Below are 57,399 nucleotides of genomic sequence, written 5' to 3' on the forward strand. Positions count from 1 at the left end.
AACGGCTATGGCTGGAGAGCAAACCAAATGCGCACCAGCGTTTGTAAACGTGTGCCGGAGCGGTATTCTCAAAGCCACCGATATCGTGGCTCCAAAAACCAAAACCAGAAAGGCCAATAGACAAACCACCGCGCAGGCTTTCCGCCATTGATTCGTAGTTAGCGTAACAGTCGCCGCCCCAGTGTACCGGGAATTTCTGCGCACCGACGGAGGCCGAGCGGGCAAACAAGACGGCTTCTTCCTCACCGACGGTTTCCTTGAGCACGTTCCACACCAGTTCGTTGTAGATGTATGCATAATGGTTATGCATTTTCTGCGGATCGGAACCGTCAAACCACTGAACGTCTGTTGGAATACGTTCGCCAAAGTCGGTCTTAAAGCAATCGACGCCCATCGCTACCAGGCCTTTCAGTTTATCGGCGTACCATTTGCAGGCATCTGGGTTGGTAAAGTCATAAATCGCCAGACCTGGCTGCCATTTATCCCATTGCCATAACGAGCCGTCCGGGCGTTTGAGTAAATATCCTTTCTCTTGCAACTCTTTAAATACCGGGGATTTTTGCCCTATATAGGGGTTAATCCAGACGCAGATTTTCAGCTCTTTCGCTTTCAGGCGGCGGATCATCCCTTCCGGGTCAGGGAAAGTTACCGGATCCCACTCAAAATCGCACCACTGGAAAGCTTTCATCCAGAAACAGTCGAAGTGGAAAACATGTAGCGGCAGATTCCGTTCCGCCATGCCGTCGATAAAGCTGTTTACCGTTGCTTCATCATAATTAGTGGTAAATGAAGTCGTTAACCACAAACCAAAGGACCATGCTGGCGGCAACGCCGGACGCCCGGTAAAACGGGTATAACGATCGAGCACCGCTTTCGGCGTCGGGCCATCGATAACAAAGTATTCGAGATATTCACCCTCAACGCTGAACTGTACTTTGGAGACTTTCTCCGATCCCACTTCAAACGAGACGCACTGCGGATGATTAACCAGCACACCGTAGCCACGGTTGGTGATATAGAACGGGATGTTTTTGTACGCCTGTTCGGTGCTGGTTCCGCCATCACGGTTCCAGGTTTCCACCGTCTGACCGTTACGCACCAGCGCAGTGAAGCGTTCCCCCAGACCGTATACCGTTTCACCGACACCGAGATCCAACCGCTCAAACATGTAGCTACGGTTGGTGTTGGTATCCTGTATATAGCCGTTATTTTTCAACTGGCTACCGGTAATGCGCACACCATTGCGCAGAAAATCGAGCGACCAGAATTCCCCTTTGGTAACGCGAACACTCAAATTACCGCTCTTCAGCTCGGCATATTCACTCGTGTTTTGCATCTCCACCGGAACGTCATGCAACACATTAATCGGGTAATGCGGACCGCTATCCAGCGCCCCTTGAAAATGCTCAATCCGCACGCCAACCACACCTTCCTGAGGTGAAAAAAAGCGCAGCGTAAACAGCGGCGTATCCAACTGCCAGGTACGCTCCCGCACATCACGCGGCGCGGCATAAACCACCATCTCCTTTCCCCGGTGCTCAACATCAAAAACCTGGATGGGGTGAATCAAATTAAGACCAGGTTGAATAAGCCAGTTTCCATCGCTGATTTTCATAATCCGTTCCTTTCGTTCTGAAATTTTAGTTACCGCATGCATGACAAGTGAAGAAGGCGCCAGTCAGACAGCCCGAAAGTAAACCATCCTTAAGAGTGCGGATATTGCTATTTTTTGTTATCAACTTACGTTTCTTGTTTTCTGTGATCGCGGTAGCGCCAAAATGTAACTTATGGATTTGCTGAAGGTTTCTGTGAAAGGGATCATGGCAAGACGAAACGATACGGAAAAAAGTGTGATGGGGGATGTGATAAGGCGAGGAACTAGCTATAATGCGCCCCGCCTCCATGTAGCAATCGAGGCGCGGAAGATCGTCGTCTCCGGTGAGGCGGCTGGACTTCAAATCCAGTTGGGGCCGCCAGCGGTCCCGGGCAGGTTCGACTCCTGTGATCTTCCGCCAAAATGCCTCTACTGATGTTCACCAATCCCTTGTAATACGATTAAAACCAGACATTTTCTTCTGTTCATGATTCATTCGGCTTAACCGAGTTCGTTCTTAACATTTATTGCAATGGCGGCGACATGTCAGACAAAGACTTAACCCAGTCTCCGGCAGGCGAATTTAACAAATCAACAGCAGGCAGGAGAGATCGTCCCCGGCATTGATCATGTCAATAGCTTTATCCATCCGCTGATTGATAATTGGCGAATGCAAGGTTTTCTCGGCAAGGCTCGCCACAATCTTCAGCACCGTTGCCTCATCAGGAGTTGCTTCCAGCGATGTCACACTCAACAAATGCTTTATATAGAAATAATCGAGGATTAAACGGTAAACCTGGCGCATGATCGTTGAGAAATCAGCATCCGGAAAATGACAGTGGTAAATTTTGTAGGTCAGTAAATTGCGCAATACATGCGGGGCGCTGAGGATAGAATCCTGGCAAAGCTGCTGCCATTGCTTATCCAGAACTGCAAACTTATCGACCAGATCCTGCTTATCCGTGCTGGCTGTAATGTTTAAATACACTGCCATCTTCCGATGCACCCCAGCGATAATGTTATCCCTGGCACCTTCATTCGCGATAAGTGAACCCAATGCCGACAGCGCGCGCACCTTCAATCCAACCGACTCCGTTGACGTTGAGCGATGAATCAAACTTATACCTGCCGCCAGCTCGCTTAATAGTTCCTGATGATACTGTTCGGCCTGCGCAAAATGGCGATGCAGATCGAACTCAATGCGTTGCAAGTAAACCATAAACTGTGCCAGCGCCATCAGGTTCTCTTCAACGTTCAACGATGGCGACTGTAGAAGGTGCCAGGCAAAGAGATGCACAATCTGTTGGATCTGATTAACCGGCTGCTGCCGGGCGATGATATTGTTTTTCGCCTTCGCCAGCAGCTCATCTTGTTCATGCACTAACATGCTGTCGGCATCGAACAATACCAGCCGGGCTACTTCCGGACATGAAAGCGTCATCGAATAACGAGTTGTATCCGCGTAGTGCTTTTTACAACGTGGATAAGTAGAACAGGTAACTGAAAGCGCGTTGCCTCCCAGCTCGCGATGAACCAGGCAGAGTTTATTTTCGTCGAGAAACGGACACTGCCCCTGCGCGTCCAGCTTAATTCTCGAATATCTTTGTTTACCTTTTCGCACCAGCATCAAATTCTCTTTCGCCAGCCTGGAAATTTCCAGATGGTGTGCGTTGAGGTAATCATGATGAGTTTTCTTGTCGATATCTATTTGCCATCCCTGACAACAGGAAATCAGGCAGTCAGGTCCGACACAGGAAAACTTCTTCACAAACTCGGGTTTGATCACTTTATGGATTTGCATAACATTCTTCGCGTTTAAAAAGCGAACAGTAACATGCTGTCAGAAAAAAATGATAACGCCATAACATGACGGTTTAATAAGCATTTCACGCGTTTCATAAAGATAAAAATAATGCTCGACCTCATCAAATTACCCACGCTATTTGTCAGCGACGCTAATGCCAAAATATTTCGTTGCGACGTGATAAGAGATTTCAATGCTTTTGAATAACGACCGACGCAAACTATGAAGGATACTTATGAGAAAAATATTTATGATTCCGACGAGGATAATATAAAAGCCTCACGGTCGATTTTATTTTCAGACTGCTTCTGGCTGGCGATAATAATGTCAGACGTATCAATGGTCTGCCTGTTATTGCTCAAGATGCGTAACTATTGCTGAGAGGCAACATAAATATGCCTTATATGAACAGAGCCATCCTTGCCATTTTTGCTATCATGCCTGCATACATAAATGACAAAACCGTATGTAGAGGGGAAAAATGGGTTCCACCAGAAAGGGGATGCTGAACGTTCTAATTGCCGCCGTATTGTGGGGAAGTTCAGGTGTCTGCGCACAATACATCATGGAGCAAAGCCAGATGTCATCGCAGTTTCTGACTATGACGCGACTGATATTTGCCGGTTTTATTCTGCTAACGCTCTCCTTTGTCCACGGCGATAAAGTCTTCTCAATCATTAAAAATCATAAAGATGCCATCAGCCTGCTGATTTTTTCCGTTGTTGGCGCACTGACCGTCCAGCTTACTTTCTTACTGACAATTGAAAAATCCAATGCTGCTACAGCAACGGTGCTGCAATTTTTATCACCAACGATTATCGTGGCATGGTTCTCACTGGTACGTAAATCACGCCCCGGAATCCTGGTTTTTTGCGCCATTCTGACGTCGCTGATTGGTACGTTTTTATTGGTGACACACGGTAATCCGACGTCATTATCGATCTCTCCTGCTGCGTTATTCTGGGGTATCGCCTCGGCATTTGCTGCCGCATTCTATACGACATACCCCTCAACGCTCATTTCCCGTTACGGCACGTTGCCAGTGGTCGGCTGGAGTATGCTCATTGGTGGTCTGATCCTGTTGCCCTTTTATGCCGGACAAGGAACAAATTTCGTGGTTAATGGCAGCCTGATTCTGGCATTTTTCTATCTGGTGGTAATTGGAACTTCGCTAACCTTTAGTCTGTATCTGAAAGGCGCACAGTTAATTGGCGGGCCAAAAGCCAGCATTTTGAGCTGTGCAGAACCATTAAGTAGCGCGCTGCTCTCTTTGCTGTTGCTGGGGATCACTTTCACATTACCTGACTGGCTGGGAACGCTGCTGATTCTGTCATCGGTGATTTTGATTTCAATGGATTCCCGCCGCCGCGCCAGAAAAATGTGATCGTCTGGCGCGGCGCGGTTGATAATTACCAGCCCGGCACCGCGCCACCGTTAAAGATAGTTTCTGCCGCTTTAGCAACTTCTGGTGATTGATAAGATTGCAAAAATTCCTTCACGTTTTCTGCATCCTTGTTATCTTCCCGCGCCACCAGAATGTTCACATACGGCGAATTTTTATCTTCAATAAATACGCTGTCATGCACCGGGGAAAGCCCGGTTTGCTGAATATAAGTCGTGCTGATAATCGCCACATCCACTTTCGGGTCGTCCAGTACACGCGGCAACTGTGCCCCCTCCAGTTCCATTATCTGCAAATGACGCGGGTTATCGGTAATATCCAATGCCGTTGGCAGTAAACCTTTCCCTTCTTTCAACGTAATCAGTTTCTCTTTTTGCAAAAGTAACAGCGCCCGCCCAAGGTTGGTCGGATCATTCGGAATCGCCACTGTCGCCCCATCTTTTAGCTGATCGACCGTTTTAATTTTTTTCGAATATCCCGCCATGGGGAATACAAAGGTATTTCCCACCGCCACCAGTTTATAACCGTGCGCCTGATTATCCTGTTCAAGGAAAGGGCGATGCTGGAATACATTGGCATCCAGTTCACCATGATCTGTTGCATCGTTCGGCAGCAATGAACCGCTAAATCCAATCAGTTCAACCTCAAGGCCATACTTCTCTTTAGCCACTTTTTTTGCGACTTCCGCCACATCTTGTTCGGCACCGTTTATGACGCCAACTTTAATGTGTTTGGTATCGCTGCTTTGCTGGTCGCAGCCTGCCAGTAGTATTCCTGCCAGTAATAACGCAGCTCCTGTTCGTAGATGATGTGTTGTCAGTTTCATTTTTTATCCTTTTATTAATGATGACCTGACTATAGCGGTAAGGTCGCTGCGGTTAAAAAACGAAATGCTATCGATAAGAAGAAAAAGGAATAAAAGAGGAATATAAGGTCTGGCACTTCTTACTGAATACTAAAACGCGTTTCGTACAGCATGATTAGAGCGATGAAAACAAACTACACTTATGCTTCATTCGATGCCATTTGTAAAAAGGTAGAACTCATGAAACCAACGACGCTGCTTCTTATTTTCGCTGTTTTCGCGATGCCGGGTATGGTGTATGCCGAGTCGCCTTTTAGCTCGTTACAATCGGCGAAAGAGAAAAATACGGTATTACAGGATTTGCGAAAAATTTGTACCCCGCAGGCATCGTTATCAGATGAAGCGTGGGAAAAGTCAATGTTGTCTGATGAAAGCAATAAACAACACATACGCGAAGCCATCGTGGCGATGGAGCGTAATAATCAGAGTAACTACTGGGAAGCGTTGGGCAGGGTAGAATGCCCGGATATGTAGGAGCGGCAACAGCCACTGACCAACACTTCTTTAAACTGATATCAGGATTTCTTCATTTTCACTTTTGCAGTAACCAACAGCGCGGTAAGCAACATCAACGTGCCGGACAATATTAACGGCGAAGTCAGACCAATGTTATCCAGTGCATAACCACCAATTGCCGCGCCGCAGGTATTGGCAAGCTGAATAACAGCCACCTGAATAGATCCCGCCTTTTCTGCCTGATCGGCTAATGAGCGGGTGATCCACGTTGACCAGCCCACGGGAATTAAAGCAAAGGTCAGCCCCCAGATAATCGCCACACCGGTAGCAATAATTTTATCGCTTCCCCACAACGTCAGTACCAGTGCACTAAGAGCAAGCACTAACGGTGCTCCCGCTAAGGCCAGTTTTACTGAACGTTTAAGAATGATCGACGAAAGCGACGTACCGACAAAACTGGCGATACCAAAACTCAACAGCACCAGCGTTAAGCCATCTACGCCGAATCCCGCCAGATTCATATATACCGGTCGAATATAGGTGAAGAAAGCGAATTGCCCCGCAAAGGACATAAAGATAGCGATCATCCCGGCCATCACCCCCGGACGCTGCAACAAACGGAAGGTATTTTGTTTCTGATGCGAGGGTTCGCCAGGCAGCGAAGGCAATGATTTGATAATCCAGATAATACACAGCACGCCCATCACCGCTGCCGCATTAAAGACATTGCGCCAGCCGATAAGCTCGCCTAAAAAGCTGCCTAACGGCGCGGCAATCACCAGCGCAATAGAAACCGCGCCGAAGATCACCGACAGCGCCTTCGGCACCGTACGAGGCGGCACCAGACGCATGGTCAGTGACGCTGACATCGCCCAGAATCCGCCTAGCGCCAGCCCCAGACAGGCTCGACCGATTAATAACATTCTGAACGAGCTGGCAAAGGAAACCAGTAAGCAAGAGAGCGTCAGCAAAACGGCGAACAAAATAACAACGTAGCGGCGGTCGGTGGCCTGAATTGTCTGGGTAATAAACAAACTGGCAAACATCGCCACAAAGGCGGTCACAGTCACCGATTGCCCGGCAAGCCCTTCCGAAATCCCTAAATCCTGCGCCATCGGCGTCAGCAAACTGACAGGTAAAAACTCAACGATAATCAGGCAGGCGACGCAAAACGCCACCGAGAAAACGGCTGACCAGTTCGGTCGGGTGATGGCATCCGCGCCACAGTTTTCTTCGATATGTTCACTCATGGTGTTACCCGTGGCATGTTTCAGGGGAAAGCCGGTCAGTTTAGCATTGAAATGTGTGACGTATTTAACGTTTCTGCAACTTTTACGGTGTTGCTTGAGCTGGAGTTAAGATCGAAACGGAACAGGGCAAAGATTACCGAATGCGGCATGAACGCCTTATCCCCCCTACAGGTCAGGCGCGGTCTGTAGGCTGATAAGACGAAGCGGTTTTAATGCAGCCAATGAACGCCCTCGGCAGGCTGAAAGAACGCGTTATAGCGCATCTGGAAAGCGTTAATCTCCTGCATTTCAGGTTCTGTTTCGCGCAGAAAACCCAGCGCCAGCCTGACCTGAGCGTCGGTAATGGGAGCTGCGAGGCGGGCTTTTTGTAAAATTCGATGCCATTGCAACAGGTTCTGTTCGCTACCATCGACAATGACAATTTGCCAGATGAGCAACACCTGCGCAGCATTTTGCAGGTGCGACTCATCCGGGCGATGCAGATAACGTAAAAATTCGTCACCCGCTGACTTTCCCATCTGATCGACCATCGATTCGACGGGTACGACATCAATATTCAGCCGATCGCTGAGACGGCGAATCGCCTTTCTGGCTCCGGATGTCAGCACCCGAAAACCAATCACAAACACCACCGCCATCGTAGCGAGCATTATCCAGATCATGAGTTCTCCTGCGTAACCGGCCCTCATGATATCTGGAAACACTTATCAGATACTAATCCACCAGGATGATTTTCAGCGCAAACAGCGCCGCTACAACCACCACACACAGGTTCAGATCGCGCCATCGTCCGGTACAAACTTTCATAATGCAGTACGACATAAAGCCCAGCGCGATACCTTCAGTGATCGAGAAAGTAAAGGGCATCATCACCGTAGTAATAAATGCGGGCACCGATTCGGTAAAATCATCCCAGTTAACGCGCGCCAGACTTGAGGTCATTAACACGCCCACGAAGATGAGCGCCCCGGCAGTCGCATAGGGTGGAACCATTGCCACCAGCGGTGAGAAGAACATAACCAACAGGAACATAACGCCGACCACAACCGCAGTCAGCCCCGTGCGGCCACCGACCGCCACACCAGAAGTACTTTCAATATAGGCGGTAACAGACGAGGTGCCGATAAACGCACCCGCCACCGAACTGACGCTATCGACATACAGCGCCTTATTCATATTGGGGAAATTACCGTTACTATCTATTAAGCCAGCTTTATCAGTTACCCCAATTAATGTTCCTGATGAATCAAATAGGTTGATCAGCATAAAGGAGAAAATGATACCGGCAAGTTCAAGCGACAACGCGCCGCTCAAATCAACTTCACCAATGACACCGCTAATATCGGGTGGAATGGAATAGATACCGCTAAAATGAACATCACCGAAAAATAATCCACAGCAGGAAGTAACAACAATAGAAACCAACACCGCCGCATGAAAATTACGTGATGACAACACGGTTATAATAAAAAAACCTAAAATACCTAACAACACGCCGTGAGAACTTAAATCGCCAATCATAACCAGCGTATCTTTATTGGCGACAATAACACCGGTATTTTTTAATCCCATCAAGGCAATAAATAACCCGATACCACTGGTGATACCAATACGTAAACTTAATGGAATGTTGGAAATCATCCAGTAACGGATACGAAAGAGCGTGAGCAAAAACAGTCCGATTGCGCCCCAGAATATGGCTCCCATCCCGGTCTGCCAGGAGATCCCCATCGCCCCCACGACCACGAACGCGAAGAAGGCGTTCAGCCCCATTGCCGGAGCCAGCGCCACGGGTAAGTTAGCAAATATCCCCATCGCAATACTGCCAATACCGGCAATTAAACAGGTGGTGACAAATACCACTTTCGGGTCCATTTGTGCCGCGCCAAGGATTTGCGGGTTAACAAAAACGATGTACACCATGGTTAAAAAAGTGGTCATCCCCGCAATCAATTCTGTGCGGACGGTGGTTCCATGTTGAGGAAGTTTAAATAATCGCGAAAGCGTCCCTGATTCATTACTCACGTAATCGGTATTGTCATTATTCATTTTTTTGTCCATTGAAGGAAATTTAAATCCTTGCTTTTGTAAAACAAATGACAACACTGGTTCAGTGATAATTATCACATTTCAATTGCACATTAATGGATATTCTTTAATAATCTCGCGACGTTTCTTTATGATAAATAATAATCAATTTGATAAAATCAAAATGAGAAAAACATGAATAATTCTATTAGCCATAAATTTCATTACATTAGTCGGAGCGAATACCAGGAATTGTTAGCCGTATCCCGTGGCGAAGCCGTTGCCGATTATATTATTGATAATGTCTCTATTTTGGATCTGATCAATGGCGGAGAAATTTCCGGCCCGATTGTGATTAAAGGGCGTTACATTGCTGGTGTTGGCGCAGAATACGTCAACGCTCCGGCTTTGCACCGAATTGATGCTAACGGCGCAACGGCAGTACCAGGATTTATTGATGCTCACCTGCATATTGAATCCAGCATGATGACGCCAGTCACCTTTGAAACCGCCACCCTGCCACGCGGCCTGACAACTGTTATTTGCGATCCCCATGAAATCGTCAATGTCATGGGCGAATCCGGATTCGCCTGGTTTGCTCGCTGCGCAGAACAGGCAAAGCAGAATCAGTATTTGCAAGTCAGCTCTTGCGTACCCGCACTGGAAGGCTGCGATGTAAACGGCGCCAGTTTTACTCTCGAACAGATGCTCGCCTGGCGAGATCACCCGCAGGTTACCGGCCTCGCGGAAATGATGGACTACCCTGGCGTAATTAGCGGGCAGGATGCGCTGCTCGATAAACTGGACGCGTTTCGCCATCTGACGCTGGACGGTCACTGCCCCGGTTTAGGCGGTAAAGAACTTAACGCCTATATTGCTGCCGGTATTGAAAACTGCCATGAGAGCTATTTGCTGGAAGAAGGCCGTCGGAAATTACAACTCGGCATGTCGTTGATGATCCGCGAAGGATCCGCTGCCCGCAACCTCAACGCGCTGGCTCCGTTAATCAACGAATTTAATAGCCCGCAATGTATGCTCTGTACCGATGACCGTAACCCGTGGGAAATCGCCCATGAAGGGCATATCGATGCCTTAATTCGCCGCCTGATCGAACAGCACAATGTGCCGCTGCATGTGGCATATCGCGTCGCCAGTTGGTCAACAGCGCGCCATTTTGGTCTTAATCATCTCGGTTTACTGGCGCCCGGCAAGCAGGCCGATATCGTCCTGTTAAGTGATGCGCGTAAGGTCACGGTGCAGCAGGTACTGGTGAAAGGCGAACCGATTGACGCGCAAACCTTGCAAGCACAAGAGTCGGCGAGACTGGCGCAATCCGCCCCACCGTATGGCAATACTATTGCTCGCCAGCCGGTTTCCGCCAGCGACTTTGCCCTACAATTTACGCCCGGAAAACGCTATCGAGTCATTGACGTTATCCATAATGAGCTGATTACGCACTCCCGCTCCAGCGTCTATAGCGAAAATGGTTTTGATCGCGATGATGTGTGCTTTATTGCCGTGCTTGAGCGTTACGGGCAACGACTGGCTCCGGCCTGTGGTTTGCTTGGGGGCTTTGGTCTGAATGAAGGTGCACTGGCTGCGACGGTTAGCCATGACAGCCATAACATTGTGGTGATCGGTCGTAGTACGGAAGAGATGGCGCTGGCGGTAAATCAGGTGATTCAGGATGGCGGCGGGCTGTGTGTGGTGCGTGACGGTCAGGTGCAGAGCCATCTACCGTTGCCCATTGCCGGCCTGATGAGCACCGACACGGCGCAGTCGCTGGCGGAGCAAATTGACGCCCTGAAAGTTGCCGCCCGCAAATGTGGTTCGTTACCGGATGAACCGTTTATTCAGATGGCGTTTCTTTCCCTGCCAGTGATCCCCGCGTTGAAACTGACCAGCCAGGGGTTGTTTGATGGCGAGAAGTTTGCCTTCACTACGCTGGAAATTGCGGAATAAAAAAATGCCCGGCGTCATGCCGGGCAAAAGTCACCAGTTACGTTTATGCCACTGTCAACTGCTGAATTTTTTTCTCGCGGCGGATTTTGCGTTCTTCCATCACCGCGACTATCGCCATCAGACAGATACAGCCAATTGCGGCGATATCCAGCGCGGCGAAGGTTCCAGCCCAGCCGGTGAGGCCGAATACCGGAGTACCATCGGCAATCATCCCCAGACCTAACTTGGCAAAGCTGTCACCAATCAGGTAGGCGAAGGTGCCTTTAATCCCGTCGGCAGCGCCGATCGCTTTTTTCGGTACAAAGCCAACAGCCGCCACGCCAATCAACAGTTGCGGACCAAATACCAGGAAACCTAATGCAAAGAGAGAAGCCAGGTAGATATATTGATTGCTGGCGTGCTGATACACACCGAGTGTCGCGATAATCAGCGCCAGCGCGATGCAGGCTACCAGGCCACGGCGACCGTTCGCCAGGTCAGAGAGCCAGCCCCACAGCAGAGTACCGACCAGTGCGCCTGCTTCAAACAGCGTAAAGCCCTGAATCGCCACCGCTTTAGAGAGTTTCAGTTCCTGGAACGCGTATACGGTTGACCACTGGTCGATACCAATACGCACCACGTACAGGAAGATGTTGGCGAAGCACAGCAGCCAGATCACTTTGTTTTTCAGCACATACTCAACAAAGATCTGCCACTTGGTCATATCCGTGGATTCCGTCTCTTTGTCCTCTTCGCTGATCTCTTCACCAAACAGTTCTTCGGCTTTACCGAGGCCATACGCTTCAGGGGAGTCACTGCCGTAACGCAGGCCGATAAAACCGACAATCAGCGCGATAATCGACGGGAAAATAAACATGCCGATCACATGACCGTCGAACAGGTAATTTGCGCCGAACAGCGCCACACCCGCCGCGCCCGCACCGCCGAGGTTGTGGGAAATGTTCCAGAAACCGAGAAACGTCCCGCGCTTACGACGCGGCGTCCATTTGGTGATGGTGGAATAACTGCATGAGCCGCCAGTACTCTGGAAAAAGCCGCTTAAGGCGTAAAACGCAATCATCAGGAACAGGCTAACCGAGCCGCTGCCCATACTGGCGCTGAAGCCCAGCATACAAATGGCAGAGAGGATCAGCATGAAAGGCAGGAACTGTTTGGTGTTTTTGCCGTCGGCGTAGTAGGAGACCAGCGTTTTACCCACGCCATAAGTGATGGAGAAGCCCAGGCCGATCATCCCCAACTGCGTCATGCTCAACCCGTAAGTGGAGATCATGTCGTTCTGCGCAATGTTAAAGTTCTTGCGAATCAGATACATCGTCAGGTAGCCAATAAAGACCACCAAGTAGGATTGCATGAACGGTTTGAACCACATTTTGCGCCGCACTTCGAGCGGAAGATCCAGAGTCGGCTTGCGAACCTGGTTGAGGAAAGCCAGCATGGGTTACTCCTGATTTCCCATCATTCTTCAAGCCGCAGGTGCTTTAGCTGCATGTATTCCTGCAACTTGAATTAATTGGGGAAAGAATTAATGAATGATGGCATTGTAAAAATCAGCAGCCAATCAGGCCTGAGATAGTGTCCAGGCAAAACCTGGAAAATTTCTTAGTTTTGCCGGATATGAGGTAAAAAGGTGAGATGTATCACGCTTCGCGCGGTGCCTGAGCATTCAAAAAGGGCAGTAATAGCAAGGCCGAGATCCCGGCGGCAATGGAGATAACCACAAAAAAACCGCTCCAGTGCCAGGTATCGAGCACTTTCGCCAGCGGCCAACCAGCAAGCGACGCCCCCAGGTAAGCAAACAAGCCGACAAACCCCGTCGCCGCCCCTGCCGCTTCTTTGTGGGAACACTCTGCTGCTGCCATACCGATTAACATCTGTGGGCCAAAAACAAAAAAACCAATGGTGAAGAAGCAAGTCGCCTGCATCACGTAGCTGGCAAACGGCATTAGCCACAGCGAGCCGACTGATAGCAAAATCCCGGCGGCGAAAATCAAATTCATCGGCCCACGGTTGCCGTTAAACAGTTTGTCCGAACCCCAACCGGCAACCAGCGCACCGATAAATCCGCCCAGTTCAAACATCGTCACCGCTGTATTCGCCGTGACCAGATCGACGCCCAGCGTCTCGGACATGTACAAGTTGCCCCAGTCGTTGATCGCTGCGCGAACCACGTAGACCAGCACGTAGCAGAACGAAAGCAACCAGATATACGGATTCAGCAACACATATTTGGTGAGGATCTCTTTACGCGTCAGCCCTGCTCCTTCCTGCTGCTGGGCGACCTCCAGCGCGTCGTGCCGCCATTCGCCGACCGCCGGTAAACCTAATGCCTGCGGGCGATCGCGCAGTCGCCAGCAAAGAAAAATCCCCACGACTATCGCCATACAACCGGCAACCATCATCCCGATACGCCAGCTGTAATGCAGCGCAACTGCCGCCATCACAATAGGGATCAACGCGCCGCCAACGTTATGCGCCGTGTTCCATAACGCCCACCAACCGCCGCGCTCGGTACGTGAATACCAGGCGGTTAACAGCCGCGCACAAACCGGCGAACCCCAGCCCTGGAAAAAAGCGTTCAACACCCAGAGCACGGCAAACGCCCATAGCGAAGTGGAAAATCCAAACAGAATGTTGATGATGCCAGTCGCAATAAGCCCCATCCCCATAAAATAACGCGCATTTGAGCGGTCGCTGACAATGCCGGAAACAAACTTCGACAAACCGTAGGTGATGTAAAACAGGGTTGCTAACAGGCCGATATCGCTACGACTTAGCACGCCAGTGGCAAGGATTTCTGGCATAGCGGCGTTAAAACTCTTACGCGTGAAATAAAACAGCGCATAGCCCAACCAAATTGTCAGCAAAATATGCCGACGCCAGTAACGATAGCGGGCATCAATTTCACGTTTATCGCTTATTAGCGGCGCGTCGGCAGGTGCTTTCAGGAACTGCAACATCATCAAGCCTTACACATAACGTTGGGGTAGAGAGACACTGACGCGCGTGCCGTGCAGACAGGATATGGTCAAGGTGCCGCCCAACGCCGTTACGCGCTCGCGCATTCCGGTGAGACCAAAACCGTGCTGCCCTGAATCTGGCGGCAAACCGCTACCATCGTCGTCAATCACCAGCATTAATCGCTCATCCTGCTGCCAGCCTTGCAGCGTGACCGCACTGGCATCGGCATGTTTCACAATGTTGTTCAGCCCTTCCTGGCAGACACGAAACAGCGTCACACGCTGGTTTTCACTTAATGCTGATTCATCTATCCGCCATTCAAGATGACTGACAATGCCGCGACCTTCCAGCTCCATTTCTCGCATCAATGAACGGATAGCCTGCTCCAGGGTGAGATCATCCAACTGGCGCGGACGTAACCGTCCTAATAAGCGGCGCACCGCGTCGTAAACGCCCAGCGACAGTTGTTCGATTAACTGCCCGCTCTGCTTCACGCTGGCGTTATCTGCCGCCAGCCGCTGAACAATGCCCGCCTGAGTACGAATGGCGGTGATGGTCTGACCGATATCGTCGTGCAGTTCACGCGCCACATCGCGGCGCACGCTCTCTTCGGTTTCCAGCAAACGTTCGGCAAGATGCTGATTGCGTGCCAGCTCCTTTTGCAGCGACTGGTTAAGTTCACGCAACCGCTGGATGCCTGCGCCCAGTAACAGCCCTGTCAGACTTTGCACCAAAAGCGAGAGCAATAAATCTACCGGATGATCGCGCCATGTCTGGCTGGCAATCAGTGCAATGGCATTCATCAACGTCGCAATCAGCGCCCCTTGCCAACCATAGTGCCAGGCCAGAGCGATAATCGGCAGCGCCAGGCAGAATGGCGTAAAACGCGACAGTTCGTTCGGCAGTCCCAATTGCAGCCAGAGGCTGATAACAAACAGCAGCAAGTACCAAATCAGATGCCGCCCGCGCCAGTTTATCGGCTGAGAAACCAGCGACGGCCCTAGCGGCAGCCAGGTGTTATTAGCCAGGTAGTGCCAGAACACAAGGCAAACAGGAGCCAGCGTCAGACCACCTGTTAAGGTTAATAACAGCGCGTTCCACGATTCGTTACCATACCCGTGCCAAAGCCAGGGCAGCGACTGTAACAACGCTGCCGCCGTTAACGCAGCCCCCTGTAACAACAATGTGCGCCAGTCGCGCTGATGGCGAAAGCGGGAAATCAACGCCACGGGCAGTAACGTCAATAAACTACCGATCATCAATAACGGAAAATGCGTTAACCCGACAGCCTGCGTCAGCCAGTAAATCAGCAGCCATTCCGCGCCCAGCAACACGGGCCAGTATCCGCGCGGGCATTGCAACATCAGCCCCAGTCGCACACCAAACGGAAACAGCAATACCGCCAGATCCGGTCGTTCAACCAGATGCAGGCTAATACTCCACAGGCAAAACCATGCGGCAGAGAAGATAAAAAAGCAGGAAATTACAGTATTTAAGCGGGAGAAAAATGTCTTCATCACCAGCCATCAAACATGCGGCGAGCCAGTTCAACATCGTTACTGACGCCCAGTTTGTCCATCAGATTAGCGCGATGTACGTGCACAGTTTTCGGCGACAAACCCAGTTCGGCGGCAATCTCTTTCACCGCCATCCCTTGCGCCAGCTTTTCCGCTACCTGACGTTCGCGTTTGGTCAGCGGATCCTGACGACCGGATGCCAGTTTAATAGCGATATCTGGCGTCAGATAACAGCCGCCCGTGGCAACGGTATGCACCGCAGCGATCAGTTCGTCCGGGCTACAGCGTTTGGAGAGAAAGCCGCGTGCCCCCGCATTGAGCGCCTGTTCAACCAGCGCCGGACTGTCGTGAACGGAGAGCATAATTGTCGCCATGCCTTTCGGTAGTTGGCTTAGCAGCTCCAGACCGGAAATATCCGGCATAGAGATGTCGCAAATACACACCTGCACACCGCGCCCTGGCAACCCGGCCAGCGCCTCGCGCCCCGAACCAAACTCGGCAACTACCTGCAAATCAGGTTCCAGCCCCAGCAACTGCGCAAAGCCGGAGCGGACGATAAGGTGATCGTCTATAAGGGCAACGGTTATCATGGTCTTGTCCTGGCGGGTAAAAAAAACGCGCTTACCTTAACGATAAGCGCGCCGCTGTTCAAGCCTTGAGCGGTTACTGAAAGAACACAGCAATCTTGTTAAACATGGTCGGGTCGGACTGATTACGCTGCACTTTTACCACATCTTCCAGTTTGTCTATCTGGCTTATCATCTGCTCCAGCCGCTGATCATCATTCACCAGTAGCCAGATATGGCTTTTGTCGCTGTCCTGAACAGGCAGACAGAGAATGCCCTCAACGTTAAAGGCGCGGCGGGCAAAAAGCCCACAAACGTGGGTCATTACACCAGGATGGTTGCGAACGGTGAGTTCCAGAATCACGTTGTCATGAGTTGTATTTTGCATGGTTTATTCCCCCACCATTTCAGTATTCGCCGCACCTGGCGGCACCATCGGGTAAACTTTTTCTTCCGCATCAATCCGTACATGGATCAGTGCCGGACCAGGGCGATTAATCATTTCCTGCAATGCGGCCTGCGGATCGGCTTCGTTATTCAAATCACACGTTTCGAGGCCGAATCCGGCGGCAATCTGCATAAAGTTGATTTTGCCCGGATAAGTGGCAGCAAAAACACCCTGCTTGTAGAACAGACTTTGTTGCTGATGCACCAGCCCCAGAGCTTCGTTGTTCATCAGAATGATTTTGACATCAAGCTGGTTTTCGCTGGCGGTGGCCATCTCCTGAATATTCATCATCAGACTGCCGTCACCGGAAAAACACAACACTTTGCGATCGGGGTTCGCCAGCGCCGCGCCAATCGCCGCAGGCAGGCCGAAGCCCATCGTACCCAGCCCACCGGAGGTCAGCCACTGACGTGGGCGATTGAGCGGATAGGCCTGCGCCGTCCACATCTGATGCTGACCAACATCAGTGGTAATAATCGCGTTGTCATCCACGCAGGCGGCAACGGCATTAATCAGGCCGTAATGTGTTAACGGATCGCACGCTTTTGGAATTGGACACGGGTATTCGCGCTGTAAATCAGCCACCAGTTGATGCCACTCTGCTCGCGGCTGGGCTTCCACCTGCGGGATCAGTTGCGCCAGCACGTCATCGACATCCGCCTGTATCGCCACATGCGGTTGCTTCACTTTACCCAGCTCTGCGCGGTCAATATCCACATGGATGATTTTGGCGTTCGGACAGAACTCCTCCGTTTTGCCAATCGCCCGGTCATCAAAACGTGCTCCGAGAACAATCAGCAGATCCGCCTCCTGCAAGATATAGTTGGTGCTGCGCACACCGTGCATCCCCAGCATACCCAGCGACAGTGGATGCGCTTTCGGCAACATGCCCAGCGCCATTAAGGTCATGGTGGTGGGCAACTGGGCTTTCTCTGCCAGTTCACACACCCGTGCAGGCGCGTTAATGACACCGCCCCCCAGATAAAGCACCGGGCGTTTGGCGGCGTTAATCATTGCCGCAGCGTCACGAACGCTTTCTTCGCTAAAGGTGGGGGCGGCGGCTTTTTCTGCCATAACAGGTTGTTCTTCAATCTCAAAAACCGCTGTTTGCACATCCTTAGGAATGTCTATCCACACCGGGCCAGGACGGCCTGATTGCGCAATGCGGAAGGCATCGCTCATGACCTGCGGGAGTTCTTCGATATGTCTGACCAGATAGTTATGTTTGGTGATGGGGATAGAGATGCCGTAGGTATCGACTTCCTGGAAAGCGTCGGTGCCAATCATTGAGGCAGGAACCTGACCGGTGATGCAAATCAGCGGGATAGAGTCCAGCCGCGCATCGGCAATGGCAGTCACCAGATTAGTCGCCCCCGGCCCACTACAGGCCATGCAAACTGCGGGTTTGCCGTCGGTACGCGCCATCCCCTGGGCGATAAATCCCGCGCCTTGTTCGTGACGAGCCAGAATATGGCGGATTTGCGTGCTTTGGCTTAAGGCGTCATAGACAGGGAGAATCGAGCCGCCAGGTATCCCCGTCACAATCTTAATGCCCTGCTGTTCCAGAAAATGAACGATAAATTCTGCGCCAGTAAAACGCTTGCGTGTCGATATTATGCCCGAACTTGCCATACTCCAGTCCTTTTCTTCTGAGCCGACTTTCCGGGGGCGCTTAAACGAAAAACCCCGCCCGGTTTGCGCCGGCGGGGTTTTGGAATCGTGTGTTGTTCCAGTCCCTACGGCGCATTGCCGACGACCACCACCACACGCACGACGACCACTGCGGCGGATGGCGCAGTTGGTAGTAGTTTTGCGTTGAGCATGGAAATAGTCATTGGGGACCTTGTTGGTTTTGTGTTTAACAATATTTATACAAGCACAGGTTTACAGGGGAGACAATGGAAAATTTTTCATCAAAGGAAAATTGAGGGATTGATCACGTTTTGTACTGAATCGCAGGTAACAAAAAACCCCGCCGGAGCGAGGTTTCGTCAGCCGCTCGCGGCTGGTAACCGCAAAGCACACTGTATTATGTCAACACTGAAAGTATACGTGTTCCGCATAGAACACGCAATTTCGGCACGAATTTTGACTTTTTTAACGCATAGTCGAGTATCGATCACAGTTTGCAATTTGTCCAAAAATTACTGTTTATTTATACAGTGCACTTCTATAATATCACTGTACGCAATGTGTTATGCGGGGCCGCATCGTTACCCGGCGCACTAAGTCCTGGCTGAAACGGGTGGTGCCGTCAGCGCCTTAACCCCGCGTGAGCACACTGTGTTATGTCAACAGCACAACGTTTCTCCTTGAGAGACCGCGTGCACAACAGCTGGCAACAGGCAGCGGAAAGGTACGTCGGCTGGTAGTGCTCCTGAACCACAGGAGACGCGTATGAGCCTGGTGGATATCGCCATTCTTATCCTCAAACTCATTGTTGCAGCACTGCAACTGCTTGATGCTGTTCTGAAATATCTTAAGTAATTCAGATTCAAGCCGCACTAAAGGGGAGCGGGAAACCGCTCCCCTTTTATATTCTGCTTGCAAATGGGTGTCGGACGCGATGCTGGCGGATGTGGCGTTAAGGTTTTATCCCTATTCCGGCAACATTTATTGCCGCTTTTGTTTATATATTCTGCCGTTTTTCTTATTACTATTCCTCATATATATCTGGCTAACATTTATCAATGTGATAGATTTCTCTCCCGCATTTATTCGAATGCGTAGTAACTTATTCTAAATATATTTTTATAAGCGTCTGTGATAATGAAAAGGCATAGAAACGTCAATTTATTATTGATGTTGGTATTACTCGTGGCCGTCGGTCAGATGGCGCAAACTATTTATATTCCTGCTATTGCCGATATGGCGCGCGATCTCAACGTCCGTGAAGGGGCGGTGCAGAGCGTAATGGGCGCTTATCTGCTGACCTACGGTGTCTCACAACTATTTTATGGCCCAATTTCCGACAGGGTAGGTCGCCGCCCGGTGATCCTCATCGGAATGTCCATTTTTATGTTAGCAACGCTGGTTGCGGTCACCACCTCCAGCCTGACGGTATTGATTACTGCCAGCGCAATGCAAGGGATGGGAACCGGTGTCGGTGGTGTGATGGCGCGTACATTGCCGCGTGATTTGTATGAACGGACACAGCTACGCCACGCTAATAGCATGTTAAATATGGGTATTCTCGTCAGCCCTTTGCTCGCACCACTCATTGGCGGTCTACTGGATACCATGTGGAACTGGCGAGCCTGTTACCTGTTTTTACTGGTGCTTTGTGCTGGTGTGACCTTCAGTATGGCACGCTGGATGCCAGAAACGCGCCCTGTCGATGCACCGCGTACGCGTCTGCTCACCAGCTATAAAACGCTCTTTGGAAATGGTGGTTTTAACTGCTATTTACTGATGCTGATTGGCGGTCTGGCAGGGATTGCCGCTTTCGAAGCCTGTTCTGGGGTGCTGATGGGCGCAGTATTAGGGCTGAGCAGTATGACAGTCAGTATTTTGTTTATTCTGCCAATTCCAGCGGCATTTTTCGGTGCATGGTTTGCCGGACGCCCGAATAAACGGTTCTCTTCGTTGATGTGGCAGTCCGTTATCTGTTGCCTGCTGGCAGGACTGATGATGTGGATCCCCAGCTGGTTTGGCGTAATGAGTGTCTGGACACTGCTCGTTCCCGCAGCATTGTTCTTTTTCGGTGCCGGGATGCTGTTTCCGCTGGCAACCAGCGGCGCGATGGAGCCTTTCCCCTTCCTGGCGGGCACGGCTGGCGCACTGGTCGGCGGTCTGCAAAACATTGGTTCCGGCGTGCTGGCGTCGCTCTCCGCGATGCTGCCGCAAACCGGCCAGGGAAGCCTGGGGCTATTGATGACCTTAATGGGAATGTTAATTGTGCTGTGCTGGCTGCCGCTGGCGACGCGGATGTCGCAGCAGGGACAGCCCGTTTAACTTACGTCACCACAGCATCGTCATCAGCTCCACAGGAGAACGATGCTGCTTTATCAAGTCGCGCATTACCCGCATGTGCGGCGCGGAGTGGGAATAAAAAGCCTGATAGCCAGCACAAAGTACCTTATCCGGCTGACCATCCCCGGCATGAGGGCAAAGGAGATACCAGTCACACTCCTGACACCCCCTCTGTGGTTGTTGGCTTTCGTTCCCGCACCATTTTTGCAGCGTGACATCAAAAAGCTCGATTGATATACGACTGATATCTGTCCGCACCCAACACTCGAACAGGGCGATTAAAAATTGTCCCCATAACTCGGTTGTCACCGACGCTGCCGTCAGCTCGCCTCGGTCATTAAATTCTATATGGGGAATGAGTTGCACGGCGCGGATGCCCCTCTGTTTTAAATTCTTATAAAAATCATCTGGTTGTAATGTATCTTTATACTCTACAACCAGTTTATGCCTGTCCTCTTTAGCATCTATAACCTGACTTCCTGTCATGTGATTCTCTCAATTAATACGATAAGTTGGTGTATATGCGTAACAGCAAACAGTATTGCGAGAGATAACACCGCGAGGGAGATCATAAATTTGTCACGGATTACGCAAATTTGGGAAAAATCGCTATTAGCCACATCCATTAAATTACGATTTCGTGTATAGCGCCAGAGGATTAGTGCCACAAGGGCGAGGATGCCAATAGAAATCCAGAACAATATGCCTGACTGGTGCCAGTTATGTTTGATTGCCAGCGCCATCAACGCACCGTAGCCCAGCATGGTACGAAACCATGCCAGCGATGTGCGTTCCGGCTGAAGGCCTGGGTCGGCAATCCGTCTGGCTTTGCGGCTATCCGGCATACAACACCAGTCCCATAACGATCACCGCCACGATCATCAATATTAAGCTAATGATTAATAAGCTGTTGGTGTAAGGTAAATCTTCTTTCAGACGCATCGCTTTTTCATTGCGTAACCAGCGCAGGTAGCCATACATTGCCAGTCCGCCAGAGAATAAGCATAGCAATAACGCCAGCAGCTCGCGAATGACGGGCGTGGCGAAGTCTGGCGCAAGTTGATCCAGCCCCACACCTGCTGCCAGAAACCCTAATGCAGTACGAATCCACGCCAGAAATGTACGTTCATTAGCCAACGAAAAGCGGTAATCAGGCGCTTCTCCGAGGCGGGAAATTTTCATTGTTGCTCCTTTGCAATTTCACAATAGCGATGTTTTATCCGTCTCTTTTTAGGAATTTCGGTTGATGTTTTCTTTCCTGACCGGCGGCTCGATGATGTTCAGAAATACCAGGTGGAGTGCCATTTACGGCGACTCCACCCGGAAAAGAGTTAACCGATACTCCAGAAGAGCACCGCCAGTAATTGGGGGGTGATAATGCGCAGGAACATGACTAACGGATAGACCGTGGCGTAAGAGAGCGCCGCCGCACCGCTGGTAGGATGAAGATTATTGGCAAACGCCAGCGCCGGAGGATCGGTCATAGAGCCAGCCAACATCCCGCACATCGAGAGATAATTCATTTTGGCTAACATCCGCGCCAGAATGCCGACTGTAATCAGCGGAACAGCGGTGATCAGGGCACCATAACCAATCCAGCTTAGTCCTTCGCCATTGACCAGGGTATCGACAAAATTCCCACCGGATTTCAGACCCACTACCGAGAGGAACAGTACGATCCCCAGCTCCCGCAGCGCGAGGTTGGCGCTTGGTGGCATAAACCAGTACAGCTTGCCGATACTGCCAATACGCCCAAGGATCAGCGCCATAATCAGCGGCCCCCCCGCCAGCCCCAGCTTCAATGCCGCCGGGAATCCAGGCACAAACACGGGAATGGAGCCTAACAACACGCCAAGACCGATACCAATAAACACCGGTAACATCTGAACCTGTTGCAGTTTTTGCTGCGCATTACCTAATACATTGGCAACGGCATCAATAGCAGAAGGCCGCCCCACCAGGTTGAGGATATCGCCAAATTGCAGGCTAATATCGCCACTGGCGACCAGTTCAACCCCGGCACGGTTCAGGCGCGAGATAACAACGTCATAGCGTTCTTTAAAGTGCAGGTCGCGAATACGTTTACCGAGCACATTTTCATTGGTGACCACCACGCGTTCGACGCGCAAATCAGTGCCTTTCGTGGACAGCGAAGTATCGACCTCCTGACCAATCACCAGTTGCGCATTATGTAAATCCGCTGGCTGCCCCACCAGATGCAGCAAATCGCCCAGTTGGATAATGGTATCTGGCGAAGGTACTTTTAGGGTTTCTTCGCGTTTCAGACGCGAGCAGATAATTTTGTCGCCGTTGAGAATCGGTACATCTTTAATGGCTAAATCATGCAGGTTAGGGTTCTCAACGCGAATATTGATAGTCCTGATCAGCGCGCCGCCATTGGTGCGTGAAGACTCGTGCTGCTGGGCTTCTGTCTCGACATTGACGCGGAAAATAACCCGCAACATCCACATGGTGAACAAAATCCCGCAAATGCCGAATGGATACGCCATCGCGTAACTCATCCCCATCTGATCGACCATTTCCATTGGTGTACCCAGGTCGCGCAAGATCTGCTGCCCTGCCCCCAGTGCTGGCGTATTGGTTACCGCACCGGAGAAAATCCCCAGCACTACCGGCAGTGGAATATCAAACAGTTTATGCAGGATGGCGGTAACCAGACCACCGATGATGACGATCAGAACAGCAAACAGGTTGAGGCGTAATCCGGAGACGCGCAATGAGGCAAAGAAGCCCGGCCCTACCTGAATCCCGATAGTATAAACGAACAGGATCAGGCCAAATTCCTGAATAACATGCAGCATATCGCTACTTAATGTCATCCCCGCCTGAGAAACAAAATGGCCGACGATGATCCCACCAAACAGCACGCCGCCAATACCTAATCCTATGCCGCGAAATTTGACGTTGCCGATAAACAAACCGACGACTGCCACCAAAGCCAGAATACTGACCGTTAATGCTATATCACTCATCGTCCATTTCTCTTGAGATAACATTTTAATTGCTACGGATTATGGCTGAATCGGTGAAGCAGATTTGCCTTATGGCGCACATTATCACGGGAAAGAGAGTGCCGGAACATCTTAACCTGACGAAAATTAATACAGAGTTGAAGATGGTTAATAAAAAAAGCCCCACCAGGCTGGCGGGGCAAAAAGAATAGCTAATTAGCTATTTAACGCGGGACGTTCGCTGATAGCGATACGCTGCGCAGCGATGGGTTCAGGCTCATTACGAATTAAATCAATATGCAGCAAACCATTAACGAAGGTTGCGCCAGAGACTTCCATATTTTCAGCCAGCGTAAAGCTCAGACTAAATGGCTGATTCATAAGCCCTTGATGCAACCATTTTTTCTCTTCTTTTGGCTGCTCAGGCGTGCCTTTTACGCTCAGGCGCGTACCTTCCAGTTGAATCTCTAAATCTTCCTGACGGAAACCAGCCAACGCCAGGGTAATGCGGTAGTGGTTATCGTCGCTTTTCTCAATGTTGTACGGCGGGAAGCTCTGGCTTTCACCGGCGTTTTGCAATGCATTAGCCAGTTTGTCAAAACCGATCCATTGACGCATCAGTGGGGATAAATCGAAGTTACGCATAGTCATTTCTCCTTCTAAGAAGCGAGTAAGTACCTGCAAATCCGAAGATTCGCATATGCTCCCTGACGGCGAGCATGGAAATGTCAGGCCGCGCCTGGCGGCCTTAGAGAATTAGTTGATTTCGATACGGCGCGGTTTTTTCGCTTCCGGAATCACGCGTTCAAGATCGATATACAGCAGCCCGTTCACCAGGTTAGCGCCACGAACATGAATGTTCTCAGCTAACTGGAATTTGCGTTCGAAGTTGCGTTCTGCGATGCCCTGGTACAGATAGGTGCGCTCTTTTTGTTCGTCAGCATGGGCACCTTTCACCACCAACAGATTGTCCTGGGCGGTAATTTCCAGTTCACTCTCAGCAAACCCCGCGACAGCGATAGCAATGCGGTAATGGTTTTCGTCTACCAGCTCAACGTTATACGGAGGGTAGCCACCATTACTCTGGCTCTGGTTGTTTTCTAAGTGGTTAAACAAACGGTCAAATCCAATAGCAGAACGATAAAGCGGGGATAAATCAAAGTTACGCATAATCAATAGCTCCTGAAATCAGCGAGAATATAAGACCTTCCACAATGGACAGGTCGGGTAGCCAGAACACCCATCAGGCGCGTTCTCATCAGCTACGGTATAAAAATGGGTCTGGATATGCACTTTTCAAGCCTTTCCAACGGACTTTTTTTTGCAGTTTGTGGTCTATTGCATAGACTGGAGGACAGCACGAAACGTTAAAGTGCGATAGCCGCCACAGTGCGACATGATGATGATGTTATTTTCGGCAAGGGATCGCTATAACACATCATGCCAACACCCACGATTAACAGATGAATTTATTATGATAAGAAATGTGTTGTTAGCGTCCATGATATGCAGCGGAATGACATTACTCGGAGGATGCTCCAGCGTAATGTCCCATACCGGAGGTAAGGAGGGAACGTATCCCGGCACCCGCGCTAGTGTCACCATGATTGGCGATGACACAACAAACTGGGGAACCAAATCGCTGGCGATTCTCGATATGCCATTTACCGCAGTCATGGACACACTTTTGCTGCCGTGGGATGCGTTCCGCAAAGACAGTTCGGTGCGCTCGCGCGTGGAAAAAAGCGAAGCCGACGCGCAAGCCATCAATGCCGTTATTCCACCAGCCAGAATGCCAGCGAACTGACTAGCGACCCGTTTCGGTGATCCACAGCTGACCTGCTTCCATCCACGCCAGCCATTTACCGTCCGGCGAGAAGACCACGGCGTCTGCCGAAGGTGGGTTGGCGTGATTATCAGTTAAATACTCAACTTCACCGCTTTGCGCATGTACGCAGGCAATGCGGTTATCCAGCACAACGCCCAGCCACTCTCCTGATGGATGCCAGTTAAATGCAGACTGGATATCCGTTTTGTTATGGGTTAACTGGCGCGGCTCGTCTCCCTGTGGCGAGATAAGCCACAGTTGCACAATGCCGTTATCATCACGCATTAAAAACGCGATTTGCGTACCCTGTGGATTACAGCGCACCCAGTGGCGCGGGACGTTGACTAACCCCGGATAAGCCCGATGGTGTGTAAAGGTTAAACGTCGCTGCACGACGCCACGCGGCGGCGCGGGCAGGGTCGATTCAGTTCCGCTTAACGGCGCATCACCTGCTGCTTTCCAGCCGTTTTCGTCTTGCGGCAACTCAACAATAAACAGCTCTGGTACTTTCTCGCCCTTTGGCGAAAGCGTGTCGCCAATAAATGCCAGCGCGTGATTTCCTACCCATCCCTCTTCATAAGCGCGATTGATTTCATCACTGCCAGGCTGCGGCGCGGGCGTAGTTTTACTCACCAGCACGCACCAGTGGCTACCGCTGTATTCACGCGGATGCTGCTTTTGTACGTTGACCGGGCCAAACGGTACGGCAACCCCGACGTTTCGCAAATCCAGCGCCGAATCGAGTTCATGCATTACATGGTCGTTATAGGTAAAACTCACCATTTCACCGTTCGGGCTAAAAACATGCACATGGCTGCCGCCGCGTAGCGCCCCTGGGGTGTACGGAACGGTAATATCCATTGCATCGAGATTACTCACCTTTCCACTTTCAACAATCACGCCACGGCGGTGATGGAAATCGTAATGCCATGTTTCATCAGGATTTTCAGGGCCGTGGATGAAGACATATTTCTCTGACTTCGGATGAACGGTCACCACGCCGACGTGTGCGCCCTGTGACGCCCGGTAGATAACCTCGACCTCGCCGGTATGGATATTCACGCGCTCAATGGTCTCGCCGGTAAACGACGCGCCAGAAGGACGCACATCAAACACCAGCCACTGGCTGTCGGGTGTCCAGGTATTGGTATTGGTGAGCAGGTGATTTCGTGAAGCGTTGGTGAGTTGTTTCATGGCGTGATCCTGATACAAAACGTTTCCCGCCATCATACTTCACAAGGACTTCACTTTCAGACAATAGTCTTTTGCCATCGTGATGAATGTGAGTAAAAAGATGGAACATTTCGACGTGGCGATTATTGGCCTCGGCCCGGCGGGGTCGGCGTTGGCGCGGCAGTTAGCAGGCAAAATGCAGGTGATCGCGCTGGATAAAAAGCACCAGTGCGGTACTGAAGGTTTCAGCAAGCCTTGTGGTGGTCTGCTGGCACCGGACGCGCAGCGTTCTTTTATTCGCGATGGACTGACGCTTCCTGTCGATGTGATCGCCAATCCGCAGATTTTCAGCGTCAAAACCGTCGACGTCGCCGCATCGCTCACGCGTAACTACCAGCGGAGCTATATCAATATTAATCGCCATGCCTTCGACTTGTAGATGAAGTCGCTGATCCCCGCCAGCGTTGAGGTTTACCACGACAGCCTGTGTCGAAAAATCTGGCATGAGGATGATAAATGGCATGTCATTTTTCGCGCAGACGGCTGGGAGCAGCATATTACCGCCCGTTATCTGGTGGGTGCCGATGGCGCAAACTCGATGGTGCGGCGACATCTTTATCCGGATCATCAGATTCGTAAATATGTCGCTATCCAGCAGTGGTTCGCAGAGAAGCATCCGGTGCCGTTCTACTCCTGCATCTTTGATAATGCGATAACCGACTGTTATTCATGGAGTATCAGCAAAGACGGTTATTTTATCTTTGGCGGTGCCTATCCGATGAAAGACGGTCAGGCGCGTTTCGCGGCGCTGAAAGAGAAAATGAACGCCTTTCAGTTCCAGTTTGGCAAAGCGGTGAAAAGTGAAAAATGCACGGTGCTGTTTCCCTCACGCTGGCAGGATTTTGTCTGCGGTAAGGACAACGCCTTTCTGATTGGTGAAGCGGCGGGATTTATCAGCGCCAGTTCTCTGGAAGGGATTAGCTATGCGTTGGACAGTGCGGAAATACTGCGTTCTGTGTTACTGAAGCAGCCAGAGAAGCTCAATGCCGCTTACTGGCGCGCCACCCGCAAATTGCGTTTAAAACTCTACGGCAAGATAGTAAAAAGCCGATGCTTGACTGCACCTGCCTTAAGAAAGTGGATTATGCGCAGTGGTGTGTCGCATATTTCGCAGATGAATTGCGCCGGGCACTATTCTGAAAGCAGGGTGCTTTATCCTAAATAAGTGAAAAGAAAGGTATGCTTGCAGCTGTTTCATTGTTGTTTAAAGGATTAATCATGATTTTGAATTTTAAGGGATTTTTTAAGGCTGCCAGTTTATGTTCTTTGGCATTCGCGTTGACCGGATGTATCACCTGGGGGTTGGTTTCCAATACCGCAGGCCGTCCACATGCCGAGCAATGGCGGTCAGATACGATTAAGGGTTTATCGCTGGCAGAGGATAGTAACGGTACGAAAGGCTATGTTTTTGTTGGTGAATCGTTGGACTATCTGTTGACCACCGGCGGCGGTGAGGTGGTTAAAATGCTGAACGATCCGGCAATTCATGGCGAAAGAATCACCGTTTCTGATAACGCGAAATTTATTTTAAGCAGCAGTAATAAGAATTTCTCTGGTGCTATTACGCTCTATTACGACTGGAACAACGAGGAAGATAAAGCTCTGGCGACACAATATGGCTTTGTGTGTGATTCTCTGCGTTGTACATGGATGCTGGACGGCCTGAAAGGCTCTATCCACCAGAAAAATAAAAAAGCGGATTACTCAAACGTGATGGTTTTCCATCAGCCCTTTACGGTGGGATTTTATGAGTACAAAACAACAAATGGCGTCCCGCGCGGACTCGCTAATGTACTGCTGCCAGTCACCATTACGCTGGATATTGTGACTTCACCACTCCAGTTCCTGATTTTATGCACGACCAGAAATTGTTAATCGCTGCGGGCAAACGCGTTTATGCTGTTTGCCCGCTTACTGATTAATTCAGCACATACTTTTCGATTGCAAACGCCACGCCATCTTCAAGGTTGGATTTAGTGACAAAGTTCGCCACTTCTTTCACCGAAGGAATAGCGTTATCCATCGCCACACCAACGCCTGCGTATTCAATCATTGCGATGTCGTTTTCCTGATCGCCAATCGCCATAATTTCTTCCGGTTTAATGCCAAGCACTTCCGCCAGCGATTTCACGCCAGTGCCTTTATTGACGCGTTTATCGAGGATTTCGAGGAAGTACGGCGCACTTTTCAGCACGGTGTATTTCTCTTTTACTTCCTGCGGAATGCGCGCGATGGCCTGGTCGAGGATGGCGGGTTCATCAATCATCATCACTTTCAGGAACTGGGGATCAGGGTTCATTTTCTCCGCCTCGCAGAACACCAGCGGAATGGTGGCAACAAATGATTCATGCACTGTGTAGTAGCTGATGTCACGGTTGGCGGTGTACAGCGTGGTGCGATCCAGCGCGTGGAAATGGGAACCGACTTCACGAGAGAGTTTTTCCAGGAAACGGTAGTCATCATAGCTCAGGGCTGTTTGCGCCACGGTGCTACCATCAGCGGCTTTCTGCACCAGCGCGCCATTGTAAGTAATGCAGTAGTCGCCCGGCTGTTCCATATGCAGTTCTTTCAGGTAGTTGTGAACGCCTGCATAAGGGCGCCCCGTCGTCAGTACGACATTCACGCCACGGGCGCGAGCTGCGGCAATCGCATTTTTAACGGCGGGTGAAATGGTGTGATCGGGCAGCAGAAGGGTGCCATCCATATCGATAGCAATGAGTTTGATAGCCATGAGTTCCCCAGGTAGATTGGTTCCTGACTCATGCTAACGCGATTCCGCTCAAAAATCAGTACAACACCCGAGGGAAAAGGGGGATGCAACGCGTGTTGCGTGCTCCCCTTTTGCTTAGCGGAAGAGTTTCCCTTTCAGCAACTCCATGCCTGCGGAAAGCAGATCGTTATTGGCTTGTGGTGACACTTCACCCTGCGGTGAAAGAGCATCAATAATCTTCGGCAATTGTTCCGCCAGTAAGCTGGAAGCAGCACGGGTATCTACGCCGAGTTTTTGCCCGAGATCGGACACCGCGTTTGTGCCGAGCGCCGACTCCAGTTGCTCGCCGCTCACCGGCTGATTGCCCTGTTGATTACTCAACCAGGTTGAGAGAATGGCACCTAAACCGCCACTTTGCAGTTTTTCCAGCAGCACCTGGATGCCCCCCTGCTCCTCAACCCAACTTAAAATCGCCTGATATTTTCCCGCATCGCCTTTCAGAAAGGCACCGACAACTTCATCAAAAAGCCCCATGATATTCACCTGTAAAGCGTTACGTGTTGACTCAAAAAGTATAGTTCTGCGGGATGATAATTGCGGATTGCAGAAATAAAAAGAGCGGAGATCATCTCCGCCCTTTTATTACTTATAGCTTCTTGCCGGATGCGGCATGAACGCCTTACCCGGCCCACAAAACATTGCAAATTCAATATATTGCAGAAGTTTCGTAGGCTTGATAAGCGTAGCGCATCAGGCACGCTCGCATTTTAAATATCGATATTCGCCGCTTTCAGGGCGTTTTCTTCGATAAACGCACGGCGCGGTTCTACGGCGTCGCCCATCAGCGTGGTGAACAATTGGTCGGCGGCAATCGCATCTTTAACGGTAACGCGCAGCATACGGCGGCTTTCCGGATCCATTGTGGTTTCCCACAACTGTTCCGGGTTCATCTCGCCCAGACCTTTATAACGCTGGATGGAGAGGCCGCGACGGGACTCTTTCACCAGCCAGTCCAGCGCCTGCTCGAAGCTGGCTACCGGCTGACGACGCTCGCCACGTTCGATAAACGCATCATCTTCCAGCAGACCGCGCAGTTTCTCGCCCAGCGTGCAGATACGACGATATTCGCCGCCGGTGATAAACTCGTGATCCAGCGGATAGTCAGTATCCACGCCGTGGGTACGCACGCGAACAATCGGCTCGAACAGGTTTTTCTCGGCATTGGTGTGGACATCAAACTTCCACTGGCTGCCGTGCTGTTCTTTGTCGTTCAGTTCGCTGACCAGCGCGTTCACCCAGCGGGTAACAGTCTGCTCGTCAGAGAGATCCGCTTCCGTCAGCGTCGGCTGATAGATAAGCTCTTTCAGCATTGCTTTCGGATAGCGACGTTCCATGCGAACGATCATTTTCTGCGCCGCATTGTACTCAGACACCAGTTTTTCTAACGCTTCACCAGCTAAAGCTGGTGCACTGGCGTTGGTATGCAAAGATGCACCATCCAGAGCGATAGAAATTTGGTACTGATCCATCGCTTCATCGTCTTTAATGTACTGCTCCTGCTTGCCTTTCTTCACTTTGTACAGCGGCGGCTGAGCAATGTAGACATGACCGCGTTCGATGATTTCCGGCATCTGACGATAGAAGAAGGTCAACAGCAATGTACGAATGTGCGAGCCGTCGACGTCCGCATCGGTCATGATAATGATGCTGTGATAACGCAGTTTGTCCGGATTGTATTCGTCACGACCAATACCACAACCAAGTGCGGTGATAAGCGTCGCCACTTCCTGGGAAGCAAGCATCTTATCGAAACGGGCTTTCTCAACGTTGAGGATTTTACCCTTCAGCGGCAGAATCGCCTGGTTCTTGCGGTTACGCCCCTGCTTCGCAGAGCCGCCCGCAGAGTCCCCTTCCACAAGGTACAGTTCGGAAAGCGCCGGGTCGCGCTCCTGACAGTCCGCCAGTTTGCCCGGCAGGCCAGCTAAGTCCAGCGCGCCTTTACGACGGGTCATTTCACGGGCGCGACGCGCAGCTTCACGCGCACGAGCGGCATCAATGATTTTGCCGACCACGATTTTCGCGTCGGTTGGGTTTTCCAGCAGGTATTCTGCCAGCAGTTCGTTCATCTGCTGTTCTACCGCCGATTTCACCTCAGAAGAAACCAGTTTGTCTTTGGTCTGGGAGGAAAATTTCGGATCCGGCACTTTCACGGAAACGACCGCAATCAGGCCTTCACGCGCATCGTCACCGGTGGCGCTGACTTTGGCTTTTTTGCTGTAGCCTTCTTTGTCCATGTAGGCGTTCAGGGTACGGGTCATCGCCGCACGGAAGCCTGCCAGGTGAGTACCGCCGTCACGCTGCGGAATGTTGTTAGTAAAGCAGTAGATGTTTTCCTGGAAGCCATCGTTCCACTGCAATGCCACTTCGACGCCAATACCGTCTTTTTCGGTGGAGAAGTAGAAGATATTCGGGTGGATCGGCGTTTTGTTCTTGTTCAGATATTCAACGAACGCCTTAATGCCGCCTTCATAGTGGAAGTGGTCTTCTTTGCCGTCGCGCTTGTCGCGCAGACGAATGGAAACGCCGGAGTTGAGGAACGACAACTCACGCAGACGTTTCGCCAGAATTTCATATTCAAACTCGGTCACATTGGTGAACGTTTCGAGGCTTGGCCAGAAACGAACCATAGTGCCGGTTTTATCAGTATCGCCGGTAACCGCCAGCGGTGCCTGCGGTACACCGTGCTCGTAGATCTGACGGTGAATTTTACCTTCACGCTGGATAACCAGCTCCAGTTTTTGCGACAGGGCGTTTACTACCGAAACACCAACGCCGTGCAGACCGCCGGACACTTTATAGGAGTTATCGTCAAATTTACCGCCCGCGTGCAGGACGGTCATGATCACTTCCGCCGCCGATACGCCCTCTTCCGGGTGAATACCGGTCGGAATGCCGCGCCCATCATCCTGTACAGAGACAGAGTTATCGGCGTGAATGGTGACGATAATTTCTTTACAGTGACCCGCGAGCGCTTCGTCGATAGCGTTATCTACCACCTCGAATACCATGTGGTGCAGACCGGTGCCGTCATCCGTGTCGCCGATATACATACCAGGGCGCTTACGCACCGCATCCAGCCCTTTCAGGACTTTGATACTGGAGGAGTCATAAGAATTCGACATCAACGTTTCTCGCTCATTTATACTTGGGTTAATCCGTTATTTTACCCTTTTCCACGGTAAACATCTTCGAATTTTCGTCCGACATGTCTATAACGTGTTCAGCACTTATCGCACTGACAAAGACCTGTGATTGCGTCGCTTTTAAGCGACTGGCAAGCAGTCCGCGACGCTCATCATCAAGCTCAGAGGCAAAATCATCTATCAGGTAGAGACACCGCCGCCCGCTTTCACGGGTGAGGAACTCTCCTTGCGCCAGACGTAAGGCGCACATCAGCAGCTTTAGCTGCCCACGCGATAAGGTATCTTCCACCGGCGCACCGTCGGCGCGAATGCGTAAGTCCGCTTTGTGCGGGCCGTGCGCGGTGTAGGTTAGCTGGCGATCGCGTTCAAAATTACGTTCCAGCACCTCAGCGTATTCTGTCTCTTTCTCCCAGCCGCGCTGAAAAGAGAAAGTCAGAGAAAACTCCGGGAGAAATTGCTTACAGGTATCGGCCATATCGGCGGCGATACCGGCGCTGTACTGGGCGCGCCAGGTGCTGATTTGCTCCGCCAGCGGGATCAGTTCTTTATCCCACGGGCGTAGCTGCTCGTAACGAGTCACCTGGCGCAGCGCCGCATTGCGCTGCTTGAGCAAACGCTTGAGATTGCTCCAGGCGGTGAAAAATCCAGGTTCGTTGTGAAAGCATCCCCAGTCGAGGAATGCTCTTCTGTATTTCGGGCCGCCGTTGAGTAAAGTAAACCCTTCTGGCGTTATCAGTTGCATCGGCATCAGATGCGCCAGCTCCGCGACTTTATGCCCGTCAGTACCGTCAATGCGGACTTTGCTGTCGCCCTGTTTATCTTTGGTTAAGCCAATTGCCGTCTCACGCTCTTCGCCCTGTAATCGCCCGTGGAGAATAAACGCCTCCTGCTCATGGCGAATGACGCGACCAATCTGCAAACTACGAAACGCCCGACCGTGACCGAGCGTATAGATGGCTTCCAGCACGCTGGTTTTGCCACTGCCGTTGGCACCCACCAGAAAGTTAAAGCCAGGAGATAAAGCGAGATCCGCGTTTTCGATATTGCGGAAATCGCGGATCAACAAGCGGGTGAGGGACATTACAGTCTCATTGGCATGACAACATAGGCAGCCGACTGTGATGCGGCATCTTCAATCTGCACGCTGGAAACCGAATCGGTCAGCATCATACGCACGTTTTCGCATTTCAGCGCGTTCAGAACATCCAGCACATAGCTAACGTTGAAGCCGATTTCCATTTCTGCACCGCTATAGGTGACGTCGAGGATCTCTTCCGCTTCTTCCTGTTCCGGGTTGTTGGCGGTAATTTTCAACTGGTTTTCACTGACATACAGGCGCACACCACGGAATTTCTCGTTAGAGAGAATCGCCGCACGAGCAAACGCCTGTTTGAGCAGATCACAGCCAGCTTCCAGATGTTTATCCGGGTTCTTCGGCAGAACTCGACGGTAATCCGGGAAGCGACCGTCCACCAGTTTGGAGGTGAAGATAAAGTCGCCAACGTGGGCGCGAATGTTGTTGCTGCCAATCTGCACGCGCAGCGGATTGTCGCCACCGTCGAGCATACGCATTAGTTCAATCACACCTTTACGCGGCACAATCACCGAATGGCTTGGCAAAGACTGACCAATCGGCATTGAGCAGACCGCCAGACGGTGACCGTCGGTCGCCACGGTACGCAGTTCTTCGCCTTCGGTTTCGAACAACATACCGTTTAAATAATAGCGAACGTCCTGATGCGCCATTGAAAACTGGGTCGCTTCAATCAGACGCTTCATCGTCGCCTGCGGCAGGGTAAATTCGACTTCGCTCTGCCAGTCATCGAGGTTCGGGAAATCCGCCGCTGGCAGGGTAGAGAGTGAAAAACGGCTACGCCCGGAGCGCACCAGCATCCGCTCACCTTCCAGTTGCACGGCAATTTCCGCGCCTTCAGGCAGACCACGGCAGATATCAAAGAATTTGCGCGCCGGAACGGTCGTCGCCCCTGGTTCGTGCGGCTGAATCAGCGCAACACGTGCCACCATTTCCATCTCGAGATCAGTACCGGTCAGCGACAACGTACCGTCAGCAACCTGTAACAGCAGATTACCGAGAATCGGTAGCGTAGGACGACCACCTAACGGACCGCTCACCTGTTGTAGCGGTTTTAATAAATGCTCACGTTCTACGGTAAATTTCATAGGATTAAGATGACAATGTTCTGATTAAATTTGAAAAATCTTCTTTGATATCATGGCTTTCTTCACGCAACTGCTCGATCTTACGGCAAGCATGAAGCACCGTCGTGTGGTCACGACCACCAAACGCATCGCCGATCTCTGGCAGACTGTGGTTAGTCAGCTCTTTCGCCAGCGCCATCGCCATCTGGCGCGGACGCGCCACCGAGCGAGATCGACGCTTGGAAAGGAGATCCGCGACTTTGATCTTGTAGTACTCCGCCACCGTCTTTTGAATATTGTCGATGGTGACCAGTTTTTCCTGCAATGCCAGCAAATCGCGCAGCGCCTCACGCACGAAGTCGATGGTGATCGCCCGTCCGGTAAAGTTAGCGTTAGCAATGACGCGGTTCAGTGCCCCTTCCAGCTCACGCACGTTAGATCGTAGACGCTTGGCGATAAAGAACGCCACTTCGCCCGGCAAACGAATGTCGTTTTCGTCGGCCTTTTTCATCAGGATCGCCACGCGGGTTTCCAGCTCTGGCGGTTCGATCGCCACAGTCAGTCCCCAGCCAAAGCGGGATTTCAAACGATCCTCAACGCCGTTGATCTCTTTCGGATAGCGATCCGAGGTGAGAATGATCTGCTGATTACCTTCCAGCAGGGCGTTAAAAGTGTGGAAAAACTCTTCCTGGGATCGTTCTTTATTAGCAAAAAACTGAATATCGTCGATCAGCAGCGCATCTACTGAACGGTAGTAGCGTTTAAACTCTTCAATCGCGTTGTTTTGCAGAGCTTTTACCATGTCCTGCACAAAACGTTCGGAGTGCATATAAACCACTTTGGCATTGGGCTTGCGCGCCATAATGCCATTGCCCACCGCATGGAGCAGGTGAGTTTTCCCCAGCCCCGTGCCGCCATAAAGGAACAGCGGGTTATAGGCGCCGCCAGGGTTGTCTGCCACCTGGCGAGCCGCCGCGCGCGCCAGTTGGTTAGATTTACCTTCGACGAAGTTATCAAATGTATGTTTAACGTTAACGTTGGAACGATAGGTCGGTTCTGCCGGAGCCGGAACGTTATCCCAACCCGAGCGCGCCGCAGGTGCAGCACGTTGCGGTTGCACCTGAGCGGCCTGAGCTGGTGCAACGGTGTTACTGGCAGGGACTTTCAGCGTTTGTGTCACGGGCTTTGTGCCCACTTCAAAACGCAGCTGTGGGGCATCCGCTCCGCAGAAACTGGTTAGCAGTCCATTGATATTATTGAGGTACTTGTCCCGTACCCAGTCGAGGACAAAACGGTTTGGCGCGTACAAGGCCAGCGTGTTATCGCTCAGTTCCGCCTGCAATGGGCGTATCCACATACTAAATTCTGTGGCTGGTAACTCATCCTGCAATCGGGCAAGACACTGCTGCCAAAGCGAAAGTGACACGGCGGACTCCACTCGAACAAAAGTCGATTATGACTAAGGCTGAAACATTCATGATTGTTGACGCACGTCGAAAAGACCCTGCATGAGGGTGACGCACGAACCGCTGTCTGCGGTTATATGCCCGATCAAGATCCTGCAAAACGATCGGGACCGAGGATCATAGCCTAAACTGCGCAAGAGATCTTCTGTTTCTCACAGATTTTCCCGATTTATCCACAGGACTTTCCAGAACCCGTTAAGTGTAAACGATCCCGGCGCAAGGCGGGCACGATTTAGGCCGCATATTGGAAAATTTAATGACCATAAACAAAATTAGTCTTAATCGATCTAATAAAGATCCTGAGCGATCCTTGCGCTTTACCTGGTAGCCCGTATAATCCTCCACCCGGCGCGCAATGCTGGTTTTCACCGGTATACAGTTGCACTTTTTCCCTGTGAAAAGGTGCGGAAAAGCGCGGTAAATAAGGAAAGAGAATTGACTCCGGAGTGTACAATTATTACAATCCGGCCTCTTTAATCACCCATGGCTTCGGTGTCCATCGTTCGATTTTCGGACGGATATCCAATAAAGCCATTGAATTTATTCAAGTTTAGGTAGAAATCGCCATGAAACGCACTTTTCAACCGTCTGTACTGAAGCGCAACCGTTCTCACGGCTTCCGTGCTCGTATGGCTACTAAAAATGGTCGTCAGGTACTGGCACGTCGTCGTGCTAAAGGCCGTGCTCGTCTGACCGTTTCTAAGTAATAAAGCTAACCCCTGAGTGGTTAAGCTCGCATTTCCCAGGGAGTTACGCTTGTTAACTCCCAGTCAATTCACATTCGTCTTCCAGCAGCCACAACGGGCTGGCACGCCGCAAATCACCATCCTCGGCCGCCTGAATTCGCTGGGGCATCCCCGTATCGGTCTTACAGTCGCCAAGAAAAACGTTCGACGAGCGCATGAACGCAATCGGATTAAACGTCTGACGCGTGAAAGCTTCCGTCTACGCCAACATGAACTCCCGGCTATGGATTTCGTGGTGGTGGCGAAAAAAGGGGTTGCCGACCTCGATAACCGTGCTCTCTCGGAAGCGTTGGAAAAATTATGGCGCCGCCACTGTCGCCTGGCTCGCGGGTCCTGATAGCCCTTATTCGGGTCTACCAACGCCTGATTAGTCCGCTACTCGGGCCGCATTGTCGTTTCACTCCAACCTGTTCAAGCTACGGAATTGAGGCATTGCGCAGGTTTGGAGTGATAAAAGGCAGTTGGTTGACGGTGAAACGCGTATTAAAATGCCACCCTTTACACCCTGGTGGTGACGATCCCGTCCCGCCCGGACCATTTGATACCAGAGAACACTAACGATGGATTCGCAACGCAATCTTTTAGTCATCGCTTTGCTGTTCGTGTCTTTCATGATCTGGCAAGCCTGGGAGCAGGATAAAAACCCGCAACCTCAGGTTCAACAGACCACGCAGACAACGACCACCGCAGCGGGTAGCGCCGCCGACCAGGGCGTACCGGCCAGTGGCCAGGGGAAACTGATTTCGGTTAAAACCGACGTGCTTGATCTGACCATCAACACCCGTGGTGGTGATGTTGAGCAGGCCCTGCTGCCGGCTTACCCGAAAGAACTGAACTCTACCCAGCCGTTCCAGCTGCTGGAAACCTCACCGCAGTTTATTTATCAGGCACAGAGCGGTCTGACCGGTCGTGATGGCCCGGATAACCCGGCTAACGGCCCGCGTCCGCTGTATAACGTCGAAAAAGACGCTTATGTGCTGGCTGAAGGCCAAAACGAACTGCAGGTGCCGATGACGTATACCGACGCGGCAGGCAACACGTTTACCAAAACGTTTGTCCTGAAACGTGGTGATTACGCTGTCAACGTCAACTACAACGTGCAGAACGCTGGCGAAAAACCGCTGGAGATCTCCACCTTTGGTCAGTTGAAGCAATCCATCACTCTGCCACCGCATCTCGATACCGGAAGCAGCAACTTTGCGCTGCATACCTTCCGTGGCGCGGCGTACTCCACGCCTGACGAGAAGTACGAGAAATACAAGTTCGATACTATTGCTGACAACGAAAACCTGAACATCTCTTCGAAAGGTGGTTGGGTTGCGATGCTGCAACAGTATTTCGCAACTGCATGGATCCCGCATAACGACGGCACCAACAACTTCTATACCGCTAATCTGGGTAACGGCATCGCCGCTATCGGCTATAAATCTCAGCCGGTACTGGTTCAGCCTGGTCAGACTGGCGCGATGAACAGCACCCTGTGGGTTGGCCCGGAAATCCAGGACAAAATGGCGGCCGTTGCTCCGCACCTGGATCTGACCGTTGATTACGGTTGGTTGTGGTTCATCTCTCAGCCGCTGTTCAAACTGCTGAAATGGATCCATAGCTTTGTGGGTAACTGGGGCTTCTCCATTATCATCATCACCTTTATCGTTCGTGGCATCATGTACCCGCTGACCAAAGCGCAGTACACCTCCATGGCGAAGATGCGTATGCTGCAGCCGAAGATTCAGGCAATGCGTGAGCGTCTGGGCGATGACAAACAGCGTATCAGCCAGGAAATGATGGCGCTGTACAAAGCTGAGAAGGTTAACCCGCTGGGCGGCTGCTTCCCGCTGCTGATCCAGATGCCAATCTTCCTGGCGTTGTACTACATGCTGATGGGTTCCGTTGAACTGCGTCAGGCACCGTTTGCACTGTGGATCCACGACCTGTCTGCACAGGACCCGTACTACATCCTGCCGATCCTGATGGGCGTAACGATGTTCTTCATTCAGAAGATGTCGCCGACCACCGTGACCGACCCGATGCAGCAGAAGATCATGACCTTTATGCCGGTCATCTTCACCGTGTTCTTCCTGTGGTTCCCGTCAGGTCTGGTGCTGTACTATATCGTCAGCAACCTGGTAACCATTATTCAGCAGCAGCTGATTTACCGTGGTCTGGAAAAACGTGGCCTGCATAGCCGCGAGAAGAAAAAATCCTGATTCGGTGAGTTTTCGCTAAAATAAGGGCGGTCAGTTGACCGCCTTTTTTCTTTTCGTAGTGCGGATAAGCACAGCGCATCCGCCACACAAAGCAACAGGAACATCATGAGCGATAATGACACTATCGTAGCCCAGGCCACGCCTCCTGGACGTGGCGGCGTTGGCATCCTGCGCATCTCCGGCTTCAAAGCCCGTGAAGTTGCCGAAACCGTGCTGGGTAAATTGCCTAAGCCGCGCTACGCCGATTATCTTCCGTTTAAAGACGCCGACGGCAGCGTGCTCGATCAGGGGATTGCGCTATGGTTCCCTGGCCCGAACTCGTTCACCGGTGAAGATGTGCTGGAACTGCAAGGTCATGGCGGTCCGGTGATCCTCGACCTGCTGTTAAAACGTATTCTGACCATTCCTGGCCTGCGGATTGCTCGCCCTGGTGAGTTTTCAGAACGCGCGTTTCTTAACGATAAACTCGATTTAGCCCAGGCCGAAGCGATTGCGGATCTTATCGACGCCAGCTCAGAACAGGCGGCTCGTTCGGCGCTTAACTCACTGCAAGGCGCGTTCTCCGCCCGGGTCAACCATCTGGTGGAAGCCCTCACCCACTTGCGCATTTACGTCGAAGCGGCGATTGATTTCCCCGATGAAGAGATCGATTTCCTCTCCGACGGCAAAATTGAAGCCCAACTCAATGACGTGATTGCCGACCTCGACGCAGTACGCGCCGAAGCACGTCAGGGTAGTCTGCTGCGCGAAGGGATGAAGGTGGTGATTGCCGGGCGCCCAAATGCCGGTAAATCGAGCCTGTTAAACGCGCTGGCAGGCCGTGAAGCGGCAATCGTGACTGATATTGCCGGAACCACGCGCGACGTGCTGCGTGAGCATATTCATATTGACGGGATGCCTCTACATATTATCGATACCGCCGGGCTACGAGAAGCCAGCGACGAAGTGGAACGTATTGGTATCGAGCGCGCGTGGCAGGAAATTGAACAGGCCGATCGCGTGCTGTTTATGGTTGATGGCACGACGACAGACGCCGTTGATCCAGCAGAGATCTGGCCGGAGTTTATCGCCCGTCTGCCTGCAAAACTGCCGATCACCGTGGTGCGCAATAAAGCCGACATTACCGGCGAAACGCTGGGAATGAGCGAAGTGAACGGTCACGCGTTGATTCGTCTCTCTGCAAGGACTGGCGAAGGCGTGGATGTGTTGCGTAACCATCTCAAACAGAGCATGGGTTTCGACACGAATATGGAAGGTGGCTTCCTGGCGCGTCGTCGTCACTTACAGGCGCTGGAACAGGCGGCGGAACATCTACAACAGGGCAAAGCGCAACTGTTGGGAGCCTGGGCAGGTGAACTGCTGGCGGAAGAGTTGCGCCTGGCACAGCAGAACTTAAGCGAAATCACCGGGGAATTTACCTCTGATGATTTGCTGGGGCGGATTTTCTCCAGCTTCTGTATCGGTAAGTAACCCGTACCTACAAAGCCGCATCCTGATTGCCTGATGCGGCTTTGCTTTCTTGTTAGCACTCTTATTATTACTCAACTCTTTTTATAAACCTTAACCTTCTCACGTAACTTATTTTCTTAAAAAAGCATTTAATATTGCTTCGTAATCGTTTGTGATTCGATTCACATTTAAACAATTTCAGAATAGACAAAAATCTTGAGTATTATACTGTAACGTCGTGTCTTTCGAGGATAAGTGCATTATGAATACCTTACATATATGTGTGACCTCAAAGTGGTTTAATATTGACAACAGAATTGTCGATCACCGCCCTTAATTTGCCCTTCTGTAGCCATCATCAGAACCAAACCGAATTAGATTCCATGTGATCTATTTGTTTGCTATATCTTAATTTTGCCTTTTGCAAAGGCTATCTCTCATTTATTTACTTGTTTTAGTAAATGATGGCTCTTGCATATATATCTGGCGAATTAATAGATATTGCAAATGTAATATTCACAGGGATCACTGCAATTAAAATAAATGAAGGATTATGCAATGGAAAACTTTAAACACCTCCCTGAACCGTTCCGCATTCGTGTTATTGAGCCAGTAAAACGTACCACTCGCGCTTATCGTGAAGAAGCGATTATTAAATCCGGTATGAACCCATTTCTGCTGGATAGCGAAGATGTGTTTATCGATTTACTGACCGACAGTGGCACCGGAGCGGTGACGCAGAGTATGCAGGCAGCGATGATGCGCGGCGACGAAGCCTACAGCGGCAGCCGCAGCTACTACGCATTAGCCGAGTCAGTGAAGAATATCTTTGGTTATCAATACACCATTCCGACTCACCAGGGGCGTGGCGCAGAGCAAATCTACATTCCGGTACTGATTAAAAAACGCGAGCAGGAAAAAGGGCTGGATCGCAGCAAAATGGTAGCGTTCTCGAACTATTTCTTCGACACCACTCAGGGGCATAGCCAGATTAACGGCTGTACCGTGCGTAACGTCTATATCAAAGAAGCCTTCGATACGGGCGTGCGTTACGACTTTAAAGGTAACTTTGACCTCGAAGGATTAGAACGCGGTATTGAGGAAGTTGGCCCGAATAACGTGCCATATATCGTTGCTACCATCACCAGTAACTCCGCAGGTGGTCAGCCGGTTTCACTGGCAAATATGAAAGCGATGTACAGCATTGCGAAGAAATATGACATTCCTGTAGTGATGGACTCCGCGCGCTTTGCTGAAAACGCCTATTTCATCAAGCAACGTGAAGCGGAATACAAAGACTGGACTATCGAGCAAATTACCCGCGAAACCTACAAATATGCCGATATGCTGGCAATGTCCGCCAAGAAAGATGCGATGGTGCCGATGGGCGGCCTGCTGTGCGTGAAAGACGACAGCTTCTTCGATGTCTATACCGAGTGCAGAACCCTTTGCGTGGTGCAGGAAGGCTTCCCGACTTATGGTGGTCTGGAAGGTGGCGCGATGGAGCGTCTGGCTGTGGGTCTGTATGATGGCATGAATCATGACTGGCTGGCTTATCGTATTGCGCAGGTGCAGTATCTGGTCGATGGTCTGGAAGAGATTGGCGTTGTGTGTCAGCAGGCGGGCGGTCACGCGGCGTTCGTTGATGCAGGTAAACTGTTGCCGCATATTCCGGCAGATCAGTTCCCGGCACAGGCGCTGGCGTGCGAGCTGTATAAAGTCGCCGGTATCCGTGCGGTAGAAATTGGTTCTTTCCTGTTAGGCCGCGATCCGAAAACCGGTAAACAACTGCCGTGCCCGGCAGAATTGCTGCGTTTAACCATTCCACGCGCAACCTATACTCAAACACATATGGACTTTATTATTGAAGCCTTCAAACATGTGAAAGAGAACGCAGCAAATATTAAAGGGTTAACCTTTACCTACGAACCGAAAGTATTGCGTCACTTCACCGCAAAACTGAAAGAAGTTTAATTAATACACTCAGAGTGGCTATAAGGATGTTAGCCACTCCACTCCCTACATCCTCAATAACAAAAATAGCCTTCCTCTAAAGGTGGCATCATGACTGAACAAGCAGAAAAAAAACACTCTGCATTTTGGGGTGTTATGGTTATAGCAGGTACAGTAATCGGTGGAGGTATGTTTGCTTTACCTGTTGATCTTGCCGGTGCCTGGTTTTTCTGGGGTGCCTTTATCCTTATCATTGCCTGGTTTTCAATGCTACATTCTGGGTTACTTTTATTAGAAGCAAATTTAAATTATCCCGTCGGCTCCAGTTTTAATACCATCACTAAAGATTTAATCGGTAACACCTGGAACATTATCAGCGGCATTACCGTTGCCTTCGTTCTCTATATTCTCACTTACGCCTATATCTCCGCTAACGGCGCGATCATTAGCGAAACGATATCAATGAATCTGGGCTACCATGCCAATCCTCGCATTGTCGGGATCTGCACGGCCATTTTCGTCGCCAGCGTATTATGGATAAGTTCGTTAGCCGCCAGCCGTATCACGTCATTGTTCCTCGGGCTGAAGATTATCTCCTTTGTCATTGTGTTTGGCTCTTTCTTCTTCCAGGTCGATTATTCCGTTCTACGTGATGCCACCAGCACGACTGCGGGGACGTCTTACTTCCCGTACATTTTTATGGCTCTGCCAGTGTGCCTTGCGTCATTTGGTTTCCACGGCAATATTCCCAGCCTGATTATTTGCTATGGCAAACGCAAAGATAAGCTCATCAAAAGCGTGGTTTTCGGTTCGCTGCTGGCGCTGGTGATTTATCTCTTCTGGCTGTATTGCACGATGGGGAATATTCCGCGTGAAAGTTTTAAAGCGATTATCTCCTCCGGCGGCAACGTCGATTCACTGGTGAAATCGTTCCTCGGCACCAAACAACATGGCATTATCGAGTTTTGCCTGCTGGTGTTCTCCAACTTAGCTGTCGCCAGCTCGTTTTTTGGTGTCACGCTGGGGTTGTTCGATTATCTGGCGGATCTGTTTAAGATTGATAACTCCCACGGCGGGCGTTTCAAAACCGTGCTGTTAACCTTCCTGCCACCCGCGTTGTTGTATCTCGTCTTCCCGAATGGCTTTATTTACGGGATCGGCGGTGCCGGACTGTGCGCCACTATCTGGGCGGTCATTATTCCCGCAGTGCTGGCAATCAAAGCTCGCAAGAAGTTTCCCAATCAGATGTTTACGGTCTGGGGCGGCAATCTTATTCCGGCGATTGTCATTCTCTTTGGTATAACCGTAATTTTATGCTGGTTCGGTAACGTTTTTAACGTGTTACCTAAATTTGGCTGATCCCTTCAAGAAGCCAGCTATTTTGCTGGCTTCTTGCCTGTCAGGAAATCTCTTTTGTCCAAATGGCAACTCGCCTGATTCTCCGTCACCACGTATGCTTTGCGTCACCTTTCCGTCAGGACGCTTTAGCTCATGTCCCGTTTCTTAATTTGTAGTTTTGCCCTGGTTTTACTTTATCCCGCAGGGATTGATATGTACCTCGTTGGTTTACCGCGCATCGCCGCCGACCTCAATGCCAGCGAAGCGCAGTTACATATTGCGTTTTCCGTTTATCTGGCGGGAATGGCGGTAGCGATGTTATTTGCCGGTAAAGTGGCCGATCGTTCAGGGAGAAAGCCGGTCGCCATCCCCGGCGCGACGCTATTTATTATCGCCTCAGTGTTCTGTTCACTGGCTGATACCAGCACGTTATTTCTTGCAGGGCGATTGCTACAGGGACTTGGCGCGGGCTGTTGTTACGTGGTGGCGTTCGCCATTTTGCGCGACACGCTGGATGATCGACGTCGGGCAAAAGTGCTGTCGTTACTCAACGGCATTACCTGCATCATTCCGGTGTTAGCACCGGTACTTGGGCATCTGATTATGCTTAAATTCCCGTGGCAGAGCCTGTTCTGGGTAATGGCGATGATGGGGTTCGCAGTACTGATGTTGTCTTTATTTATTTTAAAAGAAACGCGCCCTGCCGCGCCTGCCGCTTCGGACAAACCACGAGAAGATACTGAATCGCTGCTTAACCGTTTTTTCCTCAGCCGTGTTGTTATCACCACCCTCAGCGTTTCGGTGATCCTCACCTTCGTGAATACGTCGCCTGTATTGATGATGGAAATCATGGGTTTTGAGCGCGGTGAATACGCCACCATTATGGCGCTGACCGCAGGCGTCAGTATGACCGTATCGTTCTCCACGCCGTTTGCATTGGGAATTTTTAAGCCGCGAACGCTGATGATCACCTCGCAGGTGTTATTCCTGGCGGCGGGTATCACCCTTGCCATTTCACCTTCCCACGTGATTTCTCTGTTTGGCATCACGCTGATTTGCGCCGGTTTTTCGGTAGGCTTCGGCGTGGCAATGAGTCAGGCGTTAGGGCCGTTTTCATTACGCGCAGGCGTGGCCAGTTCGACCTTAGGCATCGCGCAGGTTTGCGGTTCGTCACTGTGGATTTGGCTGGCAGCGGTGGTTGGTCTCAGCGCATGGAATATGCTGATCGGGATTCTGATTGCCTGTAGCATAGTGAGCTTGTTGCTGATTATGCTCGTCACACCTGGACGCCCTGTTACCGCTCATGAAGAAATCCATCACCACGCTTGATCTCAATTTGCTGCTCTGTCTGCAATTGCTGATGCAGGAGCGCAGCGTAACCAAAGCGGCGAAACGGATGAACGTCACGCCTTCGGCGGTGAGCAAGTCATTGGCAAAACTTCGGGCATGGTTTGATGATCCGCTCTTTGTGAACTCACCGCTGGGTCTGACGCCCACGCCGCTGATGGTCAGCATGGAACAAAATCTGGCGGAATGGATGCAAATGAGCAATCTGCTGCTGGATAAACCGCATCACGAAACGCCGCGCGGCCTTAAGTTTGAGTTAGCGGCGGAGTCGCCGCTGATGATGATCATGTTTAACGCGTTATCGAAACAGATCTACCAGCGTTACCCCCAGGCGACCATCAAACTACGTAACTGGGATTACGATTCGCTGGATGCAATTACCCGTGGCGAAGTGGATATCGGTTTTTCCGGTCGTGAAAGTCATCCCCGTTCGCGGGAGCTACTAAGTTCGTTGCCGTTATCCATTGATTATGAAGTGCTGTTTAGTGATGTGCCCTGCGTCTGGCTACGCAAAGATCATCCGGCACTACGTGAAGCGTGGGATCTGGACACCTTTCTGCGTTATCCGCATATCAGCATTTGCTGGGAACAGAGCGACACCTGGGCGCTGGACAATGTGTTACAGGAGCTAGGCCGAGAACGCACGATTGCTATGAGTCTGCCAGAATTTGAGCAGGCGCTATTTATGGCGGCGCAGCCCGACAATCTGCTACTGGCGACCGCACCGCGCTACTGTCAGTACTACAATCAGCTCCACCAACTGCCGTTGGTTGCTCTTCCTCTCCCCTTTGACGAAAGCCAGCAAAAAAAGCTGGAAGTACCGTTTACTCTGCTGTGGCACAAACGGAATAGCCATAACCCGAAGATCGTCTGGTTACGGGAAACCATTAAAAATATTTACGCCTCGATAGCATAATAAAATCGTATAAAATGCGACCACATTTCACGATAAAATGTAAAAAACATGTAATAAACTTATCCGAATCGAACTTTTCGCCACTTTAGTCTGTCCATAGTTCCAGCAAATGATTACTCTTGTATTCATAATGGACCATTAAGCATGGAGCGAAAAATGGCGACTCACTTTGCCCGAGGGATTTTAACGGAAGGACATTTGATATCTGTTCGTCTCCCCTCCCGGTGTCATCAAGAAGCCCGAAATCTTCCCCCTCATCGTCAAAGCCGTTTTCTGGCGTCCAGAGGTTTACTCGCAGAACTGATGTCTATGCTGTATGGCATAAGCGAATTACCAGAGATCGTCACCCAGGCTAAAGGAAAGCCGGTTTTCCTCGATAAAAATTTGCCATCATTTTCAATATCCTATGCCGGAAATATGGTCGGCGTAGCGTTAACAACCGAAGGTGAGTGTGGTCTCGATATGGAGCTACAGCGCGCAACACGCGGGTTTCATAGTCCCCATGCACCCGATAACCCTATTTTTTCCAGCAATGAATCGTTATGGATCAGTAAGCAGAACGATCCTAATGAAGCACGAGCGCAACTCATTACTTTGCGCCGAAGCGTGCTAAAACTTACCGGCGATGTACTGAATGACGACCCGCGCGATCTGCAATTGCTGCCCATTGCCGGACGCCTGAAATGTGCCCATGTAAATCATGTAGAAGCGTTATGCGACGCAGAGGACGTGCTGGTGTGGTCCGTGGCGGTCACTCCAGCGATTGAGAAGCTCAGTGTCTGGGAGTTAGATGGTAAGCAAGGCTGGAAAAGTCTGCCGGATATTCACAGTCGCGCCAACAACCCCACCAGCCGGATGATGCGTTTTGCCCAGCTATCTACCGTGAAGTCTTTTTCGCCAAATTGATAGACAACCACAGGAGTCATCATGTCTGAAAAATTGAAGGTGGTTACGTTACTGGGGAGCCTGCGCAAAGGCTCATTTAATGGCATGGTTGCACGTACACTGCCGAAAATTGCCCCTGCGGGTATGGAAGTCAATGCGTTACCTTCCATTGCCGACATTCCTCTGTATGACGCTGACGTACAGCAGGAAGAAGGTTTTCCAGCGACAGTTGAAACTCTGGCGGAACAAATTCGCCAAGCTGACGGCGTGGTGATCGTCACGCCGGAATATAACTACTCCGTGCCGGGCGGACTGAAAAATGCCATCGACTGGCTATCTCGCCTGCCGGATCAACCGCTGGCCGGTAAACCGGTGTTGATTCAGACCAGCTCAATGGGCGTGATTGGCGGCGCGCGCTGCCAGTATCACCTGCGCCAGATTCTGGTTTTTCTCGACGCGATGGTAATGAACAAACCGGAGTTTATGGGCGGTGTGATTCAGAACAAAGTCGATCCACAAACCGGAGAAGTAATTGATCAAGGAACACTGGATCATCTGACCGGACAATTGACCGCATTTGGCGAGTTTATTCAGCGGGTGAAACTCTAAATAAAAAACCCGCCAGCGGTAACTCATGGCGGGTTTTTTAACGAGTTATCGATTTTAGTGGGCGTCGATAAACACGATCTTCAGGATAAACAGCAGCGCAACGATGATTACGCACGGGCTTAGATCACGCAGACGTCCGGTGCCGATTTTCATCACGCAGTAGGAAATGAAGCCCAGCGCAATACCTTCAGTAATCGAAAAGCTGAACGGCATCATCACGGCGGTAATAAACGCCGGAACGGATTCAGTAAGATCCTGCCATTTCACGCGAGCAAGACTTGAGGTCATCAGTACGCCCACGTAGATCAGCGCGCCAGCAGCAGCATAGCCAGGCACCATTCCCGCCAGCGGTGACAGAAAGATAACCAGCAGGAATAGCAGGCCGACAACCACTGCCGTCAGACCGGTACGACCGCCAACGGAAACACCAGAAGAGGACTCAATATACGCCGTGACGGAAGATGTACCGATAAAGGAACCGGTAACAGAAGAGATACTGTCGACATACAGCGCCTGCTTCATGCGCGGGAATTTACCTTTCTCATCCGCCAGACCCGCTTTATCGGTTACGCCAATCAACGTACCGGAGGAGTCAAACAGGTTGACCAGCATGAAAGAGAAAATTACCCCTGCCAGACCGAGGTTTAATGACCCGGCTAAATCCACATGACCCACTACCGTCATCACGCTCGGCGGCGCGGAGACAATGCCGTTGTAGTGCACATCACCCAGCATCCAGCCCAAAAGCGTCGTCACCACGATGGAAACCAGCACCGCCGCGTGAATGTTGCGCGAGGCCAGAATAGCAATGATGAAGAAGCCGAGGATACCCAGCAGCACGCTGTGAGAAGTCAGGTTACCGATGCTAACCAGCGTTTCCGGGTTAGCGACAATGACACCTGCGTTTTTCAGCCCCATCATACCAATGAACAGGCCGATACCGCTGGTGATCCCCACACGCAGACTCACTGGAATGTTAGCAATCATCCAGTAGCGAACGCGGAAAATCGTCAGTAACAGCAGACCAATCGCGCCCCAGAAAATGGCGCCCATCCCGACCTGCCATGGCAAGCCCATCGCCTGCACCACAACAAAGGCGAAGAACGCATTCAGACCCATAGCGGGAGCCAGCGCGACTGGCAGGTTAGCAAACAGCCCCATCAGAATACTGCCGAACGCAGCAATCAGACAGGTGGTGACGAAGACGGCGCTGGTGTCCATGCCAGCGACGCCAAGAATTTGCGGGTTAACAAAAACGATGTAAACCATCGTCAGGAAGGTGGTAAAACCAGCGATCACTTCGGTTCGTGCCGTCGTGCCATGTTCGCGCAGTTTAAACACGCGTTCCAGCATCCCCTGGCCAGAAGCCTGGGTTGTGTGTTGTTGACTCATTATCTATTTCCGAACAAGGAGGGAAAATCCGTCGCTATCGTATACCAAAATGAGACAATATGGACGGCTGAAGATAACTTTTTTTCATTGTATTTGCTTATACGGCAACGATTGCGTCGCGCCAATCTGCATGACGAAAACGTTAAACTAACGATAAAGGAAAGACATGTCCCAGATAGAAGCGGTATTTTTCGACTGTGACGGTACGCTGGTCGATAGCGAGGTTATTTGCTCTCGCGCCTATGTCACGATGTTCAGGGAATTTGGCATTCACGTTGACCTGGAAGAGATTTTTACCCGTTTTAAAGGCGTAAAACTCTACGAAATCATCGACATCATTAGCAAAGAACAGGGCGTAGAAATGGTTCGTGCCGATGCCGAGCACGTTTATCGTGCGGAAGTGGCACGTCTGTTTGATAGCGAACTGGAGGTGATTGCGGGTGCTAACGAATTGCTGGCGAGCGTTAACGTGCCGATGTGCGTCGTCTCTAACGGCCCAGTCAGCAAAATGCAACATTCGCTTGGCAAACTCAATATGCTGCACTATTTCCCGGAAAAACTGTTCAGCGGTTACGATATCCAACGCTGGAAGCCCGATCCGGCGTTAATGTTCCATGCGGCAAAAGCGATGAATGTGAACGTTGAAAACTGCATTCTGGTTGATGACTCCAGCGCCGGTGCGCAGTCAGGAATCGATGCCGGTATGGAAGTGTTTTACTTCTGCGCTGACCCGCACAATAAGCCGATCGTTCATCCGAAAGTCACTACTTTTACCCATCTTTCACAGTTACCGGAACTCTGGAAGGCTCGCGGCTGGGATATCACTCAGTAAATAAAGAGACCGGTGATATATCTCACCGGTCAGATTACGTACTCGCAGATTGCCTGATGCGGCATACAGTTAGCGTGAGGCTTTCGGATCTTTCTCTGCCAGCAGTTTATCCAGCTCATCGCCGCCGACGTGACGGAAATCCTGCCCTTTCACGTAGTAGAAGATATATTCACAGATATTCTGACAACGGTCACCGATACGTTCGATTGAACGCGCACAGAACAGCGCGGTAAGTACGCTCGGAATAGTGCGCGAATCTTCCATCATGTAGGTCATCAGCTGACGAACAATACCTTCGTACTCCTGATCGACTTTTTTATCTTCACGATAAATTCGTACCGCTTCGTCAATATCCATGCGCGCGAACGCGTCCAGTACGTCATGCAGCATCTGGATTGTGTGACGCCCCAGAGATTCCAGACTTACCAGCAACGGCTGATGCTGCTGGGAGAATTTCTCCAGCGCAGTACGGCAGATTTTGTCCGCCACGTCGCCAATACGCTCCAGTTCGGCGATGGTCTTGCTGATCACCATCACCAGACGCAGGTCGCTCGCCGTCGGCTGACGTTTAGCAATAATGCGCACACAGGCTTCATCGATTGCCACTTCCATCATGTTGACGTTTTTGTCGCCTTCGATCACACGCTTCGCCAGATCGCTGTCCTGGTTGTGCATGGCGGTGATGGCATCAGTAAGCTGTTGCTCCACCATACCGCCCATGGTCATCACCTGCGTGCGGATGCTTTCCAGTTCGGCATTGAACTGGCCAGAAATATGTTTATTAAGATTGAGACTGTCCATAACGCACTCCTGAATCAACCGTAACGACCGGTGATGTAGTCTTCTGTTTGTTTCTTCGCTGGCTTGGTGAACAGATCGTCCGTGTTGCTGAACTCAATCAATTCGCCCATATACATAAATGCCGTGTGGTCGGAACAACGCGCAGCCTGCTGCATGTTGTGGGTGACGATCACCACGGTGTAATCCTGCTTCAGTTCGGTGATCAGCTCTTCAATACGCCCGGTGGAGATAGGGTCGAGCGCCGAACACGGTTCGTCGAGCAGCAGCACTTCTGGGCGAATGGCGATTCCTCGCGCAATGCACAGACGCTGTTGCTGACCACCAGAGAGAGAGTAACCGCTCTGGTGCAATTTATCTTTGGTTTCGTTCCACAATGCGGCTTTGGTCAATGCCCACTGTACGCGCTCGTCCATGTCGGCACGAGAGAGCTTCTCAAACAGACGGACACCAAAAGCGATGTTGTCGTAGATGGACATCGGGAACGGTGTCGGTTTCTGGAACACCATGCCCACTTTCGCACGCAGCAGGGCGATATCCTGAGTGTTCGTCAGAATGTTGTCGCCATCGAGCAGAATTTCACCTTCCGCACGCTGATCCGGGTACAGTTCAAACATTTTATTGAAGGTACGCAGCAGCGTCGATTTACCGCAGCCGGACGGCCCGATAAACGCCGTAACCTGGTTTTTAGCGATATCCAGGTTGATGTTTTTCAGGGCATGGAATTTGCCGTAGTAGAAGTTCAAATTACGAACCTGAATTTTACTCGGGGCAGTTTCAACCATACTCATTGCAATCTTTTCCTCATCGTGCCTGATGCACTTCGCGAATCAGGCTTACCGTAGGCCGGATAAGGCGCTCACGCCGCATCCGACAAAGTGTTAACCGTGTACAGAGTCAAAAAGGCGCTCGATCGGTCCCCTCGCCCCTCTGGGGAGAGGGTTAGGGTGAGGGGAAAACCGTGTCAGCAATATCAACCGTGTTTATTCTTCGCAAAAACAACGCGCGCCAGAATGTTCAGCAACAGGACGCACAGGGTGATGATCAATACCCCGGCCCAGGCCAGTTGCTGCCATTCCGCAAACGGGCTCATCGCAAACTTAAAGATCGTCACCGGCAGGTTGGCGATCGGCTGCATCATGTCCGTGCTCCAGAACTGGTTGGAGAGCGCGGTAAACAGCAGCGGCGCGGTTTCACCGGCAATACGGGCAATCGCCAGCAGGATACCGGTCATGATCCCGGATACCGACGCTTTCAGCGTAATCGCGGAGATCATCTTCCACTTCGGCGTACCCAGCGCATAAGCCGCTTCACGCAGGCTGTCCGGCACCAGTTTCAGCATGTTCTCGGTGGTACGGATAACAATGGGCACCTGCAACAGCGCCAGCGCAATTACGCCCGCCCAGCCGGAGAAGTGCTCCATCTGCGCCACCACGATGGTATAAACAAACAGACCAACCACAATCGACGGTGCAGAGAGCAGAATGTCGTTAATAAAGCGAATCACTTCTGCCAGCCAGGATTTACGGCCATACTCCGCCAGATAAATCCCCGCCATAATACCCAGCGGCGTACCGAATACCGTGGCCCACAAAATTAACAGGCCGCTACCCGCCAGGGCGTTCGCCAGACCACCACCTTCCGTATTTGGCGGCGGCGTCATTTCGGTGAACAGCGCCAGCGACATACCGTCGATTCCGCGAGTGATGGTGGACATTAAAATCCAGATCAGCCAGAACAGGCCGAAGGCCATCGTCGCCATTGAGAGCGTCAGCGCAATACGGTTTTTGAGACGGCGACGCGCCTGCATTTTGCGGCGGGATTCCGCCAGCGCCGCAGTGGTTTGCATTTCAACCATAGCCATTAGCGTGCCCCCTCATTCTTAGCCAGGCGCATAATCATAAACTTCGATGCGGCCAGGACGATGAAGGTAATTACAAACAGGATCAGGCCGAGTTCCATCAGTGCGGCAACGTGCAAGCCAGATTCCGCTTCCGCAAATTCGTTGGCCAGCGCAGAGGTGATACTGTTGCCCGGCATGTACAGCGAGGCGCTGTCGAGCTGGTAGGTGTTACCGATGATAAAGGTCACCGCCATGGTTTCACCGAGCGCGCGCCCCAGCCCCAGCATAATGCCGCCGATAACACCATTTTTGGTGAACGGAAGAACGATACGCCAGATAACTTCCCAGGTGGTGCAGCCGATACCGTAGGCCGACTCTTTCATCATCACAGGTGTCTGTTCGAACACATCGCGCATGACCGCCGCAATGTACGGAATGATCATGATGGCGAGGATCACGCCTGCCGCGAGGATACCGATACCAAAGGCCGGGCCGGAGAACAGCGCGCCGACAATCGGGATATTCGACAGGATATTGCCGACTGGCTCCTGGAAGTAAACGGCAAATAGCGGCGCGAAGATAAACAGCCCCCACATGCCGTAAACGATACTTGGAATGGCTGCCAGCAGCTCAATGGCGATCCCCAGCGGGCGTTTCAGCCAGCCTGGCGCAAGCTCGGTCAGGAACAGGGCGATACCGAAACTCACCGGAACGGCGATCAGCAGCGCGATAAACGAGGTCACCAGCGTACCGTAGATCGGCACCAGCGCCCCGTAAATATCGTTCGGTGCATCCCACTCTTTGGTCCACAGGAAAGCCAGACCAAATTTCTGAATGCTCGGCCAGGAGGAGATGATCAGAGAGACAATAATGCCACCCAACATCAATAGCACAATCAGCGCCGCCAGTTTTACCAGCACGCTGAAAATTATGTCGCCCTTTTTACCCGGTGGGTTAAAAGCAGGCTTGGTTGCAGCCATAAGTTACTCTTCAGTTAAACGCGTTTACAAAGTCATTTTGTAATGCCGGATACGACGTAAAGACCTTATCCGGCATGGTGTTTTATTAGTACAGCGGCTTACCGCTACTGTCTTTAATATTGGTCTTCCACGCAGCGCGAACCTGTTCTACAACGCTCTCCGGCAGACTGGCGTAATCAAGGTCGTTAGCCTGTTTAGCCCCGGTTTTGTATGCCCAGTCGAAGAACTTCAGCACTTCTACACCCTGCTCAGGTTTCTTCTGATCTTTGTGGATCAGTATGAACGTGGTAGAGGTAATAGGCCATGCATCTTCGCCTTTCTGGTTGGTCAGATCCTGAGCGAAGGTTTTGCTCCAGTCTGCACCTTTTGCTGCATTAGCGAAGTTTTCTTCGGTCGGACTAACCGGTTTACCATCAGCGGAGATCAGTTTGGTGTACGCCAGGTTGTTCTGCTTAGCGTAAGCATATTCAACGTAACCAATTGCACCCGGCAGACGCTGAACGAACGCGGCGATACCGTCGTTACCTTTACCGCCCAGACCGATCGGCCATTTTACGGTAGAGCCAGTACCAACGTTGTTTTTCCACTCTTCGTTCACTTTCGCCAGGTAGCTGGTGAAGACGAAGGAAGTCCCGGAGCCATCTGCGCGGCGCACTACGGCAATGTTCTGTGAAGGCAGTTTCAGACCCGGATTGAGTTTAGCGATGGCTTCGTCATCCCACTTTTTGATTTTGCCCAGGTAGATGTCACCGAGAGTTTTACCATCCAGCACCAGTTCACCAGATTTCAGACCCGGCAGGTTAACCGCCAGCACCACGCCGCCAATCACGGTCGGAAACTGGAAAAGGCCTTCCTGAGCCAGTTTTTCGTCAGACAGCGGCGCGTCTGAAGCACCGAAATCAACGGTATTGGCGATAATCTGTTTTACGCCACCGGAAGAACCGATACCCTGGTAGTTAACTTTATTACCGGTTTCTTTCTGGTAAGTGTCAGCCCATTTGGCATACACCGGCGCAGGGAAGGTTGCACCCGCACCTGTCAGGCTTGCTTCTGCAAATACAGAGAAAGCACTCATCGATAAGGTCGCGGCGACAACAGTTGCGACGGTGGTACGCATAACTTTCATAATGTCTCCTGGGAGGATTCATAAAGCATTGTTTGTTGGCTACGAGAAGCAAAATAGGACAAACAGGTGACAGTTATATGTAAGGTTTATGACAGTTTTATGACAAATCAGGATTATTATTTAAGTATTTAATTTATTTGAAGAAAAAAAGGAAAGCGATGTCATCGTTTTGTCATGTCGGATGAAAATATACAGCCAAAAATGCGTAAAATGACAACGGTGTGAGGAGCACCGCTGTCAGTTCGGTTAGCGAACAATCTCAATTGTTATGGTTGCAGTCGCGGTAAATGTTCCTGGCGCAGGGCGAGCTCCAGTGAGGCTTGCAGGTGCGGCAGAAAAAGTGACGTTGCCAGCTTTCTCTCCATAGACGGTTGTTTTGCCCATATCTGTCGACAATTCGCCTCCGTTTACTTTGATTTCCTTATTATTTTTATCGTATATTTTTACCCCCACGTTGGGGTTTGACGTTACAACCATAGAATTATCCGTACTGGATTCAGTAGCATAAAATGATGTGGTGATATCGTCTGTATTCAGTAACCCCATGTTTTCACACTCAATAGTGACGGTTTTAGTGATTTTATGCGTTGTTACCGCACTCCCGGTAACAAGTGATTTTATGCGTTGTTACCGCACTCCCGGTAACAGAGGAAAAATCTGCGGCGGGTATTTCTTTAAAATCAAAATAAACCGGTTGTAAATTATTAATTTCGCAAGTTTGTGCCGCAGTGATATCGCCGTGAATGTAAACATCAGCCATCGGTTGAGAATAATCAACCGGCGTATCACGACTTATGGTTCCATACAACGTAGATATCTTTGTTTCAGGAATAATTAACTTTCCCACAAAGGTTTTTTTGATATAAAAATAAATTTGTGCTCTTGCACCGCTGGAAATATTCAAGGGGGAAATACGGCCACAATCATAACTGTTAGAAGGCTTATTAGGCTGATAGTCAAACGGTGCATTAACCATTCCTACTCCGAGAATATCAATTGCAATACCCACATCGAGATTCGGATTAAGATTATAATAATTCAAGCCTGAGTGAACACCAGCAAAGCTTAAGGCATCATTGATTCTGGCTGTGTAGTAAATAAAGGAGAATCGATCTAAAGGCCCCGTATCACAATGACAGCGACCTGGATAAGAGCCACCATTACTCACCGTGGTGTTAAATATCGTACCTACTCTGTTCTGGTTCGCTGTAATAAGATAGCCTGAAAAATTAAGCGTACTATGGAAAACCCCATTATCTGGAGTACAGATACCTTTAGGCGCAGCTAGTATTGTGCCACTAAAAGAGACAATAAGAATCGCCAACCACCATCGTATAATATTCTTGTTCATAAAAATCCTTTTAATGACATGTCACGTCTTGCTCAATTAATCCACTTTCACTTGCAGGTAATGAGAGAGTGTAATCGAAGGTACATTTTGTGGTCGCATTTTCGCCCCAGGATAATGTTACTTGTCCCTTTTCAGTAAGTCCCGAGAGATAAAGCTCGCCATGGTCCCCCACAATCCCTGAGTTTGCAGAGGACGCGCTTTGTACTGATGCCATCGCGCCAAATGGTGCTGGCTTACCTTTTACATTCATGACTCTGAATAAAACACGGTAACCCACATGCGTAACAAACTCTGCTTTAACCACAGCGCCACGCGTCGGAATCATCGTCACGACGGTATTATCAAGCTCGACATTTGCTTTCGAGAAATAGTTATCACTGATTGCCACTCGGTTTTCATCATATGGATTTAGTTGTGTCTTGACCGTGTAGCCACGCCAGTCCGTTGCGGCACCGCGCATATTATCAATTTCCAGCCCGGCTGCGCCTGGTGCTTTAACCAGCGCGATGGTTTCACCTAACTCCTGACTTAACGTTACCCCTTCGCTGTGCGCCAGAATACCGCCCTTAATACCGTAATTGAGTCGCTGGGAATTTTGGCTGTAATTATAACTGCCGTTCAGCGAACCGTAGGTGCCGTCATAAGACAGTGACATATTCCCGCCAACTTCATCATCGTGGCTGTTATAAGACTGCATTAAATTCCAGGACAGATTATTTTTTTCCAGGGCTGTTCCGCTTATCCCTACTTGATGTGAACTGCCGGAATTATCATTTTGTGAAACGGAATATGTGGCGTAACTATTCCCCCACCAGCCAGATAAAGGCACAGATAAAGAGAGCATGTAGATCTGCTCACTGCTGTTATCACTGGCATAATTATTACTCGTCCCCTGACGAGCGGTATTGGAATAACTCCAGGAGATATTCCACGAGAGACGCTTCCAGCTACTGCTGTAGCCAAATTGCATTAATCGCTCGACATCATCGGTATGCCAGTACTGCTGACGACTTAATGTCAGGTATACGTTGCCGTAATCTCTTCCCAGCGACTGCGTTAGCGTTCCTTCCACACGACTGCGGCGGTTACCGGTTTGCCAGAAATCGTCAGGACTGTTGCTCCGTGACGCCCATTCGTTGAGGGTATAGTAGCCTTCAGTGGAATAACGATAGCCAACCAGACGCAAACTGGTGTCCGTATCATCAAAACGTTTCGAATACAGAAAGCGATAGG

General features: G+C 50.8%; 56 protein-coding genes, 1 tRNA gene, 1 pseudogene and 1 other annotated feature (2 of these 59 running past the window's edge). Of the genes and pseudogenes, 23 read left to right on the plus strand and 35 right to left on the minus strand.

Annotated features, from left to right (window positions below; all coding sequences use genetic code 11):
- Nucleotides 1–1,615 carry the 5' portion of an alpha-xylosidase gene (yicI, locus tag A7Z29_RS15295; protein ID WP_105290425.1) on the minus strand. Its footprint begins 704 nt before the window's first position, so only the first 1,615 of its 2,319 coding nucleotides appear in the window; the start codon lies at nt 1,613–1,615; its stop codon lies off the left edge, out of view.
- Between the two features lie 305 nt (nt 1,616–1,920).
- Between yicI and A7Z29_RS15300 the strand changes: the two genes are divergently transcribed.
- Nucleotides 1,921–2,015 (plus strand) — tRNA-Sec (locus tag A7Z29_RS15300).
- A 162-nt stretch (nt 2,016–2,177) separates the two neighbouring features.
- Here the strand turns inward: A7Z29_RS15300 and fliB are convergent.
- Nucleotides 2,178–3,395, minus strand: coding sequence for a flagellin lysine-N-methylase (gene fliB, locus A7Z29_RS15305; protein ID WP_105290426.1), 1,218 nt, complete (start codon nt 3,393–3,395; stop codon nt 2,178–2,180).
- A gap of 484 nt (nt 3,396–3,879) precedes the next feature.
- Here fliB and A7Z29_RS15310 point away from each other — a divergent pair, with 484 nt between their 5' ends.
- Nucleotides 3,880–4,782, plus strand: coding sequence for a carboxylate/amino acid/amine transporter (locus tag A7Z29_RS15310; RefSeq protein WP_000535939.1), 903 nt, complete (start codon nt 3,880–3,882; stop codon nt 4,780–4,782).
- Nucleotides 4,783–4,807: 25 nt separating this feature from the next.
- Here A7Z29_RS15310 and nlpA read toward each other — a convergent pair whose 3' ends face one another.
- Complete coding sequence (gene nlpA / locus A7Z29_RS15315) at nt 4,808–5,626, minus strand: lipoprotein NlpA (protein WP_105290427.1); 819 nt, start codon at nt 5,624–5,626, stop codon at nt 4,808–4,810.
- 219 nt (nt 5,627–5,845) lie between these two features.
- Here nlpA and yicS point away from each other — a divergent pair, with 219 nt between their 5' ends.
- The gene (gene yicS / locus A7Z29_RS15320; RefSeq protein ID WP_105290428.1) at nt 5,846–6,139 is read left to right on the plus strand and encodes a protein YicS; all 294 of its coding nucleotides are present in this window, start codon (nt 5,846–5,848) and stop codon (nt 6,137–6,139) included.
- A 41-nt stretch (nt 6,140–6,180) separates the two neighbouring features.
- Here yicS and nepI read toward each other — a convergent pair whose 3' ends face one another.
- From nepI to adeQ, 3 genes are all read right to left on the minus strand, one after another.
- Nucleotides 6,181–7,371, minus strand: a complete 1,191-nt coding sequence (nepI, locus tag A7Z29_RS15325; protein WP_105290429.1) for a purine ribonucleoside efflux pump NepI — start codon at nt 7,369–7,371, stop codon at nt 6,181–6,183.
- 209 nt (nt 7,372–7,580) lie between these two features.
- Entirely contained in the window at nt 7,581–8,033 is a 453-nt protein-coding gene (locus A7Z29_RS15330) for a DUF1198 domain-containing protein (protein ID WP_105290430.1), read from the minus strand.
- 52 nt (nt 8,034–8,085) lie between these two features.
- On the minus strand, nt 8,086–9,420 hold the full coding sequence (adeQ, locus tag A7Z29_RS15335) for an adenine permease AdeQ (protein WP_105290441.1): 1,335 nt from the start codon (nt 9,418–9,420) through the stop codon (nt 8,086–8,088).
- A gap of 174 nt (nt 9,421–9,594) precedes the next feature.
- Between adeQ and adeD the strand changes: the two genes are divergently transcribed.
- Nucleotides 9,595–11,361 carry an adenine deaminase gene (gene adeD / locus A7Z29_RS15340; protein WP_001065765.1) on the plus strand — a complete coding sequence of 589 codons (1,767 nt, stop codon included), beginning with the start codon at nt 9,595–9,597 and terminating at the stop codon, nt 11,359–11,361.
- Nucleotides 11,362–11,404: 43 nt separating this feature from the next.
- Here the strand turns inward: adeD and uhpT are convergent, their stop codons facing one another.
- The 7 genes from uhpT to ivbL form a co-directional block, all read right to left on the minus strand.
- Nucleotides 11,405–12,796, minus strand: coding sequence for a hexose-6-phosphate:phosphate antiporter (gene uhpT, locus A7Z29_RS15345; protein WP_000879190.1), 1,392 nt, complete (start codon nt 12,794–12,796; stop codon nt 11,405–11,407).
- Nucleotides 12,797–12,998: 202 nt separating this feature from the next.
- Nucleotides 12,999–14,318, minus strand: a complete 1,320-nt coding sequence (gene uhpC / locus A7Z29_RS15350) for an MFS transporter family glucose-6-phosphate receptor UhpC (RefSeq protein WP_010350496.1) — start codon at nt 14,316–14,318, stop codon at nt 12,999–13,001.
- Nucleotides 14,319–14,327: 9 nt separating this feature from the next.
- Entirely contained in the window at nt 14,328–15,836 is a 1,509-nt protein-coding gene (gene uhpB / locus A7Z29_RS15355) for a signal transduction histidine-protein kinase/phosphatase UhpB (protein ID WP_024212486.1), read from the minus strand.
- Nucleotides 15,836–16,426 (minus strand): transcriptional regulator UhpA, encoded by a 591-nt coding sequence (gene uhpA / locus A7Z29_RS15360; protein ID WP_000633666.1) that lies wholly within the window; start codon nt 16,424–16,426, stop codon nt 15,836–15,838. Before uhpA ends, uhpB begins: the two co-directional genes overlap by 1 nt.
- A 73-nt stretch (nt 16,427–16,499) precedes the next feature.
- A complete protein-coding gene (gene ilvN, locus A7Z29_RS15365; protein WP_001181709.1) occupies nt 16,500–16,790 on the minus strand; it encodes an acetolactate synthase small subunit in 291 nt (96 codons plus the stop codon).
- A gap of 3 nt (nt 16,791–16,793) precedes the next feature.
- Nucleotides 16,794–18,482: an acetolactate synthase large subunit gene (ilvB, locus tag A7Z29_RS15370; RefSeq protein ID WP_000168413.1), complete on the minus strand. Its 1,689-nt coding sequence runs from the start codon at nt 18,480–18,482 to the stop codon at nt 16,794–16,796.
- A gap of 104 nt (nt 18,483–18,586) precedes the next feature.
- Nucleotides 18,587–18,685, minus strand: a complete 99-nt coding sequence (ivbL, locus tag A7Z29_RS15375) for an ilvB operon leader peptide IvbL (protein ID WP_016159932.1) — start codon at nt 18,683–18,685, stop codon at nt 18,587–18,589.
- 562 nt (nt 18,686–19,247) lie between these two features.
- Here ivbL and tisB point away from each other — a divergent pair.
- Together tisB and emrD are read left to right on the plus strand one after the other, a co-directional pair.
- Nucleotides 19,248–19,337 carry a type I toxin-antitoxin system toxin TisB gene (tisB, locus tag A7Z29_RS15395; RefSeq protein ID WP_000060506.1) on the plus strand — a complete coding sequence of 30 codons (90 nt, stop codon included), beginning with the start codon at nt 19,248–19,250 and terminating at the stop codon, nt 19,335–19,337.
- 282 nt (nt 19,338–19,619) lie between these two features.
- A complete protein-coding gene (emrD, locus tag A7Z29_RS15405) occupies nt 19,620–20,804 on the plus strand; it encodes a multidrug efflux MFS transporter EmrD (RefSeq protein ID WP_024212485.1) in 1,185 nt (394 codons plus the stop codon).
- 6 nt (nt 20,805–20,810) lie between these two features.
- On the opposite strand, the gene A7Z29_RS15410 is transcribed toward emrD, so the two are convergent.
- The 6 genes from A7Z29_RS15410 to ibpA form a co-directional block, all read right to left on the minus strand.
- Nucleotides 20,811–21,308 carry a radical SAM protein gene (locus tag A7Z29_RS15410; protein WP_105290431.1) on the minus strand — a complete coding sequence of 166 codons (498 nt, stop codon included), beginning with the start codon at nt 21,306–21,308 and terminating at the stop codon, nt 20,811–20,813.
- Entirely contained in the window at nt 21,305–21,667 is a 363-nt protein-coding gene (locus tag A7Z29_RS15415) for a DUF202 domain-containing protein (protein WP_001113440.1), read from the minus strand. Before A7Z29_RS15415 ends, A7Z29_RS15410 begins: the two co-directional genes overlap by 4 nt.
- Nucleotides 21,657–22,004 carry a YidH family protein gene (locus A7Z29_RS15420; protein WP_000703955.1) on the minus strand — a complete coding sequence of 116 codons (348 nt, stop codon included), beginning with the start codon at nt 22,002–22,004 and terminating at the stop codon, nt 21,657–21,659. The genes A7Z29_RS15415 and A7Z29_RS15420 overlap by 11 nt, the downstream gene beginning before the upstream one ends.
- A gap of 149 nt (nt 22,005–22,153) precedes the next feature.
- Nucleotides 22,154–23,815, minus strand: coding sequence for a putative transporter (locus A7Z29_RS15425; protein WP_105290432.1), 1,662 nt, complete (start codon nt 23,813–23,815; stop codon nt 22,154–22,156).
- A 195-nt stretch (nt 23,816–24,010) separates the two neighbouring features.
- Complete coding sequence (gene ibpB / locus A7Z29_RS15430) at nt 24,011–24,439, minus strand: small heat shock chaperone IbpB (protein WP_001243431.1); 429 nt, start codon at nt 24,437–24,439, stop codon at nt 24,011–24,013.
- Nucleotides 24,440–24,550: 111 nt separating this feature from the next.
- Nucleotides 24,551–24,964 (minus strand): small heat shock chaperone IbpA, encoded by a 414-nt coding sequence (gene ibpA, locus A7Z29_RS15435; RefSeq protein WP_001243437.1) that lies wholly within the window; start codon nt 24,962–24,964, stop codon nt 24,551–24,553.
- Nucleotides 24,958–25,030 (minus strand) — a sequence feature (ROSE (Repression Of Heat Shock gene Expression) occurs in the 5'-region of heat shock genes and acts as an RNA thermometer to modulate expression.). Its footprint overlaps the gene before it by 7 nt.
- A gap of 238 nt (nt 25,031–25,268) precedes the next feature.
- Between ibpA and A7Z29_RS15440 the strand changes: the two genes are divergently transcribed.
- Nucleotides 25,269–25,601 carry a YceK/YidQ family lipoprotein gene (locus tag A7Z29_RS15440; RefSeq protein WP_064732606.1) on the plus strand — a complete coding sequence of 111 codons (333 nt, stop codon included), beginning with the start codon at nt 25,269–25,271 and terminating at the stop codon, nt 25,599–25,601.
- Here A7Z29_RS15440 and A7Z29_RS15445 read toward each other — a convergent pair whose 3' ends face one another.
- The gene (locus A7Z29_RS15445) at nt 25,602–26,816 is read right to left on the minus strand and encodes a DUF3748 domain-containing protein (RefSeq protein ID WP_198599424.1); all 1,215 of its coding nucleotides are present in this window, start codon (nt 26,814–26,816) and stop codon (nt 25,602–25,604) included.
- A gap of 100 nt (nt 26,817–26,916) precedes the next feature.
- Here A7Z29_RS15445 and cbrA point away from each other — a divergent pair.
- Nucleotides 26,917–28,020 (plus strand): annotated as a pseudogene (cbrA, locus tag A7Z29_RS15450) (colicin M resistance lipid reductase CbrA).
- Between the two features lie 53 nt (nt 28,021–28,073).
- The gene (locus A7Z29_RS15455) at nt 28,074–28,730 is read left to right on the plus strand and encodes a YidX family protein (protein ID WP_105290434.1); all 657 of its coding nucleotides are present in this window, start codon (nt 28,074–28,076) and stop codon (nt 28,728–28,730) included.
- Nucleotides 28,731–28,773: 43 nt separating this feature from the next.
- Here the strand turns inward: A7Z29_RS15455 and yidA are convergent, their stop codons facing one another.
- The 6 genes from yidA to dnaA form a co-directional block, all read right to left on the minus strand.
- Nucleotides 28,774–29,586 (minus strand): sugar-phosphatase, encoded by an 813-nt coding sequence (gene yidA, locus A7Z29_RS15460; RefSeq protein ID WP_105290435.1) that lies wholly within the window; start codon nt 29,584–29,586, stop codon nt 28,774–28,776.
- 114 nt (nt 29,587–29,700) lie between these two features.
- On the minus strand, nt 29,701–30,099 hold the full coding sequence (locus A7Z29_RS15465) for a YidB family protein (RefSeq protein WP_000522198.1): 399 nt from the start codon (nt 30,097–30,099) through the stop codon (nt 29,701–29,703).
- Nucleotides 30,100–30,332: 233 nt separating this feature from the next.
- Nucleotides 30,333–32,747 (minus strand): DNA topoisomerase (ATP-hydrolyzing) subunit B, encoded by a 2,415-nt coding sequence (gene gyrB / locus A7Z29_RS15470; RefSeq protein WP_000072054.1) that lies wholly within the window; start codon nt 32,745–32,747, stop codon nt 30,333–30,335.
- A 28-nt stretch (nt 32,748–32,775) separates the two neighbouring features.
- The gene (gene recF, locus A7Z29_RS15475; protein ID WP_000060090.1) at nt 32,776–33,849 is read right to left on the minus strand and encodes a DNA replication/repair protein RecF; all 1,074 of its coding nucleotides are present in this window, start codon (nt 33,847–33,849) and stop codon (nt 32,776–32,778) included.
- Complete coding sequence (gene dnaN / locus A7Z29_RS15480) at nt 33,849–34,949, minus strand: DNA polymerase III subunit beta (protein ID WP_000673456.1); 1,101 nt, start codon at nt 34,947–34,949, stop codon at nt 33,849–33,851. Before dnaN ends, recF begins: the two co-directional genes overlap by 1 nt.
- 4 nt (nt 34,950–34,953) lie before the next feature.
- Complete coding sequence (gene dnaA, locus A7Z29_RS15485) at nt 34,954–36,354, minus strand: chromosomal replication initiator protein DnaA (protein ID WP_000059098.1); 1,401 nt, start codon at nt 36,352–36,354, stop codon at nt 34,954–34,956.
- Between the two features lie 296 nt (nt 36,355–36,650).
- Between dnaA and A7Z29_RS24070 the strand changes: the two genes are divergently transcribed.
- The 13 genes from A7Z29_RS24070 (at nt 36,651) to yieF (ending at nt 47,844) form a co-directional block, all read left to right on the plus strand.
- A complete protein-coding gene (locus A7Z29_RS24070; protein WP_123056761.1) occupies nt 36,651–36,722 on the plus strand; it encodes a hypothetical protein in 72 nt (23 codons plus the stop codon).
- A gap of 238 nt (nt 36,723–36,960) precedes the next feature.
- A complete protein-coding gene (gene rpmH, locus A7Z29_RS15490) occupies nt 36,961–37,101 on the plus strand; it encodes a 50S ribosomal protein L34 (protein WP_000831330.1) in 141 nt (46 codons plus the stop codon).
- A 16-nt stretch (nt 37,102–37,117) separates the two neighbouring features.
- Nucleotides 37,118–37,477, plus strand: coding sequence for a ribonuclease P protein component (rnpA, locus tag A7Z29_RS15495; protein WP_000239730.1), 360 nt, complete (start codon nt 37,118–37,120; stop codon nt 37,475–37,477).
- Nucleotides 37,441–37,698 carry a membrane protein insertion efficiency factor YidD gene (gene yidD, locus A7Z29_RS15500; RefSeq protein WP_001307474.1) on the plus strand — a complete coding sequence of 86 codons (258 nt, stop codon included), beginning with the start codon at nt 37,441–37,443 and terminating at the stop codon, nt 37,696–37,698. Before rnpA ends, yidD begins: the two co-directional genes overlap by 37 nt.
- A gap of 2 nt (nt 37,699–37,700) precedes the next feature.
- Nucleotides 37,701–39,347 carry a membrane protein insertase YidC gene (gene yidC, locus A7Z29_RS15505; RefSeq protein ID WP_000378289.1) on the plus strand — a complete coding sequence of 549 codons (1,647 nt, stop codon included), beginning with the start codon at nt 37,701–37,703 and terminating at the stop codon, nt 39,345–39,347.
- 105 nt (nt 39,348–39,452) lie between these two features.
- Nucleotides 39,453–40,817, plus strand: coding sequence for a tRNA uridine-5-carboxymethylaminomethyl(34) synthesis GTPase MnmE (gene mnmE, locus A7Z29_RS15510; protein WP_001282346.1), 1,365 nt, complete (start codon nt 39,453–39,455; stop codon nt 40,815–40,817).
- A gap of 241 nt (nt 40,818–41,058) precedes the next feature.
- Nucleotides 41,059–41,133 (plus strand): tryptophanase leader peptide, encoded by a 75-nt coding sequence (gene tnaC / locus A7Z29_RS15515; protein ID WP_032147965.1) that lies wholly within the window; start codon nt 41,059–41,061, stop codon nt 41,131–41,133.
- 221 nt (nt 41,134–41,354) lie between these two features.
- Nucleotides 41,355–42,770, plus strand: coding sequence for a tryptophanase (gene tnaA / locus A7Z29_RS15520; protein WP_010347274.1), 1,416 nt, complete (start codon nt 41,355–41,357; stop codon nt 42,768–42,770).
- 90 nt (nt 42,771–42,860) lie between these two features.
- Nucleotides 42,861–44,108: a low affinity tryptophan permease TnaB gene (gene tnaB / locus A7Z29_RS15525; protein ID WP_000138823.1), complete on the plus strand. Its 1,248-nt coding sequence runs from the start codon at nt 42,861–42,863 to the stop codon at nt 44,106–44,108.
- 132 nt (nt 44,109–44,240) lie between these two features.
- The gene (mdtL, locus tag A7Z29_RS15530; protein WP_105290436.1) at nt 44,241–45,416 is read left to right on the plus strand and encodes a multidrug efflux MFS transporter MdtL; all 1,176 of its coding nucleotides are present in this window, start codon (nt 44,241–44,243) and stop codon (nt 45,414–45,416) included.
- Entirely contained in the window at nt 45,391–46,350 is a 960-nt protein-coding gene (gene yidZ, locus A7Z29_RS15535) for an HTH-type transcriptional regulator YidZ (protein WP_105290437.1), read from the plus strand. The genes mdtL and yidZ overlap by 26 nt, the downstream gene beginning before the upstream one ends.
- 156 nt (nt 46,351–46,506) lie before the next feature.
- Entirely contained in the window at nt 46,507–47,256 is a 750-nt protein-coding gene (locus A7Z29_RS15540) for a 4'-phosphopantetheinyl transferase family protein (RefSeq protein WP_010347267.1), read from the plus strand.
- 21 nt (nt 47,257–47,277) lie between these two features.
- Nucleotides 47,278–47,844: a class I chromate reductase YieF gene (gene yieF, locus A7Z29_RS15545; RefSeq protein WP_105290438.1), complete on the plus strand. Its 567-nt coding sequence runs from the start codon at nt 47,278–47,280 to the stop codon at nt 47,842–47,844.
- Between the two features lie 54 nt (nt 47,845–47,898).
- Here yieF and adeP read toward each other — a convergent pair whose 3' ends face one another.
- The gene (gene adeP, locus A7Z29_RS15550) at nt 47,899–49,236 is read right to left on the minus strand and encodes an adenine permease AdeP (RefSeq protein WP_010347264.1); all 1,338 of its coding nucleotides are present in this window, start codon (nt 49,234–49,236) and stop codon (nt 47,899–47,901) included.
- A 166-nt stretch (nt 49,237–49,402) separates the two neighbouring features.
- Here adeP and yieH point away from each other — a divergent pair, with 166 nt between their 5' ends.
- The gene (gene yieH / locus A7Z29_RS15555; protein WP_032226867.1) at nt 49,403–50,068 is read left to right on the plus strand and encodes a 6-phosphogluconate phosphatase; all 666 of its coding nucleotides are present in this window, start codon (nt 49,403–49,405) and stop codon (nt 50,066–50,068) included.
- Nucleotides 50,069–50,137: 69 nt separating this feature from the next.
- On the opposite strand, the gene phoU is transcribed toward yieH, so the two are convergent.
- The 8 genes from phoU to lpfC-O113 form a co-directional block, all read right to left on the minus strand.
- Complete coding sequence (gene phoU, locus A7Z29_RS15560; RefSeq protein WP_000377802.1) at nt 50,138–50,869, minus strand: phosphate signaling complex protein PhoU; 732 nt, start codon at nt 50,867–50,869, stop codon at nt 50,138–50,140.
- Between the two features lie 14 nt (nt 50,870–50,883).
- Nucleotides 50,884–51,657 (minus strand): phosphate ABC transporter ATP-binding protein PstB, encoded by a 774-nt coding sequence (gene pstB / locus A7Z29_RS15565; RefSeq protein ID WP_000063120.1) that lies wholly within the window; start codon nt 51,655–51,657, stop codon nt 50,884–50,886.
- A 182-nt stretch (nt 51,658–51,839) separates the two neighbouring features.
- Nucleotides 51,840–52,730: a phosphate ABC transporter permease PstA gene (gene pstA / locus A7Z29_RS15570; RefSeq protein WP_001251991.1), complete on the minus strand. Its 891-nt coding sequence runs from the start codon at nt 52,728–52,730 to the stop codon at nt 51,840–51,842.
- Nucleotides 52,730–53,689, minus strand: coding sequence for a phosphate ABC transporter permease PstC (pstC, locus tag A7Z29_RS15575; RefSeq protein WP_000741617.1), 960 nt, complete (start codon nt 53,687–53,689; stop codon nt 52,730–52,732). Before pstC ends, pstA begins: the two co-directional genes overlap by 1 nt.
- A gap of 85 nt (nt 53,690–53,774) precedes the next feature.
- Entirely contained in the window at nt 53,775–54,815 is a 1,041-nt protein-coding gene (gene pstS, locus A7Z29_RS15580; protein WP_000867164.1) for a phosphate ABC transporter substrate-binding protein PstS, read from the minus strand.
- Between the two features lie 246 nt (nt 54,816–55,061).
- Entirely contained in the window at nt 55,062–55,361 is a 300-nt protein-coding gene (locus tag A7Z29_RS24075; RefSeq protein WP_459251561.1) for a fimbrial protein, read from the minus strand.
- A gap of 34 nt (nt 55,362–55,395) precedes the next feature.
- Nucleotides 55,396–56,166: a fimbrial protein gene (locus tag A7Z29_RS15585; RefSeq protein ID WP_459251562.1), complete on the minus strand. Its 771-nt coding sequence runs from the start codon at nt 56,164–56,166 to the stop codon at nt 55,396–55,398.
- A gap of 10 nt (nt 56,167–56,176) precedes the next feature.
- On the minus strand, nt 56,177–57,399 hold the 3' end of the coding sequence (gene lpfC-O113, locus A7Z29_RS15590) for a long polar fimbrial usher protein LpfC-O113 (protein ID WP_105290439.1). The gene runs 1,300 nt beyond the window's last position; only the last 1,223 of its 2,523 coding nucleotides appear in the window; its start codon lies beyond the right edge, outside the window; the stop codon is at nt 56,177–56,179.

The organism is Escherichia sp. MOD1-EC6842, assembly GCF_002965705.1.
GTDB lineage: Bacteria > Pseudomonadota > Gammaproteobacteria > Enterobacterales > Enterobacteriaceae > Escherichia > Escherichia ruysiae.

Bases quoted from the DNA above. Each gene is read 5' to 3' on its own strand.
- fliB (WP_105290426.1), bottom strand. From the start codon at position 3,395: ATGCAAATCCATAAAGTGATCAAACCCGAGTTTGTGAAGAAGTTTTCC.
- A7Z29_RS15310 (WP_000535939.1), top strand. From the start codon at position 3,880: ATGGGTTCCACCAGAAAGGGGATGCTGAACGTTCTAATTGCCGCCGTA.
- nlpA (WP_105290427.1), bottom strand. From the start codon at position 5,626: ATGAAACTGACAACACATCATCTACGAACAGGAGCTGCGTTATTACTG.
- yicS (WP_105290428.1), top strand. From the start codon at position 5,846: ATGAAACCAACGACGCTGCTTCTTATTTTCGCTGTTTTCGCGATGCCG.
- nepI (WP_105290429.1), bottom strand. From the start codon at position 7,371: ATGAGTGAACATATCGAAGAAAACTGTGGCGCGGATGCCATCACCCGA.
- A7Z29_RS15330 (WP_105290430.1), bottom strand. From the start codon at position 8,033: ATGATCTGGATAATGCTCGCTACGATGGCGGTGGTGTTTGTGATTGGT.
- adeQ (WP_105290441.1), bottom strand. From the start codon at position 9,420: ATGAATAATGACAATACCGATTACGTGAGTAATGAATCAGGGACGCTT.
- adeD (WP_001065765.1), top strand. From the start codon at position 9,595: ATGAATAATTCTATTAGCCATAAATTTCATTACATTAGTCGGAGCGAA.
- uhpT (WP_000879190.1), bottom strand. From the start codon at position 12,796: ATGCTGGCTTTCCTCAACCAGGTTCGCAAGCCGACTCTGGATCTTCCG.
- uhpC (WP_010350496.1), bottom strand. From the start codon at position 14,318: ATGTTGCAGTTCCTGAAAGCACCTGCCGACGCGCCGCTAATAAGCGAT.
- uhpB (WP_024212486.1), bottom strand. From the start codon at position 15,836: ATGAAGACATTTTTCTCCCGCTTAAATACTGTAATTTCCTGCTTTTTT.
- uhpA (WP_000633666.1), bottom strand. From the start codon at position 16,426: ATGATAACCGTTGCCCTTATAGACGATCACCTTATCGTCCGCTCCGGC.
- ilvN (WP_001181709.1), bottom strand. From the start codon at position 16,790: ATGCAAAATACAACTCATGACAACGTGATTCTGGAACTCACCGTTCGC.
- ilvB (WP_000168413.1), bottom strand. From the start codon at position 18,482: ATGGCAAGTTCGGGCATAATATCGACACGCAAGCGTTTTACTGGCGCA.
- ivbL (WP_016159932.1), bottom strand. From the start codon at position 18,685: ATGACTATTTCCATGCTCAACGCAAAACTACTACCAACTGCGCCATCC.
- tisB (WP_000060506.1), top strand. From the start codon at position 19,248: ATGAGCCTGGTGGATATCGCCATTCTTATCCTCAAACTCATTGTTGCA.
- emrD (WP_024212485.1), top strand. From the start codon at position 19,620: ATGAAAAGGCATAGAAACGTCAATTTATTATTGATGTTGGTATTACTC.
- A7Z29_RS15410 (WP_105290431.1), bottom strand. From the start codon at position 21,308: ATGACAGGAAGTCAGGTTATAGATGCTAAAGAGGACAGGCATAAACTG.
- A7Z29_RS15415 (WP_001113440.1), bottom strand. From the start codon at position 21,667: ATGCCGGATAGCCGCAAAGCCAGACGGATTGCCGACCCAGGCCTTCAG.
- A7Z29_RS15420 (WP_000703955.1), bottom strand. From the start codon at position 22,004: ATGAAAATTTCCCGCCTCGGAGAAGCGCCTGATTACCGCTTTTCGTTG.
- A7Z29_RS15425 (WP_105290432.1), bottom strand. From the start codon at position 23,815: ATGAGTGATATAGCATTAACGGTCAGTATTCTGGCTTTGGTGGCAGTC.
- ibpB (WP_001243431.1), bottom strand. From the start codon at position 24,439: ATGCGTAACTTCGATTTATCCCCACTGATGCGTCAATGGATCGGTTTT.
- ibpA (WP_001243437.1), bottom strand. From the start codon at position 24,964: ATGCGTAACTTTGATTTATCCCCGCTTTATCGTTCTGCTATTGGATTT.
- A7Z29_RS15440 (WP_064732606.1), top strand. From the start codon at position 25,269: ATGATAAGAAATGTGTTGTTAGCGTCCATGATATGCAGCGGAATGACA.
- A7Z29_RS15445 (WP_198599424.1), bottom strand. From the start codon at position 26,816: ATGAAACAACTCACCAACGCTTCACGAAATCACCTGCTCACCAATACC.
- A7Z29_RS15455 (WP_105290434.1), top strand. From the start codon at position 28,074: ATGATTTTGAATTTTAAGGGATTTTTTAAGGCTGCCAGTTTATGTTCT.
- yidA (WP_105290435.1), bottom strand. From the start codon at position 29,586: ATGGCTATCAAACTCATTGCTATCGATATGGATGGCACCCTTCTGCTG.
- A7Z29_RS15465 (WP_000522198.1), bottom strand. From the start codon at position 30,099: ATGGGGCTTTTTGATGAAGTTGTCGGTGCCTTTCTGAAAGGCGATGCG.
- gyrB (WP_000072054.1), bottom strand. From the start codon at position 32,747: ATGTCGAATTCTTATGACTCCTCCAGTATCAAAGTCCTGAAAGGGCTG.
- recF (WP_000060090.1), bottom strand. From the start codon at position 33,849: ATGTCCCTCACCCGCTTGTTGATCCGCGATTTCCGCAATATCGAAAAC.
- dnaN (WP_000673456.1), bottom strand. From the start codon at position 34,949: ATGAAATTTACCGTAGAACGTGAGCATTTATTAAAACCGCTACAACAG.
- rpmH (WP_000831330.1), top strand. From the start codon at position 36,961: ATGAAACGCACTTTTCAACCGTCTGTACTGAAGCGCAACCGTTCTCAC.
- yidD (WP_001307474.1), top strand. From the start codon at position 37,441: ATGGCGCCGCCACTGTCGCCTGGCTCGCGGGTCCTGATAGCCCTTATT.
- yidC (WP_000378289.1), top strand. From the start codon at position 37,701: ATGGATTCGCAACGCAATCTTTTAGTCATCGCTTTGCTGTTCGTGTCT.
- mnmE (WP_001282346.1), top strand. From the start codon at position 39,453: ATGAGCGATAATGACACTATCGTAGCCCAGGCCACGCCTCCTGGACGT.
- tnaA (WP_010347274.1), top strand. From the start codon at position 41,355: ATGGAAAACTTTAAACACCTCCCTGAACCGTTCCGCATTCGTGTTATT.
- tnaB (WP_000138823.1), top strand. From the start codon at position 42,861: ATGACTGAACAAGCAGAAAAAAAACACTCTGCATTTTGGGGTGTTATG.
- mdtL (WP_105290436.1), top strand. From the start codon at position 44,241: ATGTCCCGTTTCTTAATTTGTAGTTTTGCCCTGGTTTTACTTTATCCC.
- yidZ (WP_105290437.1), top strand. From the start codon at position 45,391: ATGAAGAAATCCATCACCACGCTTGATCTCAATTTGCTGCTCTGTCTG.
- A7Z29_RS15540 (WP_010347267.1), top strand. From the start codon at position 46,507: ATGGCGACTCACTTTGCCCGAGGGATTTTAACGGAAGGACATTTGATA.
- yieF (WP_105290438.1), top strand. From the start codon at position 47,278: ATGTCTGAAAAATTGAAGGTGGTTACGTTACTGGGGAGCCTGCGCAAA.
- adeP (WP_010347264.1), bottom strand. From the start codon at position 49,236: ATGAGTCAACAACACACAACCCAGGCTTCTGGCCAGGGGATGCTGGAA.
- yieH (WP_032226867.1), top strand. From the start codon at position 49,403: ATGTCCCAGATAGAAGCGGTATTTTTCGACTGTGACGGTACGCTGGTC.
- phoU (WP_000377802.1), bottom strand. From the start codon at position 50,869: ATGGACAGTCTCAATCTTAATAAACATATTTCTGGCCAGTTCAATGCC.
- pstB (WP_000063120.1), bottom strand. From the start codon at position 51,657: ATGAGTATGGTTGAAACTGCCCCGAGTAAAATTCAGGTTCGTAATTTG.
- pstA (WP_001251991.1), bottom strand. From the start codon at position 52,730: ATGGCTATGGTTGAAATGCAAACCACTGCGGCGCTGGCGGAATCCCGC.
- pstC (WP_000741617.1), bottom strand. From the start codon at position 53,689: ATGGCTGCAACCAAGCCTGCTTTTAACCCACCGGGTAAAAAGGGCGAC.
- pstS (WP_000867164.1), bottom strand. From the start codon at position 54,815: ATGAAAGTTATGCGTACCACCGTCGCAACTGTTGTCGCCGCGACCTTA.
- A7Z29_RS24075 (WP_459251561.1), bottom strand. From the start codon at position 55,361: ATGGGGTTACTGAATACAGACGATATCACCACATCATTTTATGCTACT.
- A7Z29_RS15585 (WP_459251562.1), bottom strand. From the start codon at position 56,166: ATGAACAAGAATATTATACGATGGTGGTTGGCGATTCTTATTGTCTCT.